This is a genomic window from Fulvivirga sp. (assembly GCF_040218215.1).
Lineage (GTDB): Bacteria > Bacteroidota > Bacteroidia > Cytophagales > Cyclobacteriaceae > Fulvivirga.
Genome location: NZ_JAVJQL010000027.1, coordinates 57,672 through 111,115 on the forward strand (window position 1 = coordinate 57,672; position 53,444 = coordinate 111,115).

44 protein-coding genes (1 of these 44 only partly in view) are annotated in these 53,444 nt (G+C 38.4%); 26 read left to right on the top strand and 18 right to left on the bottom strand.

Going from position 1 to position 53,444, the window contains the following annotated elements; translation table 11 throughout:
- The 8 genes from RIB54_RS18160 to RIB54_RS18195 form a co-directional block, all read left to right on the top strand.
- Positions 1–2,631, top strand: partial view of a sensor histidine kinase gene (locus RIB54_RS18160; protein WP_350102221.1) — the 3' portion only. 360 nt of this gene lie to the left of the window's left edge; only the last 2,631 of its 2,991 coding nucleotides appear in the window; its start codon lies beyond the left edge, outside the window; it ends in the stop codon at positions 2,629–2,631.
- Between the two features lie 11 nt (positions 2,632–2,642).
- Positions 2,643–3,272: a response regulator transcription factor gene (locus RIB54_RS18165; protein WP_155185050.1), complete on the top strand. Its 630-nt coding sequence runs from the start codon at positions 2,643–2,645 to the stop codon at positions 3,270–3,272.
- Between the two features lie 166 nt (positions 3,273–3,438).
- On the top strand, positions 3,439–6,543 hold the full coding sequence (locus tag RIB54_RS18170; protein ID WP_350102222.1) for a SusC/RagA family TonB-linked outer membrane protein: 3,105 nt from the start codon (positions 3,439–3,441) through the stop codon (positions 6,541–6,543).
- 19 nt (positions 6,544–6,562) lie between these two features.
- Complete coding sequence (locus RIB54_RS18175; RefSeq protein WP_350067239.1) at positions 6,563–8,059, top strand: SusD/RagB family nutrient-binding outer membrane lipoprotein; 1,497 nt, start codon at positions 6,563–6,565, stop codon at positions 8,057–8,059.
- A gap of 21 nt (positions 8,060–8,080) precedes the next feature.
- Positions 8,081–8,881 (top strand): hypothetical protein, encoded by an 801-nt coding sequence (locus tag RIB54_RS18180; RefSeq protein ID WP_350102223.1) that lies wholly within the window; start codon positions 8,081–8,083, stop codon positions 8,879–8,881.
- Positions 8,882–8,932: 51 nt separating this feature from the next.
- A complete protein-coding gene (locus tag RIB54_RS18185) occupies positions 8,933–9,625 on the top strand; it encodes a hypothetical protein (RefSeq protein ID WP_350102225.1) in 693 nt (230 codons plus the stop codon).
- A gap of 92 nt (positions 9,626–9,717) precedes the next feature.
- Positions 9,718–10,899, top strand: coding sequence for a chromate efflux transporter (gene chrA, locus RIB54_RS18190; RefSeq protein WP_350102226.1), 1,182 nt, complete (start codon positions 9,718–9,720; stop codon positions 10,897–10,899).
- Between the two features lie 3 nt (positions 10,900–10,902).
- The gene (locus RIB54_RS18195; protein WP_350102227.1) at positions 10,903–11,919 is read left to right on the top strand and encodes a sulfotransferase family protein; all 1,017 of its coding nucleotides are present in this window, start codon (positions 10,903–10,905) and stop codon (positions 11,917–11,919) included.
- A gap of 1 nt (position 11,920) precedes the next feature.
- Here the strand turns inward: RIB54_RS18195 and RIB54_RS18200 are convergent, their stop codons facing one another.
- The 3 genes from RIB54_RS18200 to RIB54_RS18210 all read right to left on the bottom strand — a co-directional run bounded on the left by RIB54_RS18200 (position 11,921) and on the right by RIB54_RS18210 (position 14,016).
- Entirely contained in the window at positions 11,921–12,607 is a 687-nt protein-coding gene (locus tag RIB54_RS18200; protein WP_350102228.1) for a hypothetical protein, read from the bottom strand.
- A gap of 98 nt (positions 12,608–12,705) precedes the next feature.
- Positions 12,706–12,930 (bottom strand): hypothetical protein, encoded by a 225-nt coding sequence (locus RIB54_RS18205; protein WP_350067251.1) that lies wholly within the window; start codon positions 12,928–12,930, stop codon positions 12,706–12,708.
- Positions 12,931–13,014: 84 nt separating this feature from the next.
- Positions 13,015–14,016, bottom strand: a complete 1,002-nt coding sequence (locus tag RIB54_RS18210; RefSeq protein WP_350102229.1) for a beta-ketoacyl-ACP synthase III — start codon at positions 14,014–14,016, stop codon at positions 13,015–13,017.
- 146 nt (positions 14,017–14,162) lie between these two features.
- Here RIB54_RS18210 and RIB54_RS18215 point away from each other — a divergent pair, with 146 nt between their 5' ends.
- Positions 14,163–16,562 carry an ABC transporter permease gene (locus tag RIB54_RS18215; RefSeq protein WP_350102230.1) on the top strand — a complete coding sequence of 800 codons (2,400 nt, stop codon included), beginning with the start codon at positions 14,163–14,165 and terminating at the stop codon, positions 16,560–16,562.
- Positions 16,563–16,626: 64 nt separating this feature from the next.
- Here the strand turns inward: RIB54_RS18215 and RIB54_RS18220 are convergent, their stop codons facing one another.
- Entirely contained in the window at positions 16,627–17,067 is a 441-nt protein-coding gene (locus RIB54_RS18220; RefSeq protein ID WP_350102231.1) for an SRPBCC family protein, read from the bottom strand.
- Entirely contained in the window at positions 17,067–19,841 is a 2,775-nt protein-coding gene (locus RIB54_RS18225) for a ligand-binding sensor domain-containing protein (protein WP_350102232.1), read from the bottom strand. The genes RIB54_RS18220 and RIB54_RS18225 overlap by 1 nt, the downstream gene beginning before the upstream one ends.
- 525 nt (positions 19,842–20,366) lie before the next feature.
- Here RIB54_RS18225 and RIB54_RS18230 point away from each other — a divergent pair.
- From RIB54_RS18230 to RIB54_RS18245, 4 genes are all read left to right on the top strand, one after another.
- Positions 20,367–21,707, top strand: a complete 1,341-nt coding sequence (locus tag RIB54_RS18230; protein ID WP_350102233.1) for an ammonium transporter — start codon at positions 20,367–20,369, stop codon at positions 21,705–21,707.
- Positions 21,708–21,806: 99 nt separating this feature from the next.
- Entirely contained in the window at positions 21,807–22,979 is a 1,173-nt protein-coding gene (locus RIB54_RS18235) for a porin (protein ID WP_350102234.1), read from the top strand.
- Between the two features lie 13 nt (positions 22,980–22,992).
- Positions 22,993–23,538, top strand: coding sequence for a hypothetical protein (locus RIB54_RS18240; protein ID WP_350102235.1), 546 nt, complete (start codon positions 22,993–22,995; stop codon positions 23,536–23,538).
- Positions 23,539–23,588: 50 nt separating this feature from the next.
- Positions 23,589–24,605: a glutamine synthetase beta-grasp domain-containing protein gene (locus tag RIB54_RS18245; protein WP_350102236.1), complete on the top strand. Its 1,017-nt coding sequence runs from the start codon at positions 23,589–23,591 to the stop codon at positions 24,603–24,605.
- Between the two features lie 169 nt (positions 24,606–24,774).
- Here RIB54_RS18245 and RIB54_RS18250 read toward each other — a convergent pair whose 3' ends face one another.
- The gene (locus RIB54_RS18250) at positions 24,775–25,062 is read right to left on the bottom strand and encodes a hypothetical protein (protein WP_350063733.1); all 288 of its coding nucleotides are present in this window, start codon (positions 25,060–25,062) and stop codon (positions 24,775–24,777) included.
- A 181-nt stretch (positions 25,063–25,243) separates the two neighbouring features.
- On the opposite strand from RIB54_RS18250, the gene RIB54_RS18255 reads away from it, so the two are divergent.
- The gene (locus tag RIB54_RS18255; protein ID WP_350102237.1) at positions 25,244–25,582 is read left to right on the top strand and encodes a PadR family transcriptional regulator; all 339 of its coding nucleotides are present in this window, start codon (positions 25,244–25,246) and stop codon (positions 25,580–25,582) included.
- Positions 25,579–26,766, top strand: a complete 1,188-nt coding sequence (locus RIB54_RS18260) for a hypothetical protein (protein ID WP_350102238.1) — start codon at positions 25,579–25,581, stop codon at positions 26,764–26,766. The genes RIB54_RS18255 and RIB54_RS18260 overlap by 4 nt, the downstream gene beginning before the upstream one ends.
- Positions 26,767–26,832: 66 nt before the next feature.
- Here the strand turns inward: RIB54_RS18260 and RIB54_RS18265 are convergent, their stop codons facing one another.
- The 5 genes from RIB54_RS18265 to RIB54_RS18285 all read right to left on the bottom strand — a co-directional run bounded on the left by RIB54_RS18265 (position 26,833) and on the right by RIB54_RS18285 (position 31,177).
- Entirely contained in the window at positions 26,833–27,450 is a 618-nt protein-coding gene (locus RIB54_RS18265) for a class I SAM-dependent methyltransferase (RefSeq protein WP_350102239.1), read from the bottom strand.
- Positions 27,450–29,699, bottom strand: a complete 2,250-nt coding sequence (locus RIB54_RS18270) for a heavy metal translocating P-type ATPase (RefSeq protein ID WP_350102240.1) — start codon at positions 29,697–29,699, stop codon at positions 27,450–27,452. The genes RIB54_RS18265 and RIB54_RS18270 overlap by 1 nt, the downstream gene beginning before the upstream one ends.
- Before the next feature lie 23 nt (positions 29,700–29,722).
- Complete coding sequence (locus RIB54_RS18275; protein ID WP_350102241.1) at positions 29,723–29,953, bottom strand: heavy-metal-associated domain-containing protein; 231 nt, start codon at positions 29,951–29,953, stop codon at positions 29,723–29,725.
- A gap of 84 nt (positions 29,954–30,037) precedes the next feature.
- Complete coding sequence (locus RIB54_RS18280; RefSeq protein ID WP_350064310.1) at positions 30,038–30,598, bottom strand: helix-turn-helix domain-containing protein; 561 nt, start codon at positions 30,596–30,598, stop codon at positions 30,038–30,040.
- Positions 30,599–30,634: 36 nt separating this feature from the next.
- On the bottom strand, positions 30,635–31,177 hold the full coding sequence (locus RIB54_RS18285; protein ID WP_350102242.1) for a hypothetical protein: 543 nt from the start codon (positions 31,175–31,177) through the stop codon (positions 30,635–30,637).
- A gap of 106 nt (positions 31,178–31,283) precedes the next feature.
- Here RIB54_RS18285 and RIB54_RS18290 point away from each other — a divergent pair, with 106 nt between their 5' ends.
- Entirely contained in the window at positions 31,284–31,868 is a 585-nt protein-coding gene (locus RIB54_RS18290; protein WP_350102243.1) for a DinB family protein, read from the top strand.
- A 1-nt stretch (position 31,869) separates the two neighbouring features.
- On the opposite strand, the gene RIB54_RS18295 is transcribed toward RIB54_RS18290, so the two are convergent.
- Positions 31,870–32,289, bottom strand: a complete 420-nt coding sequence (locus tag RIB54_RS18295; protein WP_350102244.1) for a DUF1801 domain-containing protein — start codon at positions 32,287–32,289, stop codon at positions 31,870–31,872.
- 88 nt (positions 32,290–32,377) lie between these two features.
- Between RIB54_RS18295 and RIB54_RS18300 the strand changes: the two genes are divergently transcribed.
- Positions 32,378–32,923, top strand: coding sequence for a pyridoxamine 5'-phosphate oxidase family protein (locus RIB54_RS18300; RefSeq protein WP_350102246.1), 546 nt, complete (start codon positions 32,378–32,380; stop codon positions 32,921–32,923).
- Between the two features lie 123 nt (positions 32,924–33,046).
- Here RIB54_RS18300 and RIB54_RS18305 read toward each other — a convergent pair whose 3' ends face one another.
- The 3 genes from RIB54_RS18305 to RIB54_RS18315 all read right to left on the bottom strand — a co-directional run bounded on the left by RIB54_RS18305 (position 33,047) and on the right by RIB54_RS18315 (position 37,567).
- Positions 33,047–34,810, bottom strand: a complete 1,764-nt coding sequence (locus tag RIB54_RS18305) for a sodium:solute symporter family protein (RefSeq protein ID WP_350102247.1) — start codon at positions 34,808–34,810, stop codon at positions 33,047–33,049.
- Positions 34,811–34,959: 149 nt separating this feature from the next.
- The gene (locus RIB54_RS18310; protein WP_350102248.1) at positions 34,960–37,035 is read right to left on the bottom strand and encodes a TonB-dependent receptor plug domain-containing protein; all 2,076 of its coding nucleotides are present in this window, start codon (positions 37,033–37,035) and stop codon (positions 34,960–34,962) included.
- 28 nt (positions 37,036–37,063) lie between these two features.
- Complete coding sequence (locus RIB54_RS18315; RefSeq protein WP_350064354.1) at positions 37,064–37,567, bottom strand: YfiR family protein; 504 nt, start codon at positions 37,565–37,567, stop codon at positions 37,064–37,066.
- A 163-nt stretch (positions 37,568–37,730) separates the two neighbouring features.
- Between RIB54_RS18315 and RIB54_RS18320 the strand changes: the two genes are divergently transcribed.
- From RIB54_RS18320 to RIB54_RS18330, 3 genes are all read left to right on the top strand, one after another.
- Positions 37,731–40,433 carry a sensor histidine kinase gene (locus tag RIB54_RS18320; RefSeq protein WP_350102250.1) on the top strand — a complete coding sequence of 901 codons (2,703 nt, stop codon included), beginning with the start codon at positions 37,731–37,733 and terminating at the stop codon, positions 40,431–40,433.
- The gene (locus RIB54_RS18325) at positions 40,420–41,073 is read left to right on the top strand and encodes a response regulator transcription factor (RefSeq protein WP_350064351.1); all 654 of its coding nucleotides are present in this window, start codon (positions 40,420–40,422) and stop codon (positions 41,071–41,073) included. Before RIB54_RS18320 ends, RIB54_RS18325 begins: the two co-directional genes overlap by 14 nt.
- A 94-nt stretch (positions 41,074–41,167) precedes the next feature.
- Positions 41,168–41,566, top strand: coding sequence for a hypothetical protein (locus RIB54_RS18330; protein ID WP_350102251.1), 399 nt, complete (start codon positions 41,168–41,170; stop codon positions 41,564–41,566).
- A 168-nt stretch (positions 41,567–41,734) separates the two neighbouring features.
- On the opposite strand, the gene RIB54_RS18335 is transcribed toward RIB54_RS18330, so the two are convergent.
- Both RIB54_RS18335 and RIB54_RS18340 read right to left on the bottom strand, forming a co-directional pair.
- The gene (locus RIB54_RS18335) at positions 41,735–43,030 is read right to left on the bottom strand and encodes an amidohydrolase family protein (protein ID WP_350102252.1); all 1,296 of its coding nucleotides are present in this window, start codon (positions 43,028–43,030) and stop codon (positions 41,735–41,737) included.
- 4 nt (positions 43,031–43,034) lie between these two features.
- Positions 43,035–46,052 carry an amidohydrolase family protein gene (locus RIB54_RS18340; RefSeq protein WP_350102253.1) on the bottom strand — a complete coding sequence of 1,006 codons (3,018 nt, stop codon included), beginning with the start codon at positions 46,050–46,052 and terminating at the stop codon, positions 43,035–43,037.
- Positions 46,053–46,239: 187 nt separating this feature from the next.
- Here RIB54_RS18340 and RIB54_RS18345 point away from each other — a divergent pair, with 187 nt between their 5' ends.
- The 6 genes from RIB54_RS18345 to RIB54_RS18370 all read left to right on the top strand — a co-directional run bounded on the left by RIB54_RS18345 (position 46,240) and on the right by RIB54_RS18370 (position 52,852).
- Positions 46,240–46,623 (top strand): acyl-CoA thioesterase, encoded by a 384-nt coding sequence (locus RIB54_RS18345; RefSeq protein ID WP_350102254.1) that lies wholly within the window; start codon positions 46,240–46,242, stop codon positions 46,621–46,623.
- A 67-nt stretch (positions 46,624–46,690) separates the two neighbouring features.
- On the top strand, positions 46,691–47,962 hold the full coding sequence (locus tag RIB54_RS18350; protein WP_350102255.1) for an aminotransferase class V-fold PLP-dependent enzyme: 1,272 nt from the start codon (positions 46,691–46,693) through the stop codon (positions 47,960–47,962).
- 117 nt (positions 47,963–48,079) lie between these two features.
- On the top strand, positions 48,080–49,072 hold the full coding sequence (locus RIB54_RS18355) for a carbohydrate kinase family protein (RefSeq protein WP_350064339.1): 993 nt from the start codon (positions 48,080–48,082) through the stop codon (positions 49,070–49,072).
- Positions 49,069–49,719, top strand: a complete 651-nt coding sequence (gene pgmB, locus RIB54_RS18360) for a beta-phosphoglucomutase (protein WP_350102256.1) — start codon at positions 49,069–49,071, stop codon at positions 49,717–49,719. Before RIB54_RS18355 ends, pgmB begins: the two co-directional genes overlap by 4 nt.
- A complete protein-coding gene (locus RIB54_RS18365; RefSeq protein WP_350102257.1) occupies positions 49,720–52,017 on the top strand; it encodes a family 65 glycosyl hydrolase domain-containing protein in 2,298 nt (765 codons plus the stop codon).
- 46 nt (positions 52,018–52,063) lie between these two features.
- On the top strand, positions 52,064–52,852 hold the full coding sequence (locus RIB54_RS18370) for a hypothetical protein (protein ID WP_350102258.1): 789 nt from the start codon (positions 52,064–52,066) through the stop codon (positions 52,850–52,852).
- 31 nt (positions 52,853–52,883) lie between these two features.
- Here the strand turns inward: RIB54_RS18370 and RIB54_RS18375 are convergent, their stop codons facing one another.
- Positions 52,884–53,348: a hypothetical protein gene (locus RIB54_RS18375; protein ID WP_350102259.1), complete on the bottom strand. Its 465-nt coding sequence runs from the start codon at positions 53,346–53,348 to the stop codon at positions 52,884–52,886.
- Positions 53,349–53,444 lie beyond the last annotated feature (96 nt).

Below are 53,444 nucleotides of genomic sequence, written 5' to 3' on the forward strand. Positions count from 1 at the left end.
AATGAAAATGGCAATTCTGTAAACAAAATCTTTGAGTCAAATGATGGCACTATTTGGTTTGCTGATCCTCAAGGTGGCTTGGGAAAAATTGATACACTTGGAAGAATGACTATTGCTACTATGCCTGAAATGATAGGCGCTGATAAGGTAATAGACATTAATGAAGATGAGGAGGGTAATCTGTGGATTATTACTGCAATTCAAGGGTTGATTAAATACAACAATGGGCGTTTTACTGAGGTACTTACCAATTCTGATTTCAAAGGATATTTATTATCAATGTGTATAAAGGGCAACAAACTTTGGATAAGCTCCAATAAGGGATTGCTAAGTTTTGACCCTAAAAATCTTAACTATGAGTTGGTGTTAAAAAACACCTTCATCAAATCGGCCAACGTGATTGATGTTGATGAATTCTGGACTGTCTCGGCTTTAGGTGCATTGAAGTATGATAATGGTAAAATCAAGCATTTTTCAAAAAACCAAGGTATCACGGATAAAGGTATAAATATAATATTTACAGATAGGGAAGGCAATGTCTGGTTTGGTGCCGAGAGTGAAGGCCTGTATAAATTGACCAATGAAGTTTTTACTTTTTATGGGATGGAACATGGTCTGGAAACTTTGCCACTTACAAGTGTCACCCAAGATAGTGACGGGAATTATTGGTATGGGTCTTTTGGAAAGGGAATACAAAAATATGATGGGGAGAAATATGTAAAATTTGGTTTAACGGATGGTTTGCCAAGTCAGTACATATCGTCCAGTGCAGCAGATAGCGCTGGTAATTTATGGTTTGGTAGCCGAGGGTCAGGTTTGATTAAATTTGACGGAAATTCGTTCAGTTCGCTGACAACTGAAGACGGTCTCGCTCATAATTTTGTAAGACAGGTTTTTGTTGATAGCCATCAAAATATATGGATCGGTACCGTCAGTGGATTGAGTAAGTATGATGGGGAGTCTTTTGAAAATTATAACATCCAGAGTGGGCTTGCTGGCAACCTTATTTGGGGTATTTCTGAGAGTAATGAAGGAGAGGTGCTTATTGTTACTCGAGAGGGTATTTCCCAGTATTCTGATGGTCAACTATCATTAATAGATATTGATAAGGAAGTTTTTGATAAACGGGTCAATACAGCAGTTAAGGATAATTATGGAAACTACTGGATTGGTTATTCTGGTCACGGTCTTTTAAGAATAGCTACCAATGGCACCAGAATGTTTGTTACCACACAAGAAGGTCTGTCTTCTGATCTTATTTATAATTTACTTATTGATTCTGACAATAATTTGATTGTTGGGTCAGAAAGAGGGGTTGATAAAGTATTGCTCGATGAATATGGCAGAGTGATAAGAATAAAAAGTTATGGGCAAAAAGAAGGTTTTAAGGGGTTAGGGACTACTTATAACAATATCTTCCGTGATAATGAAAATAACATTTGGTTTGGTACCGATGATGGGGTTTTTAAGTATGATGCATCAAAGGAAGTCAAAAATGAGGTAGAGCCGATCACTTATATATCTGGCCTCAAATTGTTTTACAATGAAGTAGACTGGAGTCAATACACTGATAATATTTCAAGTTGGTTAAATATTCCCGAGAAGATAAAATTACCCTATTCTGAGAACAATCTAATTCTTGAGTATTTTGGTGTGAGTCTAAGTAACCCGAAGGAGGTTAAATATAAGTTTAGGTTGTTGGGTCTGGAGGCTCGCTGGTCACCCGTTACTGAAAGAACCGAAGCAGTATACACTAATTTGGCACCAGGAAGCTATACTTTTGAAGTTAAGGCTGCAAACAATGATGACGTGTGGTCAACTATTCCTGCAACTTTTCAGTTTGAAATAACCCCTCCATTTTGGCAGCGGCTATGGTTTTATGTTTTATTACTAGTGCTGTTTTTTGTATGCTTTAAGTTATACAACGACTACAGAGTACGGGTTAATTTGAATAAAATATTAACATTAGAGAGAATTCGTTCTGAAGAACTTCAAAAGGTTCGTAAGAGAATGGCCCGGGATTTCCATGATAATATGGGTAATCAAATTGCGAGCATCACGGTTTTTGCCAATCTTATTAATCTCAAATTAAAAAATAAGTCTAAAGAAGTAGATGATCTCCTGCAAAATATACAAAAGCATACGAGCAGCCTTTTTACAGGTACAAAAGACTTTATCTGGTCAATGGATCCTGATAGTGATAATTTGAATGAAATATTTACATACATCAGAGACTTCGGAGAAGATTTATACGAGCGAACACCAATTGCTTTCTTCTCTAACGCTGATGATTTCGATAAACACTATCCATTACCCTCTGGCTGGAGCAGACAACTGGTACTAATTTTTAAAGAGGCAATGACCAATGCACTAAAACATTCTCAAGCTACAGAGGTTCATCTTGATTTAAAACTCAGTGCAAAGGATTTCGTTATCACCTTGTGGGATAATGGTGTTGGTTTTAATATCGATGAGATTACTAAAGGAATGGGAATGAAAAATATGAACACCAGGGCGAGTCAATTAAATGGTGAATTCGTAATAACTAATATTGAAGATAAAAAAGGGTCAAAAATATACTTCAAAGGAATTTTCAATCAGGCAAAACTCGATAAAACAATAATGACTTAAATGACAAAATTATGAATTACTTCAAATCAAGAATAGTGATTGTTGAAGACAATGATGCAGTGCGTGAGGGGTTCTCATTAATCATTAATAGTGTAAGCAACTACCTAGTTGTAAACGCATATGACAATGCGGAGGATGCCATAAAAAATGTTCGTAAGGATAAGCCGGATGTTATTCTGATGGATTTGGAATTACCAGGTATGAACGGTATTGAGGCTATTGGGATCATCAAAAAAGCCTCTCCTCATATTGATTTAATCGTTAACACAATTTATGAAAATAGTGACTTGGTATTCCAGGCCTTGGTAGCCGGTGCCTCTGGTTACATTACAAAAAACACCAGTCATACAGAGTTACTGGATGCAATTGAAGAAGTGATTAACGGAGGTGCCCCTATGAGTTCCAAAATTGCCAAAATGGTTGTGGCGTCCTTTCAAAAGAACCCAAATTCACCACTCTCTAAGCGTGAAACGGAGGTTTTAGAACTTCTCTCAAAAGGTAAAAGCTATAGCATGATCGCACAAGAACTTTTTGTAACAAAAGAGACCGCAAAGTCGCACATCAAGAATATTTATTCCAAACTTCAGGTGAATAGCAAGTCCGAGGCTATAGCCAAGGCTACAAAAGAAAAACTAATTTAATGAAGGGGGATATCAAATCCCCCTGATAACAGGTTTATAGTCATTTTATCCCCCAATATTTCGTAATATCTGGGGGATTTTTGCATCCTCCTGTTTAGTGACCTTTGAAATAAGGCTCTTTTTATACTTAAGGGCTGAGTAACAAATTTTATCTAAACAGGAACGTATGAAGAAGAAATTACTCCTATTATTTATGCTGCTGTCTGCTATTGGAATCTCCAACACGTGGGCACAGGAAAGAACCGTAACAGGTAAAATCACCTCAGTAGATGATGGTGAGGCATTGCCTGGTGTAAATGTTGTTTTGAAAGGAACAACTATCGGTACCGTTACCGATTTTGATGGTAATTATACACTATCAATTTCAGATCAAAATGCCGTATTGGTGTTTTCATTTATAGGATTGGCCACAGAAGAAGTAGCTGTAGGGGCACGCTCTGTCATTGATGTCCAAATGCGCGCTGATGTAAAGCAGCTATCAGAGGTTGTTGTAACCGCATTTGGTATAGAGAGAGAGCAAAAAGCGTTAGGGTATGCCGTAAGTGAAGTTGATGGTAATGTTGTTGAAGGAGGTAGAAATACCAACATGGTAAATTCACTTGCTGGTAGGGTTGCCGGTTTACAAATTACTGCTTCAGGCGGTGCACCGGGCCAGGCCTCAAGAGTAAACCTTAGAGGTGTTACATCATTAACTGGTAATAACCAACCTCTTTTTGTTATTGATGGCATACCCATGAGTAATGACAATGACGGTAACTTAAATACTACTACCGGTGTGGCTACACCAAATAGAGCTGGAGATATTAACCCTGCAGACATTGAATCTATTTCCGTTTTGAAAGGTGCCAGTGCTGCCGCTCTTTATGGAATTCGCGCTGCAAATGGTGCAATTGTTATCACCACTAAGAGTGGCGGTAAATCAGCCAAGGGCGCACAAGTCAGTTATTCTTCAACTTATATGATAGATGAAGTACTAAAATTACCAGACGTTCAAACAAGATGGGCACAGGGTAGTGTAGATGGTGTTTATGCTAACGGTACATCCAGATCATTTGGGCCACTTATCCAAGGTCAGGACCATGTTAATGCGCTGGGGCAAACTGTTCCACTTCAGTCTTACGATAACATTGAAAATTTCTTTGATAAGGGTAAGACATCAATAAACAACATTAGTGTAAAAGGTGGTGATGATGTAAGGTCTTACTATATGTCAGTAGGCAGAACATTACAGTCATCTTATATTCCTAATCAGGATTATAACAGATTTTCGCTACGTGCCAATGCCTCAACAAAAATTTCTGATAAGATGTCAACATCTGTAAGGATGAATTATATAAGAAATGATGGTAATGTGCCGTTTGCTGGGCAGGATGGGAATAACCCAATTTTTGCACTTTACCAGGCACCGAGGTCATTTAATTTGGCAGGGTATCCCTATCAAAACGCCACTGGGGGTCAGGTAAACTGGAGAGGTGGTTCGTTTGATAATCCTAACTGGACTGTGAATAAAACCTCGGTAGAATCAAAACTCGATCGTGTTATAGCTGGTGCAGACTTTAACTATGATATTCTTGATTGGTTAAGTATTAGTGCAAGAGTTGGAACAGACTTTGCAAAAGAAAGAAGAAAGGATTTCAAAGATATTGGTACTGCTAATGGTGGAGGAGGTAGTTTAAATAACCAAACTATTTTTAGAAGAGAGGTTAACACAGATTTGATATTAAATATCAAGCGTGATTTTACCGAAGATCTGAATTTCAATCTACTACTTGGTCACAACATCAACCAAAGGGAATTGCAGCAGGATGCGGTTACTGGTACAGCATTAGTTCTGCCAAATACACCGCATATTTCTAATACTACACCTGGTACTCCTTTGGAGAATACCACTTTAAGAAGGCTGTACGGTGCTTATTTTGATGCACAATTTGCTTATAAGAACATGTTGTTCTTAGGAATAACAGGTAGAAATGACTGGTCTTCGACCTTACCAAAGGATGAACGCTCATTTTTCTACCCATCTGTTAACCTTGCCTTCTCATTCACAGATGCGCTTGCCCTAGAAAGCAATGTTTTGACATTCGGTAAAATTAGAGGTAGTTATGCTCAAGTTGGTAATGATGCGTTGCCTTATAGTATAGATCCTGTATTTGTTCAGGCAGCTCCATCAAATGGATTTACTCAGTCTAATGCTGGATTGGCATTCCCATTTAATGGGCAACAAGGTTTTACTGCAGCTAACTCTTTAGGAAATCCCGTATTGAAACCTGAAAGTATTACCTCATATGAAATTGGTGCTGACCTAAGGTTCTTTGACAATAGAATTGGATTGGACGTTAATTACTTCAAAACGGAATCTACAGATCAAATTATTCCTTTGTCAGTTTCAGGGTCAACGGGCTTTACAAGTTTGATTGCCAACGTAGGTCAATTGGATAGTAAGGGGTTTGAGGTGCAGTTAACAGCAACTCCTGTAAAAACACCTTCCATTACATGGGATATTTCAGCAAACTGGTCAAAAATAGAGACCGAAGTAGTTGAGATATTTGAAGGTGTAAGTAACATCTTTTTAGGTGGATTTACTGGATTTCAGGTAAGAGCTGATCTTGGAGAGCGATATGGTTCGATTATAGGTGGTGCATTTGCAAGAGATGCTGATGGGAACATTTTAGTAGATAGCAATCCTAACAGTGCTAACTACGGGTTTCCTCAATTGGGCGCTACTGCTAACCTGGGTCATGTAGAGCCAAAATGGACTGGTGGTATAAGGAATACCATTACTTATAAGAATTTCAGTTTGGACTTCTTGTTTGAAGGTAGATATGGTGGTGTTATCATGAATGGTACTACAGAGTTATTGCAGTTTTATGGTATAACTGATGAAACTGATGATAGAACAACTCCATTTGTGTTTGACGGTGTTATTCAAAATCAAGATGGTACTACAAGGCCAAACGACATCGCTATTACAAAAAATGCTGCTTGGTGGAGTAACTGGACTAATATTAATGAGGCCAATGTATATGACAACAACTGGGTGAAGTTAAGATCAGTTAACCTTACATATAATTTACCCCAGACCTTGTTTGCCAATAATTTTATTGAGAGAGCGAGCTTTACCATTACAGGAAGAAATTTACTATTGTTTACTAACGTTCCTGACATAGATCCTGAGTCAAGTACTTTCGGTACTGGAAACGCTCAAGGGTTCCATAGATTTGACTTACCTAGTACAAGAAGTTATGGAGCCAGTATCAATATTACATTCTAATAACTAAGACTTACTTATTATGAAAATACTATTCAAATATAAATTGTTGCTCATTGCTTTATTGCTAACAGCAACTGCTTGTGAGGATAACTTTTTGGAGATAAATAAAGATCCAAACAATCCTACAGACGTACCCGTATCGGTATTGCTACCGGCCATTGAGGCAAGACTGGCATATTCGTACGGTGGTGCGGAATATGCAACCCAACCTGCCCATTTTGTGCATTATTATGCTGGGCATAGGAATCAACATTTGAGATTTGATCAATGGGATATTCAACTTCCTGATAATAATAATTACTGGAACACAATATACGCAGGTGTTTTACAGGATATTCAGGAAATGGAAACAAGGGCTCTTGCTAGTGAAAGTTTTACCTATGTAGGAATAGGTAAGGTGCTTCGAGCGTTGAGTTTTGCAATGTTGACTGATGGCTTTGGGGATATTCCATATGAAGAAGCTTTGAAAGTTTCGGAAGTAATAACTCCAGCATATGATACGCAAGAGTCGATATACCCCAAGCTCATTGCTATGCTTGATGACGCTATACTAGACTTGGGCAAACCATCTTTTCAGGTACCAGGAAGTGATGACTACATATATGGTGGTAGCACTACTTCTTGGATAAAATTTGCTAATAGCTTGAAATTGAGATTGTTAAATAGGATAAGCAAGCAAGATGCATCTGCTGCCATTAATTTCTTGAATACCAACCCAAGCCTAATAGCAAATAATAGTGAAGGGGCAGAGGTTGCTTTTGTGGCTACCGCTACTCAAGAAAATCCAATGTATCAATTGGACAATTTGAGTGGATTTCAGGACAACGCATTGAGTGCTCAATTTCTTGATAGGCTGACGAATTTAAATGACCCAAGAATACCGCACTTTTTTGAGCCTATTACAAACGGTGGAGGTAGAGCAGGTAAGGCAAGTGGCCTTGATGATGATGACTCCGGAAGAGGTAAATACTCCAGGATAGGAGCTGTTTTTGCAGCAGCTGACGCCCCGGTGCCTTTTATAACTTTTGCAGAAGTGCAATTTATTATTGCAGAGGTTCAGTTTAGGGCCGGTAATACTGGAGCTGCTCAAACAGCTTATGAAACAGCTGTAGCCGCTGATCTTGAAAGAGTAAGTAATGTTGCTGGTGGTAAAAGGGAAATTAATCTATTAACAGCGTCTAACAGAGGTGCAAATTTACCAACTATCAGTGCAACGGAAATCTCAGATTATTTAGCCCAGCCAGAAGTAGCTTATAATGGAACCCTGGCAAGAATAATGGAGCAAAAATATATCTCTAATTTTGTTAACCCTGCAGAGGCCTGGTATGACTGGAGAAGAACTGGGTTGCCAGCAAATTTCACGATTCCCTCTACAAATTTCACAGTTGGGGTAAGGCCAAGAAAACTTCCTTATCCTCAAAATGAGATAAATTTTAACTCTGGAAGCTTGTCTGCTGGACCTGGTATACCTGTTAAGGACGTTACATTGCTCAATCGAGTTTGGTGGGATCAATAATTTAAAATTTAATAATTCGATATGAAAAGCTTAAAAATAATATTATCTGTTTTCCTGATGGTACTTCTGTTTGTGTCATGCGAAGAAGATGAATCTCAGGAGTTGAATTTAGTGGAAAGTGCCCAGGTGCAAGTGGCGGTTGGTAGTTCAACTTTTTATGATTTGACCAATGTTAGTACCACAACAGTTGACCTGGATATTAACGTGACCGGGTTGCCTGTATCATCCGTTACTATATTGAAAAGTTATAACGGAGGTGTAAATGTGGTAGAGCACGCAACATTATCAACTGTTCCTGCATCAGTTTCAATACCGTTAATAGAGGCTATTGATGGATTAGGTATCACCGCAGATGACTTGAATCTGGGAGACAACGTTACTTTCTCTTTTAGAGCTAATTTAGCCAATGGCACTACAGCCACCTCTCAAAAGATTTATGTTGCCAACTTGAGTTGTCCCTCAAACTTGCCAGAGGGTCTATGGACAGGGGTTAATACCGATGCTGCAACATTTGGAGGTAGTTCTACCAATGCAAGCGTAATGATTACCGCATTAGGGGCCGGAGCGTATTCTGTTTCTGATGTATCTGGTGCCGCATATTTTACATGCTGCGGAGGCGGGGGGTTTGTTGTGGATCAGCCGGTAACTATTCTTGATGTATGCAATACCATATCCGTTACAGGTAGTGCAGGATCACAGGTAACAATTGCAGATGACCTTGCCAATCCTGGTAGTTGGGATCCCGGAAGTGGGATCCTCACTATCAATTGGTGTGACAATTCCAATGGATTTTGCTCAACTACAACTTTTACAAAAAACTAATTTTTTAACTAAACAAGGGTCTTGAGCCAATCTGGCTCAAGACCTTTTTTTATGAAACAATTATATACAATACTATTGGCAATAGGGTCTGTGACAATTTGTATGGCGCAAAACCCCGATGGGCAATTATCAGACGTAACTTTTGGCAAAACTGCTATTACCCAATTTTCAGAAACAATTGAACCATCAAATAAACCTTATTATATAGATGAAAATTGGCTGGTGGGGGAATTTCAAATATTGAATAATGTGAAATTCAAAGAACTGCCTATGAGATTTAATCTAATAGATAATCAGCTATATTTTAAAGATAGAAAAGTAGTTAGAGTAATATCTGCTAGTCTCCTAAAGGGGTTCTCATGGACTAATTTGAATGGTGAAATTGAATCATTTATAATAGGAAATACTATAGGTTTTGACACGGACGCAGTGTTTAGAATTGCAATACAAGACTCAGTTTCTTTGTATTCAAAGAATTCAACCAAAATTATTAAAGCAAACTACAATGAGGCCTTATCAATTGGCGATAAAACAGATAAGATCAAATTGGTCAGGGAGTTTTACTTTCAGATTAAAAATGGTAATCTGGTAAAATTGGAAAATAGTCGAAAAAAAGTTTTAGCAGCTATTCCAGATCAATATTTTAAAGAAGTAGGCTACTTTATCAATACCAACAAACTAAAATTCAAGTACGATCAAGACTTTGTTGAGCTTATCGAATATTGGAACACCTTGTATCGATAATGTTTTAAATAGTGATTCCAGAAATTATTACCCCTGTTTTCTTTTTGGTTGTACCATTTTGAATGGTAATTTTCGGGCAAATACCAGTTGTCTTGAATTACGCAAAAAAAAGTAAACCAACCCTTCTTTATCTCTTCAAAACATTTGTAATTATTGGCATCTCCTCTTTCGGAGGCTTTTCAGCATTAGTAGCCGTTGTTATTAATAAGATGGTGGAGAGAGACAAGCAGATAAGCGAAGATGTGATAATGAATGGTTTTTCACTTGCCTCTGTCTTGCCAGGCCCGGTAGCAGTTAATACTGTAGCTTATATTGGCTATTATCTCCGAGGTTGGAGAGGGGGTCTTCTGGCTATTTTCTCTGTTATTTTGCCTTCATTTATTCTTGTTGTTATTGCTACTCATTTCTATTTAGAATATGGTGACCTTCCTCAAGTGAGGAGCATTATTCAAGGTGTTATTCCTGTTATTATCGCAGTCATTATTTCTGTTGCATATAACATGTCCCGGAAAAGTGTGACATCAGGGAAACATTTTTTAATACTATTGGCAGGACTGATTATTCAATTTTTCTATAGTGGGTACCTTGTATTTATTCTTTGTCTATTAGGAAGTGCCTTAGTCGGCCTTCTCTTTTTCAAGTCTGAAGAAGAAATAAATGAGGCTGAAACTCAAAGGCATAAGGCAGATTGGGCTCCATTACTATTGGGAGTTGCTTTTATTATAAGCCTTGGTGTCAGTATATTAACTCCATATAATCTGAACCTGAAAATTTTTGAAGTATTCTCCAAGATTAGCCTTACGCTATTTGGAGGAGGCTATGTTATGGTTCCAATCTTACAGGATATAATTGTCGAACAAATGAATTGGTTGACCAATATTCAATTTGTAGATGCTATAGCCATAGGTCAGGTCACACCGGGTCCAATTTTGATTAGCGCTGCTTTTGTTGGCTATAAGGTAAATGGTATTCTTGGAGCACTCATTGCTACTTTAGGAATTTTCGGGCCATCATCTATACTTATGATTGTGTTATCTGGTGGCCTAAGGAAGTTTAGTACTAATACAAGGTGGTTATCAATGTTGCAGGCTATTAAGCCGATGGTAATTTCTTTTATACTTTACTCTGTATGGGTAATAGGCCAAAATTTGGATGGTTATTTGTTTTCAATTTTTATCATTGCTGTTTCTTTGATAGCATTGCTAAAGTTTAATCTCAATTTCTTGTATTTGATTTTTGGTTTTGGTGTGTTAGGCTTTTTCTTTTTGGGTTAGATCATGATAGATATTTCAGGCATTCAGGTTATAGGCACTCAGCGGTCAGGTACAAATCTTTTGAGATTAATTTTAAATCAGTTTAAGGAAATTTGCGCACCACATCCTCCCCATATTCTTAATACATTCATTCCTATTCTAAGCCATTACGGGGATTTAAATGATGAAGCTAATTTTAAACAGCTGATTGGTGATGTATGTAAATGGATTGAGTTCAATCCTGTTCCATGGAATTTGACACTTGATGTAAACGAAGTCTTCAATAGTTGTAAGCAAAGAAATATTTATGAAATATTCAGGGTAGTTTATGAATTAAAAACTATTTCTGAGGGGGCAGCCGTCTGGTGTTGTAAGAGCACATTTAATGTTCATTATTTTGATACTTTGGAAGCCCACAATATCAGACCATTTTATATTCACTTATATCGAGATGGTAGAGATGTTGCATTGTCTTTTCAAAAAGCAATAGTAGGACCAAAACATGTATATCATATTGCAAAGGATTGGTTGAAAGATCAGATAGCAGTGGAGCATGTCCGCCAGTCTGTTGGTCACGACAGGTTTATGACCATAGCTTATGAAGACCTAATTCATTCTCCGAAAAAAGTTGTCCTAAATATTTGTGACAGGTTGGATTTAAAGTTTAATGAGGACTTACTGCATTACTACGATTCAAAGGAATCAAATATGACGGCAAATGCTGGCGAGATGTGGGAAAATGTAAAAAAACCAATCATCAATAATAACTCTGGTAAATACCTCAGTCAAATGTCTGCTGGAGATGTAGATATCTTTGAAAGGGTTGCAGGGAATATGCTTCAAAAGCTTAACTATAAACTGCTGAATCCTTCTAAGTCAGGGGTAAATAACTTCAGTTCTAAAGACATTGTTCAATTTGATAAACTAAATAAAGTTTTAATTGAAAAAAATAAATCTTCAGTGAGAGCTGAAGATTTAGAAACTCAAAAGCTTAGAAAAAATCTTCTAAATAGTTTTATTAGAGTGCAGGTGGTTAAATGACCTATAATAATGAGTTAAAATACTCGAATATCTGTGTTAGATCACTCTCATCTTTAAAATTCAACCTGTTCTCTTTACTATAGGCTTTAATCTTACCACTTTTACCACCAAAAATTTCTGAATTTCGCTTTAAGCTATTTTTAACCTCGTAAACATGGTCATTCACGATTGCATAAGGTGTTTCTTTTACAACAACCTTGTGATTAGGGTCTCCGATTGCAAGTGCCATATTATAATTAGACTTAATTTTTTCTGCGTAGATATATTTAATTAGGGTAGCATTGCCATCTACCAATATTCTGCAGATTCCTTTTGGTAAATCAAAACCAATATTATTGACTTCTGAGGTGTTAAAGTATTTGAATTGATTGCCGCCAAAGTTTAAATAGGAGAAATTTTGGATTCTATCTAAAGGACAAATTTTTACTTGCCCATCATACTTTATTTCTAATGTTTGGTTTTCCAAATCATACCTTATTGGAAGGTTTTCTAAAAGGGTGTTTTTCTTAATTTCAACATTGCCAGTAACCCATTCTTCGTTAAGGTAGCTACTCCCTTCAACCTCTGGAGGTGCAACAGGCATAGTTTTTAAAGCTGTGGCACGAGTAAGATATTCGGGTGCTTGTGCAATGCCATTAACAGTAATCAGGCACATTAACAACGCGAACGATAGAATTGATTTGAACATGATTGATTGAATAATTTTAATAAAAAATAGGTAGCAAAACATTAAACTACAAGAAAGTGATTCTTTATCCTTTAAAAATCCCGCAAAATGGGGGAAAGTTAGAATTTATCAGGCGTTTGAATCACTTTGATAACCAATTCGTGTGGGTCGCCATCATTATCTAATAGGTAAAACTTAACCAAGGGGTTATCCTCTGCTATCCTGTTCTCAACTTTTATTACTTGGTTGTTGGGAAGGTGCTTTTCTATCTGATCCTGTAAATCTTCAATTGCCCTTGCAAAATTTACTTCAAGTTGGCTAGGGTTATACTGTGCGGTTTTCATTAAATATGTTTTAAGTTGAGTGAGTTTGAATTAAATATAACAATTCATTTTAAACTTCCTCAACTTATCTAATTCATAACCTTCTTATGACCACCTGATTAAAGCAGACGCCCAGGTAAAACCACTGCCAAAAGCGGCCAGACATATCAGGTCACCAGATTTTATCTTACCTTCTCCAAAAGCCTCACTCATAGCAATAGGAATAGAGCCCGCGGTGGTGTTACCATATCGCATGATGTTGTTGTAAACTTTATCATCTGGCAGCTCAAATTTCTTCTGGATGAATTGACTGATCCGTAAATTGGCCTGATGTGGTATTAGTAGGTCTATCTCGTCTTTTTGTAACTTATTGGCTTCCAGAGCTTCCATAATCACTTCACTAAACCTGACTACTGCATGTTTAAAAACCATGCTACCATTCATATGAACTTTAAAGCTTGAAGTATCTAAAATCTGTTCTGGCTGTCTTTCAGCATGAGGTCTGCTACTACCAGGGTCTTTCACATACAACTCTTCTGCAAAGCGGCCATCTGAATGCAGATGAGTAGATAAAACCCCTTTGTGATCAGAAGCCTGTAAAATGGCTGCTCCGGCACCATCACCGAATATAACTGCTGTATTTCTACCCCTTGTTGTAAGATCGAGAGCCGTAGACTGAATTTCAGCACCTATAACCAATATGGTTTTGTACATTCCTGTTTTTATAAAAGCGTCTGCTGTTGACAAGGCATAAATAAAACCAGAGCATGCATTACGAATGTCCAGGGCACCTATGGACTCAAGGCCTAATTCCCTTTGAAGCAATACGCCAGAACCCGGAAAAAAGTAATCTGGAGTAATAGTAGCGAAAACTATGAAGTCAATGTCCGATACATTCAAATTTGCTCTTTCTAAAGCCATATGGGTTGCCTTGGCTGCCATATTGGCTACCGTGTCTTTAGCAGGGTCTATGAATCTCCTTTGCTCAATACCGGTCCTCTCTATTATCCACTCGTTATTAGTGTCCATCATTCCTGACAACTCCTCATTTGTTACTACTCTTTCAGGTACATAATGGCCTAATCCTACAATTTTCGAATTCAACATAATTCTGTATGGTTAAAAAATCAAATATAATAATTATAACTAATGTTTGTTAGGGGCTCAAAAGCATTAACGGGTGAAATTATTTAAATTGATGCAACCTTTTTGATATAACCTGACTCTTATACACCTACAAAGTTTATCAAATCATGCTAAAGAATTACATCAAAATCGCTTTCCGAAACCTTGTAAGAAGAATAGGCTATACTTCTATTAATGTTTTTGGGCTTGCCGTAGGTATCAGTTGCTGTTTGCTTATAGGAATTTATGTGCTGGATGAGATGTCCTACGATAAGTTTCACACCAATGCTGATAATATTTATAGGGTCAATATTAATTATAGTATGGGTGGTACGTCCCAGTCCATGTATGTGACACCAACTGCTCTGCTTCCAACCATGAGTCGCGAGTTTAATGAAGTGGTATCTGGCACCAGGATATTTGATGTTGCCATGTTTAGTCCAGAGGTGGTATCATTGAATGATGCCTCATTTCAGGAGGAACGATTTTTCTATGCCGACAGCACATTCTTTGATGTTTTTTCTTTCGAATTAAAAGAAGGAGTTAAAGAAAAAGCACTTGTAGACCCCAACTCAGTGATTCTTACAGAGTCAATGGTTGCTAAATATTTTGGTGATAATGATGCCCTTGGAGAGGTAATAAAAGTGGGTCAAACAGAATATAAAGTAACGGGAGTGTTGAAGGATATTCCAGACAACTCTCACTTAAAGTTTGATTTTCTGGCTTCATTTTCCTCTTTAAGAGCCTCAAAAGGTGAAACATGGTGGAGTGCAAATTACGCTACCTATGTGTTGTTAAACAACACTGCAAATATTTCGAAGATAGAAGATGGAATTGAAAATGTGGTAAGAGAAGCACTAGGTGAAGTTTTTCAAAATGATGATAGGATAAGCTTTGATCTTTTTCCTATGACAGACATTCACCTTAGGTCTAAGTTGAGTACTGAAATGCAAACCCAAGGAGATATTAAATACATCTATATTATAACCCTGATTGGTTTCCTGATACTTGTTATAGCCTGCATAAATTATATGAACCTGGCTACAGCACGTTCGATGGACAGGGCAAGGGAAGTTGGTATGCGTAAAGTACTGGGTGCGGCCAAGAGACAACTTTTTAATCAATTTATGGGCGAGTCTGTAATTGTAACTACTTTGGCGGCAGTCATAGCTCTCGTGATTATTAACATAGCTTTATTGCCATTCAATAATTTGACGGGCAAAACATTAACCACCGCTGATATTTTAGATCCTGTGATTTTATCAGGGTTGGTTTCAATTATTATCTTAGTTGCTTTTTTAGCAGGTGCCTATCCGGCCTTAAGCATATCATCATTACAGCCAGGAAATGTTTTGAAAGGAACATTTAAGAGATCAAAAACTGGAGGACTATTGAGGAAGGTACTGGTGGTGGTGCAATTCTCTATTTCCATTTTGCTAATTATTGGCACTATGGTGATTTATAAGCAGCTCAACTTTATGCAGAATAAGAAGCTGGGCTATTCCAAAGACAATGTGCTGGTTTTACCCACAGACAGACAAGTGAATCAGAATTTTCAAGCAATTAAAAGTGCACTTGAGCAACGAGCAGATGTTGGAGGCGTATCAATGGCGTCTGAGAGCCCTACTGAAATAAATGGAGGATATGGCATCGAGATTCAAGGTGTGGAAGCACCTAACTCAAATACTGTGGCATTAACTGTAGATCGGGAGTTTACCAAAAACATGGAAATGGAAATAATCCATGGTCGGGAATTTACAGAAGCTGATACAAAACTGGCTACGCTTGACAGTATTGAATTAAGACAGTATGCATTTATAGTCAACGAAATGCTCTTAAACCAATTGATGATTTCCCCTGAAAATGCTCTGGGTAGAAATGCAAAGGTAAGTGGAAGGTCAGGCCAAATCGTTGGTGTAGTTAAAGACTTTCATTTTGCCTCATTGCATAGAAAAATCAATCCCCTTGTTTTGTTTATTGAGCCAGCACAGTACAATAAACTATTTATAAAACTTAAATCGGATAATGTAAACCAGTCTTTAAGCGAAATAGAAAGCGTATGGAAGCAGATAGTGCCAGAAAGGCCATTTGTATATTCATTTATGGATGAAGACTATGATGCACTCTATAGAAGTGAGCAGAGGTTAGGTAATATATTTATTGTTTTTGCCACACTGGCGATAATAATAGGATGCTTAGGGCTCCTGGGGCTGGTATCGTTTACTGTTCAGCAGCGGAACAAAGAGATTGGGGTTAGAAAGGTATTAGGAGCATCAGTGTCTTCCATTTTTATCCTTATTTCAGAAGATTTTGGTAAACTTATCCTGGTCGCATTTGTAGTGTCCGCACCCATCGGCTATTATCTGATGTCTGATTGGCTGGGCGGATTTGAATACAGAACTGTCGTGGGGGTAGTACCTATAGTTTCTTCGATGATTATCACAATATTAGTAGCAATAGCCACAATCAGCTACAATTCTATCAGTGCTGCTACAACCAATCCTGTGACAACATTAAGGAACGAGTGATATTGGTCATTCCGGAAAACATTGACCTAAATTAAAATCAGGTCGATGTTTTCTGGAAACTAACCTACTCCCTTTCTTCAAAAGGAATGATAATGCCTTTCTCAACATAATTTTTAAGGCCTTGTAATAATATAGCCCAGCAGTAGGACGATCTTCGGAAATGATGATTACATTCTGGCCAGTCAACATGCCAAAATTTAACATCTACACCACCTTCAAACTCGGTAAGGTCAAAACCGAAGGACGTGGGGTTCCAGTCCTCGTCAGCATTGGTCATTTTTATATGAAAGGCCTCGCCATTTTCAGCTTTGCTAACCTTTCCATACCAATCATACTCTGGGGTGAAATAGAAGTTATATTCATTTCCCTCAACTGGACTACCGCTGCATTTTAAAGTCCACCAGTTGTTAAGATGTTCGGGTTGAGTGATAGCGTCAAATACCTTTTGAGGAGTGGACTTGATGAACATGTCGTGGTATATGGAGTGTGAGGAAGCAGTTTGCATTATTGATTATTTAGTTGATTTAAAATATTGTTTTCATCTTCAACATTCTTTGTATTTAATACTTCAATGCTATTAGCTTGTTCTAATTCCGAAAGATCGACATTGTCTAACATGCTATTGATGTTTTTTGAAATTTCATCCAATTCAATTCCTGTTTCATGAAGCAACTGCAGGATTGTCTCATATTCTTTTTTGTCTTCAAGTTTTAATAAACTAAGAAGGCCTATTATTCTACAAATTGGAGCCCGAAGCTGATGAGAGTTGATAAACGCATATTCTGATAATTTCTCGTTTTGTTCCCTTAATTGACGCGTTCTTTCCTGAACTGTAGATTCAAGCCTTTCATTGGTAGTGATGATCTCCTCACTCTGCATTTTCAACTCTTCATTCTGAGTCTGAATCTCTTTATTCATGGTCTGTATCTTCATGGTTCTAATCGCCACCTCTTCTTGAAGTGCCTTCTGATTCTGAAGGATTACATAAAACCGTATTCTATAAATGATATACAGAAGCAAAAGAGTAAAGAAGATTGCTGCAAATAAGAACCATGCTTTAGTGTAAAAAGGAGCATTCACATTGAAAGATATGCTTTCAGCATCACTCCAGGTGCTATTGGCAATACTAGACTCTACTGTGAAGTTGTATTGTCCTGGCGGAAGATGAGTATAGCGTACAGAATTGGAGTTCGGATTTTTGATGTAAATCCAGTCTGCATCAAAACCTTCAAGCTTATAGCGATAGGTAATATGTTCTTCGTCAAAAAATGTGACTCCCATAAAATTGAATTCAATAGTATTGTCTTGGTGGTTAAGTTCCGTTCCAGATTTGTCAAGAACTGTCCCTTTTTGACTGATTACCTTCGTAATGTTAAGGTTTGGTTTGATTTTCAATCTCATATCTTCATCAACATTATATATTGAAGCACCTAACTCGGTGCCTATCCACACATTGCCTTTATTATCCTGTATAAGAGCATTTCTGTTTACTTCGTCACCAATTAGGCCATAGCTTTTGTTATAATTTATTAGCGATTGTCCGTCCCAGATGAAAATACCCTCATTGGTTCCCATTATTAGTTCATCATTTTTGCTTATAAGAAAGCCATAAATGGATACCCTGTTTAGTTTATTGTCAACGAAAATTGGAGAGATTATACCATCCTTTATGGTGGCAAGCCCTCCGCCAGTAGCAATGTAGTATTGCCCTCTCCAGTTAATGATAGAATAAACACTGCTATAGGTGTTTTTTGAAGATGTATATCGAGCTGTATCTCCGTTAATAACATTATATGTTAAAAACCCTTCAGTACTGGTTAAAGCAACAAGAGTACTGTCATTCAGTACTTGAATATTTCTGGTTCCTAATGCTTCAAACTTTTTATTTATTATACCATCTTCAATAGCATATATGGTAGTGTTTGAACTGAAAAAGAGTTTGTCATTAAAAAACTCAACTGAAGTTATTTCAGTTTTGCCATCTTGACTTACCCAATTCAACTTAGAAATCGCGTTACCATCATACACCAATAAACCTCCTCCGTAACTTGCGATATAGACTAAATCAGAAGAGGTTTTTGCCATGTCAAGAACACGAATATTTCCTTTTGTTCCTAGCTGTAGTTTTTTTTGAATAATACTACCTTTTAATATATTGAGATGATTTGAATTGGCTAGTATGATTTCATCATTTAACTGAATAATTGAAGTGACTTCATCTTTTGCCAAGCCTATGTTTTCGTTAAAGCTTTCAAACCTTAAAACATTGAATTTAAACAGTCCTCGGTGGTCTCCAACCCACACGTTATTTTCAATATCAACAAATATTCTGTTGCTTCTGGCATTAAGTACCCTTCCATTAATAAGCAACGTTTTTCCTGATGATGTCTGCTTGTCGAAGTATTTTGCAGAGGTGTTACTGCTATAAAAAATCCGATCAAACTGATCTATGGTCAGGTTATGCTTGTTATATGGGCTTCGCTGAGCCACTCCCGTTTTTGTACTTAAATATTCAAATGAATCACTTTCATATTTTCCCAGCCAATTTTTTCCAAGAAGAAAAAGGGCTTCATTTTTCCAACGGAACTGTAAAACTTCCTTATTGTCTGTGATGAATTTATTGACGGGGTGTTGATTTGTTTCTGAGTCTAGGACGAATAAACCATCTGTACTAGCGATATACACACTGTTATCTTTAAAACTCAATGCATTGATAAAAAAATCCTCCTTATTGGAAATTATATAACTCTTTAATTTTTGCGATTGGGTGTCATATTGATAAACTGCATTCTTATAACTTAATAAGATACAATAGCCATTTTTCTTGGTATTAACAACATCAAAAGCAAATCGATTTTCTATTTCGGGCAAGCCTTTAATGCTTAATTGATGCCATTGTTCGTTTAGGTAATACTTAATTACAAAAGAGGTGCTGTTTTGGCCTGCTACCCAGATAATACCGTCTTCTGAAGGATGTATGACTGAGAAAGCAGTATTTGGCAATTCCAAACTGTCAGCAAAAAGCCTCCAATCCAATGAGTTATAATTCACTACACCCTTAGATGTTAAAAACCACATAACGCCATCACTTGATTGTGTTATGTCAAAAATTGCATTTGTAGGCATTCCATCACTAAGGCCATAAACTCTGGCCGGGTAGAACTGAGCGTCTGAAGGGATGTTAAGGCCATAAACGAAAAAGGTTAAGAGAACAAAAATCTTGTTCATAACTGAGCTTCCATATTTTTGTTTGGTGCGATGAAGTGTGACAGGTTCCATTGATAATGTATCTGTTTTAAGATACTTAAATTAATTTAATTGAGTAAAGTTTAAATCGCTTTTCAGAAGTTAGGATACATTGTGTGGTTTTAATTTCCAATCATATGGATTTGACTGTGCTGTCCCAAATGTTCATCGTTTGTAGTTGGTAAAATGGAAGGTTTGGTCAGGAAGATTGTATTGAGAGATTTCTTAAAATTCTTAGAGCTATAACAATTGTTCTTGTGACCTTAAAATTCAAATCAAAAATTGAATTGTAATACTCCTATTCGCAGGGGTTTTTATAAAAATTCACACCTGTAATTTATTCTTAATTTCAAAATTAACCAGTTTAATAAAATTTTATAAAATTTTCAATTAAATAAGCTTAAAAAATAAGCTTGGCAATCGTTTTCTATAATAAAATTGAAAATAGTGCATAAAAAAATACCCTAAAACAGTTTTGAAAGTAAAAATCATTATTATTTATTTGTTTAGTCAAAGCGAATAATATTTTGATAATTATTAACTAAACAAAATTTAATTATGTTGAAATTTTTACTACCGGAATTATATTCCAATGTGGTGTTGGGATTAGCTTCAGCAACAGAAGTTGTGGAGGCAGCTGAGGTTTTGCAAACAGAAGAGATCTCTTCTATTGCCAATAACTTCTTAACAGCAAACAATGTGTGGATGATGCTCTGTACGGCATTGGTATTTATTATGCACCTTGGGTTTGCCGGTGTTGAGGCTGGATTTGGTCAGGCAAAAAATACTGTCAACATATTGTTTAAGAATACGCTTACTCCAGTTATCGGTATTCTTACCTACTTCCTTATCGGTTTTAACCTGATGTACCCCGGCTTTGTTGATGGAGAAGGTTACGAGTGGTTTGGCTTTGCTGGTTTCTTCCTTACCCTGCCAGATGGCGGTACTACGGTCGATTATGTAGGTGGAGGCTATACTTACTGGACGGATTTTCTGTTCCAGGCAATGTTTGCCGCTACAGCAGCTACTATTGTTTCAGGAGCTGTGGCCGAGAGGATTAAAATTACTTCCTATCTGATATTCACTTTAATATTTGTAGGCATTGTTTACCCAATTATAGGAAGTTGGAAATGGGGATATGGATTCCTTCATGACATGGGATTTTATGATTTTGCCGGATCTACACTGGTTCACTCAGTGGGTGGCTGGGGAGCTTTGGCAGGTATTATTATAGTAGGGCCACGTATTGGCAAGTATGTTGATGGCAAAGTCATTGACAAACCAGGCTCTAGTGTGCCATTGGCAGTAATTGGGGTATTCCTTCTTTGGTTAGGCTGGTTTGGTTTTAATGGAGGCTCGGTTCTTTCGGCTGACCCTGGAATTACCTCATTCGTATTGGTAACAACCTGCCTTGCCGCCTGCACAGGCGCAATGGGAGGCCTTATTACCAGCTACTTTGTTTTCAAAAGACTGGATTTGGGCATGGTGCTTAACGGTGTACTTGCAGGCTTGGTGGGTATCACAGCAGGTGCTGATGTAATAAACCCGGGATGGGCACTACTTGTTGGTTTTGTGGCGGGTATTCTGGTTGTATTGTCTGCCGTTACTTTAGATAAGTTCAAGCTTGACGACATGGTAGGTGCAGTATCTGTGCACTTAACTTGTGGAGTGTGGGGAACATTGGCCGTTGGTTTGTTCTCAAGTAATCCTGATCATTCCTTTTTAACTCAACTTATTGGTGTGGCAGTATGTGGTGCAGCAGCATTCATATCTGCGTTCGTGATCTTCTTTATTATGAAGAAAACAACTGGCGTTCGTGTATCTGCAGAACATGAAAAATCTGGATTGGATAGCAGCGAACATGGTATCAGGGGATATACTATCGTGTATGACGAATAGCATATAAAATAACAAAGCTCCGCCTGACATAGATTGGACACCTCATCAGGCAGGAGCTCTCACAATTAAATATTTCATTAATCGTAACTCAAATTTAAAATGAAAAATCGTAACATTTTATCAATAATGGCCCTTTTCTTATCATTTAGTGTAGCATTTGCACAAGAGGACGTAGAGGAAACTGAGTCTTCGGCTGTAACAGTCTCAGGATCAGTGGATGCCTACTTTAGAACTAATTTGGGGGCTCCTAATAAAATGCCTGGCGTAATTGATGGTACTGCACCGGGAACTTCTTTTGCTAACAGACCCGGGTTCTCTTTGGGAATGGTCAATCTTATATTAGCCAAAGAAGGCAAAAAGGCTGGTTTTGTTGCCGATCTTGTATTCGGTCCCAGAGGGGAAGATGCCGTTTTTGGTTCTCCAATGAACGCTGCTGTAAATGGCTCTTTTGGAGGTAGCGCACAAATTGTAAATCAATTATATGCTTATTGGAATGTTAGCGACAATGTGACTTTAACCATGGGTAATTTCAATACCTTTCTTGGTTATGAAGTGATATCTCCTACGGCTAACTTTAATTATTCTACATCTTATATGTTTAGCTATGGTCCGTTCTCTCATACAGGACTAAAGGCTGATTTCGCACTTTCTGATGACATGTCAGCCATGGTTTCTATTATGAACCCAACTGATATGACTGAATTTAACTTCGTTAGTACTTATACTTTAGGAGCGCAATTTGGGATCAAGGGTGTGTACTTCAATTTCTTGTACGGAGATCAGGATGGAAAGCTGGACGAGGATTTGGACACCGATGGGGACACTTCAGCGGGAAGCACATTCCAGGGTGATATCACAGCAGGTTTCGATCTTTCTGATAAGTTGTTCCTTGGTTTAAATGCTACTTACAATAGCACAGGAACTGGCGAAATTGTTAATGGCACTACTATAGAAGATGTAGACGGGGATGCGGCTGGGTTTTACGGACTGGCAGGGTACTTTCAGGTAGCGACTTCTGATGCTCTTTCTTTAGGGGCAAGAATAGAGTACTTCCAGGTTTACAATGGTGGACTTGGCGTTATTGGTTTAGATGCTGACGGAGATGGAAGTGTTATAGATGTTACCCTTTCAGCACAATACAAAGTTGGCGATTTGACAATTATTCCTGAATTCAGATTGGATAGCTCTTCTGAAGATTCATTCACCGATAGCGATTATCTACCAACCAAGAGCCTTTCCTCATTTGTACTAGCAGCAGTTTACTCATTCTAAAACCTTAAGACCAATGCAATTAGCCATGTTTTTACTATTCACCTTATCGCAGCTAACAGGCACACTCCTTGAGTATAGCTATGATGAAAGTGGGAAGATAGTATTCATGGAGGTTGTTAACACTACAATTGGTTATGACACCCTCGTTCAGAATGTTGAGAATCTGGGATTTGAAAAAGTTGAGGAAGGATACGAGGAGCAAGGTTTCAGTAAGGAAGCGTCATTTATGCTTTATAATAAACGAATAAGCAAGGTGCCGCATGGGCGGCTAAATTATAATGTGCAGATAGAAGTAAAGGGGAATAGGTATAGGTACGTGATAACGGATTTGATTTTTCATGAATATGAGAGGAACAGGTATGGCAGGTATGAGGAGAAGAGGAATGGTCAAATGGCGCTTGAGCCGTTGTTAGCTGATGCTGACAAGCAATGGGAAAAGCATAAGCAGACTATTCTAAAGAAAATGGAAAGTGAAGTGGCAATACTCAAAAGTGAAATAGTAGTTATACCCGTTGAACAGGAGCAAAAAAGCAAAGTGAAAATAAATGATAATTGGTGATTTTTCATCGATAACAAATTGATTAACTGATTAATAATTTAACTACAACTATGGCGAAGACTAAATTAGAGTACATCTGGTTGGACGGTTATAAGCCCACCCAGAGTTTGAGAAGTAAGACAAAGATTGTTTCAAGATTTGATGGAACTCTGGAAGAATGTCCAATGTGGTCCTTTGATGGAAGTTCAACAGAGCAGGCAGAAGGGAATTCTTCAGACTGCCTTTTAAAGCCAGTGGCTGTTTTTCCTGATGCGGGTAGAAAAAATGCTTACTTGGTTATGACTGAGGTGCTAAATCCGGATGGAACACCACACATTTCCAATGGCAGAGCTACTATTGATGATGAAGACGATGATTTCTGGTTCGGATTTGAGCAGGAGTACTTTCTGTGGAACCCGGATACTAATTTGCCTTTAGGCTTTCCTACCAATGGATATCCAAGGCCTCAGGGACCTTATTACTGCTCAGTTGGCGCTAATAATGCCTATGGTAGAGAGATCATAGAAGAACATCTTGACCTGTGCTTAGAGGCTGGTATAAATGTGGAAGGCATCAACGCAGAAGTGGCCACTGGTCAGTGGGAGTTTCAGGTATTTGCCAAAGGAGCGCAGCAGGCTGGAGATCAGGTATGGGTTGCGCGTTATTTGATGGAGCGTACAGCGGAGAAATATGGTTTGGCCATCAACTGGCATCCAAAACCATTGAAAGGCGACTGGAATGGATCGGGAATGCATGCAAACTTCTCCAACAGCCTGTTAAGAGAGGCTGGGGATAGGAGTGTTTATGAATCAGTATGCTCCAGTTTCGCTCCTTTTGTAAAAGAACATATTGATGTTTATGGTGCTTACAACGATCAAAGATTGACAGGAGCACATGAAACACAGTCAATAGACAAGTTTAGTTATGGAGTGTCTGATAGGGGAGCCTCTATTAGAATTCCGATTGCAACTGTAGAAAATAATTGGAAGGGATGGTTGGAAGATAGAAGACCTGCTTCTAATGGAGATCCATATAAAATTGCGGCAAGAATCATCAGAACGGTGAAGTCTGCCGAAGTGCTAGTTTAGTTTGATTAAGTATAAGTTCAGTCATTATCGGGTGTTCAGAAGGAACACCCGACATGACATTCAAACTTGACATAAAACACTAAGAAAAAACTTTAACCAAAACCTGTGAACGTTAAAAGGTCATTAGTCAACCGGCTGATGGCCTTTTTTCATGATTAAAGCTTTTTTCTTAGTCTTCCCAAATTTTTTGATTCTTGGCCTTAGGCCCTTTTGGTTTATTGGCTACTGACTTTACAGCAACCAGATTAGTCTCTTTTATTTCCCATGCCTTAGCATTTTTGGCCTCAGGTCCGGATAACTCCGAAGTTTGAGATTTTGTAACCAAGGTAGTTTTTGCAGTCTTGTCTTGCCATGGCTTGTAATTCTTGGCAGCAGGCCCTTTAAGGTCTCCCTTACTTTGACCAAAACTTACCAGACAGCCTAGTGAAAGTGCCGCTGATATTATTAAAGTCTTCATGATGCGTTTAGATTAAGTATAAGTTCTGTTTCAATTATAGGTTTTTATACGAACAATACAAACGTTTGTTAGGCAAATGGAGGAAGTTTCTTAAAAAAATTAAAAAATTATTTTCCCGGATATTTGGTATACATAGAACTTCTACATATAATTGCATAGAACTTCTATGTAAATAAACCCTATGTACTCTAAAGAATTATTAAAAGGAACGCTAACCACAATCATTTTAAAGTTATTGTCTCACAATGGCAAAATGTATGGTTATGAGATTACGCAACGCGTCAAGATATTGTCTGATGACAAAATTTTGATCAAGGAAGGTTCACTATATCCTGCGCTTCATAAGCTCAAGGATGATGGACTTGTGAAAACGGATGAAGAGATGATTGGTAACAGGGTAAGGAAATATTATAGTCTTACCGATAAAGGAAAGCTTAGCACTGAAAAAAAGGTAAATGAACTTCATCAGTTTATTGGCACCCTGCAAAATATCTTAACAGATAAACCTTCACTGGCATGACACTGTCTCCACTTCAAGTTGATTTGATAAAGGGTGATATAAGGCAGAATGGAATAGAGCTGAAGGATTTGCAAGATGATCTGTTGGATCATATCTGCTGCATCCTGGAATATGAAGGAAACGATAATTCTCCTTTCGATGAGGTCTATGAAAGGATTAAACATCAATTTTTTCCTGATGGGTACCGGGAAATTCAAGAGCAAACAAATTATTTAATAACTCAAAAATACAACACCATGAAAAAAGTAATGAATGTAATCGGAATCGGCAGCTCGGCAGTTCTCATGCTGGGCTCAATTATGAAAATCCAATCGCTACCGGCAGCAAATGAATTGATTTTGCTTGGCGCTATTGGATTAACCCTTGGCTATTTGCCCATGTTGCTGATTTTAACTTTAAAGCAATCAGATATGTTGCTGAGTAAGATCAGAAATGTTAGTGGTTTTTTAGGGGCAGAGTCCTTTATAGTTGGTGTACTATTTCAGGTGCTGCATTTACCTGGTGGCCAGGAGCTTTTATTTCTTGGAATAGGCATTGTGCTAATGATATTTTTGCCATTGCTATTTAAATCAGCGGGAGCAGATGCGTTAACCAAGCTACAGCCCGCAACCATTTCTGTTTTGTTACTAGCTATTGTAAGCACTTTTTTCGCATTTAGTAACAAGAAAACCACTCACGGCTATAGAGATTCCCTATTGTCAGTCAATGCTAACCTTGAGTCCTCTATAGACTCAAAAATGGCCCGCCTGGCCACCCTTAGAAAAAATGTTGAAGCACCTAACCTTACTTCTTCTGCTCAGGAAGTTATCAGCTATGTTGATGCATTAAAAGAATACATCGTTTTACAGGTGGATCCAACTTCAAAAAGTAAGAAATTGAATGAAGGAAATGTAACTATGGAAGGTGTTGATCTGCGCGATGTAATGATCGACAATAAGGCTAACCATCAGTTCAATGGTCACGAATTGTATGATAAACTTGTGAGATTCAAAAAGGAGTTGTCAACTATTGAGCCTCAGGTTAACTCTATCCTGTTGGATATGAAAGACAAAGACAAATGGCTACAAGAGAAGTTTAATAATGCCTATGATACAAATGGTTTGTACAGCATTTATTGCCTGCTTTCTCAAATTCAATTAGAAGTAGCATCACTCGAAATTGAAGCTTTGAGCAATAAAAATTGATTTTTTAATTTTCGTTTAGGTATAGTTTTAGTCCCAGGGTCTGCCCCGGGACTTTTTTGATTTATGCTAATGCTTCTCTAAAACATAAATCTTAAAGAAGCCTTTAAAACCTCCATTCATAGTCTTAACAAGCTTGAGATTTGAGTACTCCAATATGCCATTAAGCTTTCTGGTGATATCTGTGGCAATCAGGTTGGTGAAAATATTTCCAATTTTTCTCCCCAAACTTAGTTTACTCTCATCAGGAATAAACTTATCATATATTGTCACTTTTCCTCCTGGTTTCAATACCCTTTCCACTTCCTTAATACATGCCACCGGGTCCGGAATTACGGCAAGTATCAAATGAAGAATGACTTTGTCAAATTTAGCATCATCAAATTCCAACTTCTGGCCATCCATAACCCTGGCCACTCCATTAAGATTTAATGCTTTAATACTATCATTCATTCGAGAGACCATTGAGGGTGTAATGTCTGTAGCAGTGACATTTACAGTTTGTGGCAAAAATTGTAGATCCAAACCTGTTCCACCTCCAACTATTAGTACATTATCATCAGGTTTCAATTCAAGTTGTTCAATTGACAATTTCCTGTAGTTATTGAAAACATTACCAACAAGATCGTAAATGGGAGTAAAAACAGTATATCTGATTTTATTCCAGGCATTGGTATTTACTTTCATTATGCTTTCTTGAACTTCAGCCTAAGACTGTTGGTTACCACACTTACACTGCTCATGGCCATGGCAGCTCCTGCTATCATCGGATTTAGTAAGAAACCGTTGATAGGGTAGAGTACCCCTGCTGCTATTGGAATGCCAATTACATTATAAATAAATGCCCAGAAGAGGTTTTGGCGAATAGTAGCAACAGTTTGCTTGGAAAGCTTAATGGCGGCAGGTATTTTATTCAAATCTGAACTTATAATGGTCATTTTGGCTACATCCATGGCAATATCACTTCCTTTGCCCATGGCAATGCTTACATCAGCCTGGGCAAGTGCAGTGCTGTCGTTAATGCCATCGCCAACCATAGCTACAGTTTTACCATTGGCCTGCAGTTGTTCTATATATTCTGACTTGTCTTGAGGTAGAACTTCTGCGCGATAGTGACTTATGCCTACTTTGTTGGCAATGGCTGAAGCTGTTGCCTCATTATCTCCTGTAAGCATATGAATTTCAATGTCCAGTGCCTTAAGTGCGGCTATAGCTTCTGATGATGAAGTTTTTATTTTATCGGCTATCGAAAGGACTGCAAGTGCCTGTTTTTTATCAGCAAACCAGATGACGGTTTTAGCCTCTTTTTTCCATGCATCGCTTTTATTTTGAAGAGACTCATTTATTTCAATGCTGTTCTCATCCATCAGTTTCATATTACCGATAAAATAAACCTTGTCATCATGCTTTCCCGAAGCACCTTTACCTGTAATGCTGTTAAATGATAATATAGAAGCTGATGATATGTTACTAAAATGATCAACAACTGCAGCGGCAAGTGGGTGCTCTGATTGCTGCTCAAGACCAAGTAAGATGTCCTTTTTATCATCATTATCATTTAGCCAGGAAATATCAGTTACCACAGGTTTTCCTTCTGTTATTGTTCCGGTTTTGTCCAGCACTACGGTGTCTATTTTCTTTGCAAGCTCAAGGCTTTCAGCATCTTTTATAAGTATGCCGTTACTGGCTCCTTTACCTACACCAACCATGATAGCCGTTGGTGTTGCCAGTCCCAATGCACAAGGGCAGGCGATAACAAGTACTGTGACCATTGACAATAAAGCCTGAGTAAACGCATGTTCTCCACCAGCGAAATACCATACTGCAAAAGTGATAAGCGCTATCCCAATAACGATAGGCACAAAAATACTGGCTATTTTGTCTACAAGCTTTTGAACAGGAGCCTTACTGCCCTGGGCATCTTGCACCATTCTAATGATCTGGGAAAGCAGTGTATCATGACTTAGTTTTTTCACTTCAAATTTGAAGCTGCCTTTCTGGTTGATCGTACCTGCTAACACCTTATCGCCTTCCTTTTTTTCTATAGGAATAGGTTCGCCACTCATGGCACTTTCATCTACATTAGAGCTGCCTTCGATGACAGTACCATCAAGAGCTATTTTCTCACCAGGTTTCACCTGAATAACGTCTCCCAACCTCACCTTCTCAATTGGTGTTGGCATGGCGTGTTTATTGCCAATGACTACACTGACCATTTTTGGTTGAAGTCCCATTAGCTTTTTGATGGCTGTAGAAGTGCTGCTTTTAGCTTTTTCTTCAAGGTATTTACCTAACAAAATAAAAGCAATAATTACAGCAGCGGCCTCAAAATAAACGTGTGGGTGCAGCCCGCGACTTAGCCAATAATTTGGGAATAGGGTGTTAAATACGCTAAACAAATAGGCAACACCGGTGCTTAGTGCAACCAATGTATCCATGTTTACCTGTCTGTGTTTAGCCTGCTTTACGGTGCTGATAAAAAAGTCCTTTCCAAACCAAAAAACCACGGGAGTTGCTAAAAACCACATGATTTCATTGGCATAAGGAATAGAAGAGTGGCCATCACTGCTCATAAAAAACATCCCGATGATAACAATCGGTAAGGAGAGTGCAATGGCACCAATCGTTTTGATTTTTACTTCTTTAATTTTTGCGGCTTGCTGCGCCTCCATTTTTTCACTTGAAAGTTCAGCGTCCTCAATGTCGAGATCATAGCCTATTGACTGAACTACTTCCTGAAGCCTGGCAGCTTTCAGTTTTGTATCATCAAAACTGATATTAACGGTGCCACTGGCAAAATTGACTGCTGCTTGTTCTACTCCATCCTGACTGATGAGCATACTCTCAACACTATTGGCACACGAAGCACAAGTCATGTGAAGCACAGGGTAAGTCTTTTTAATGATATGTGGGTTGCTCATAATTTCATTGTTCATGTTATAGAGAATTTCTAAACTGCTTAGGCTTTGATATCAATATCATAACCTATTGACTGAACTCCTTTTTTTAATTCTGCCGGGCTTATTACTTCTTGCTTATACTCTATTGTAACTTCTGCACCTTCAAGGTCAATGGTAACTTCTTTTACTCCGCTTTGCGACTTTAAGAAGCTTTCAATACTTGAAGCACATCCTGCACATTTCATATTGATTACTGGAAATGTGTTTATTGTTGTCTCTGACGTTTTCATAATTGTTGTTCTTTAATTATGATACAAATGTCGAATGAATATGGAGTCAGTGTGTTATATGATTTTGATAATCATTTTCAAGATTTACACCTTGTCCAGAGGCTTACGCTTCTCAGCGCGGATATTTTTGAAGTAGCTTGGAGTAAGGCCAGTAACTTTTTTAAACTGACTGCTTAGATGGGCTACACTGGAATAATGAAGCTTAAAAGCGATTTCGCTTAAAGTCAATTCATCATAAACGAGCAGTTCTTTTACCTTTTCAATGCGTTGGGCTATATAAAATTTCTCAATGGTGGTGCCTTCTACCTCAGAATATATATTACTAAGGTAGTGGTAATCATAATTCAATTTTTCTGCGAGATAGTCTGACAGGTTGGTTTTGAGCTGATCTCCTGTATGATGGACAAGCTTAATAACAGTTGTTTTAATTTTATCTATGATTTGACTTTTTTTGTCATCAATACGCTCAAATCCTATGTCTAAAAGTTTTGTAGTTATGATGTTTAACTGCTCTGGCGTTAACTGCTCTTTGGTGTCGACCATACCAAGGTGAATGTCATTGATTTCTACGCCCACTGATTCAAACAGTTGCTCTACCGCCATAATGCAGCGGTTACAAACCATGTTTTTAATAAAAATCTTCATGCATCAATATTAGCTGATAGAACTAAGTTCTCAACATTAGGAAGCCTTAACAGGTTCAAGTATTCCAAACATAGCCTTAAAATCATCTTTTATTTGATGCACTGTTTTGGGAGCTGTTTTTGTGAATTTTATGATCGAATGCTTGTAGTGTTTTGATTCTATATCAATGAAATACTGCATTTTGGATACAGAATCTTTAAAGGCATTGGCATCTTGAAACTCCTCAAAAGAAGAAACACGAAGATTGGCAATGTCATCGAACCTAACCAGTTCACTTTTAATACCTGTTGCGCTTTTTAGCCTAATCGTTTTTGCTGCCAGGTTAATTTCCACCTCCAGCGGCACTTCCGTATCGGTAAGCAACTTATAAAGCGCTGCAAATAATACAAAACTTGCAATGGTCACTAATGTGATATTTGTATAGATTGAAAGTAGGGGAAGGGCTATAATGAGAACCGCTGACATGATCTTCCATAAGGTGATCAGAGCAGAAGGCCTGTTAAATGTTATCAGGCTCTGAGTTTGGCTGAATTTGTAGTTTTCAGCTTCCAAAATCTTGGCCAATTCTAGACTTAGCATGTAACAAGATAGTAAAAAAAACAATCTTGCAAAGCCCTTTATGGCTGCATACTATTGATTATGAGGATATTCTTACTAAATTTCTACTGGTTAAACTCAAAATATTATGAATACAAACTCAAAAATGATCGCGGTCATTGGTTTGCTTTTTATCTCTACCACTATGTTAGCACAAGCATCATTGCCTTATCGTGAAGTCCCTCCAAATCCTGAAAAATATAGTGCTGGTACGGTAGCAGCAAGGTTAATTGATGGTCTGGGATTTAGATTTTACTGGGCTACAGACGGGCTGACAGAATCTAATTTGAATTTCAAACCGAGTAAAGATGGGCGGACCATAGGCCAAACGGTACAGCATATTTATGAAATGTCATTTATGGTGGTCAATGCTACTACCAATACAGTAAATCAACGTGCAGATACCACATTGACTTTTGCAAAGATGCGCGAATTGACACTTAATAACCTTTATCAGGCCAGTGGAACATTGAAAAAGTCAGATGATCTGGAAAACATGAAAATCATTTATGAAGGGAGAAATGGTAAGGTAGAGTATCCTTTTTGGAACCACTTGAATGGCCCAATTGCAGATTGCCTTTGGCACGTTGGGCAGATAGTGAGCATGAGAAGAACGGATGGCAACCCCATAGCAGGAAATTTGAGCTTCTTTAGTGGTAAGGTGGTAGAATAGCTTATTCAGGATAACGCTTATTCATAAAAGCTACAGATGCTTCAATTAATTCTCTTAGAACATTCATATCTATATCTGCAAGCTTTTTAACATAAAGACATGATTTCCCTGTCTTATACTTCCCTAGTTTTTTCATGAGCTCATCATAATGAGAAAAACCAGCCATGATATAAAGTGTTAGTGCCGTCTTTCTTGGTGAGAACCCAGCCCTCATAAAATCACCCTCGCGGCCACTATCATATTTGTAATGATAATTACCAAAACCAATAATGCTGGTTCCCCACATTTTTGGTTCGCTACCTGTGATTTCCTGCATTAGCTTTACAAGATAATCAGAGTCATTGCGCTTGGTTTCATCTTCAACACTGTTAATGAAATCGGTAACAGATAGGTCGGTTTCTTTGGTTTTATTCTCTGACATGGGTTTGGAATTAGGAAAAGTAATTTACTAAATGAATCCTTTATTTGAAAATTGGGTTTTAACTTGAGACTTCATTAACCAACTAACAATGAGCAAGAAACTTGAATCTATCACCCCCGAGTTACAATCTTTCATTGAGCAGCAAAAGATTTTTTTTGTTGGCACTGCCATGGCCGAAGGCACGGTGAATGTTTCACCTAAAGGCATGGATTCTTTAAGGGTAATAAATGAAAACAAGGTGGTGTGGTTAAACCTTACCGGAAGTGGCAATGAGACGGCTACACATTTGCAAAATGAGAACCGTATTACCATCATGTTTTGCGCTTTTGAAGGCAAGCCTTTGATTTTAAGGTTATATGGAAAGGCCAAAGTTTATCATGAAAGAGATGCAGCGTTTGAAAAATATGTTGATCTTTTTTCAACATCTGCGGGTGCACGCCAGATTATAGAAATTGATGTCAATTTGGTACAAACCTCATGTGGTTTCGCAGTTCCTTTTATGGACTTTAAAGAGGAGCGGACCGTCCTTAAAGACTGGGCTGATAAGAAAGGAGAGGAGGGTATTCGCGATTATTGGAAAGAGAAAAATACAGTGAGTCTGGATGGCCATGAGACTGGGATTTTTGATAATTAGCTTTTCATTTACGTCATGTCGATATGGAGCGAAGCGGAGTGAGACATCTCCTCATTACACTTCATCTAACCTTTAGGAGACTTCTCACTACACTGCGTTTCGTGTCGAAGAGACGATAATTAATTAATCCTTAAAAATCTTAACCTTCTCCGATACGGCTCTTAAAATCATAAATGAAATAAATATCAAGCCTGCATAAATACCTGCATCGGCAAATTCTTTAAGGATAATGCTGCCTGTAAAGAAAAGCACACTATATGCAAATATGATAGCGCTGATCCAGCAGATACCAAGTTGCATAATCCGCTTTCCATTCGACTCTTTTCTGAATGGTCTCCAGTTACCATCAGGGTTTATCTTATCAAAGAAGTTTTTTAGAACGGTGTTATCTGTTGGTTTCGTAACAAATGCCGTAATGATCCAGGCTACCGTAGTCAATCCAACAGTGAAAAAGAAGCTTCTTGGGTCTTCACCAATTCCCTTTCCCCAGGCAGGGTCAAAATTAATGAATACAAATTTTGCCAATCCGTACCCTACAAAAGGTGCTATGGTGGCTACTATTTCTGTCCAGGCATTAATCCGCCACCAGTACCATCTCAAAATCATAACAAGGCCTAACCCGGCACCGCACTCTACAATAAATGCCCAAACTCCTGAAATAGAATTAATCTGTGAGGTGACAAACAGAGCAATAAACATGATAACAATGGTTCCAATTCGCGATGCCCTAATTAATAATTTATTATCAGCTTCAGGGTTGATGAATCGCTGATAGAAGTCGTTGATCAGATAACTGCTTCCCCAATTAAGTTGGGTGGATATTGTACTCATATAAGCAGCAAAGAAAGCTACCAATAATAATCCTTTGAGTCCTGTAGGAAGGAAATCCTTCATGGCCATGACGTAGCCAAGCTTGCTATCTGCGGCACTGAGGTCAGGGTATAAGATTACAGCACATAAAGCCACAATAATCCATGGCCAAGGACGAATGCAGTAGTGAGCGATCTGAAAGAATAAGGTGGAGTAAATGGCGTCCTTTTCTGATTTGGTGCTCATCATACGTTGGGCGATGTAACCACCACCACCAGGCTCACCACCTGGGTACCAGCTTGCCCACCATTGAACACCAATGAAAGCAAAGAAACTACCAACACCAAGGGCGAGCATCGTTCCGCTGCCTTCGCTTCCTACTGCAGGAAAAAATGACAAGGTGCCTTCTGGTAAATTAGCTTTCAGGTTATCAATACCCCCAATCTCATCTGAATTAAGCACCAATACGGCCAAAATGATACTACCAATCATGGCAATACCAAACTGTATAACATCAGTAAAGGCAACACCCAATAATCCGGACATGGCCGAGTAGGAGGAAACCAATATCATAGCAGCTGCCACATACCACAAAAGCTGATTGTCAGGAATATCAAAAAAAACTTTTAATAATGACATTAGGGCAACGTTAACCCAGCCAATGATCAGCACATTCATAAAAACCCCAAAATATATAGAGCGAAAGCCTCTTAAGAATTTAGCTGGTTTACCGCTGTACCTCATTTCAATGAGCTCAATGTCGGTAAGGACTTCAGCGCGCCTCCAGTACCTGGCAAAGAAAAATGTGGTAAGCATTCCACCTGCCAACATGTTCCACCATAGCCAGTTGCCTGCTATACCATTCTGAGCAACTAGTTCTGTTACGGCCAATGGAGTATCAGCGGCAAATGTGGTGGCCACCATAGAAATACCTGCAATGTACCACGGCAGGTTCCTGCCACCGAGAAAGAAGCTGCTGATATCTTTACCGGCCTCTTTTCTGAATTTTAGACCAATAAAAAGTGTGATGGCAATGAATATAATAATGATTAGATAATCCCAAAGTGCGAGTTCCATACAAGAAAAAATTTGGATTAAATTACCCAATATTTTATTCCTTACAAGACCGCTGAAAGAATAGAAAGTATATAAACGAAAAAAGTCCCGGTAACCACTCCGGGACTTAAACTATCAACTTCACCTAAACACTACATAATGAAGATCTTTTAGAGGTTAGCTCTAAGGCCAGCCATCAACATCATTGATGTTCTGTCTGTACCTAAGAACTCGCTTTTCTCTTGGTTTAATAAGTTTCTGCCGTTAACATAGATGTCAAACTTGTTGCTCAACTTGTAGTTAACTTTTGCATTTAAAATCAATCTGCTGTCAATCTCACCTACAGTTGTTGCCGGATTTCCTAGTGAGCTATTATAAAAGCTATATTGGCTTTGCTCACTAGTGTAGTAAGGGTTTAAGTTAATCGTCAGCTTATCAGTGGCTTTGTAGTTCAAATAAAGTCCACCAAAAACAGCAGGAGTTTGATCATTTTCTACATTACTAAGATCATCAAGACCTAAAAATGTTTGAGAAGATGCAACGTTATCTGTCTCAGTTTTCTGGAATGTCAAGAATGGCTTCAACTGCAATTTTGTACTAGCTACATAGTTTGCAGAGATTGTTATCCCATTCTGCACTGACTCAGCTGGCATGTTTTGATAAACAAAGTAGTCACCACCAAACGTGTAAGGAGCCTGAGGGAACTGAGCCACAAGAGCATTTGTGTTTTTTGCTTCTTGTCTGAACAATTCAAAGTTTAACTCAAACTTGCTGCTCAACTTGGTTCTGTAACCAAGTTCATACATTTGAATTTGGAAAAGGTCCAGGTTTTGATCTCCCTGATAATAAAGGTTAGCGGCAGGTAACTGAACATCTAAGAAGTTAGGGCCGATAAATGAACCGCTATTAGATTTTGAAACAACAGCTCTTAACAAGTTAGCATCATTGATATCGTATGTAGCTGCAAATTGATAGGAGAAATATGCCTCATCAGGTGAGTTGAATTTATCTACTCTACCACCAGCTACAAGTCTCAATTTTTCAGTCAACTCAATGTCGGCCATTAAAGACCCAGCGAAATTTTCTACAGTTTGCTCGCCTTGAAATACACCTATAGTTCCTTGAGTAATGTCAACATAGTCTTCGTTGTTGTATGCAGCACTTTGGTAGCTAAAGCCTGGGCGTAGAGAGAATTTGTCTGAAATATTCCAGTTGTACTCCAGGTTGGCATCAATTATTGAATAATCATACTGAAGCAACACTTGTTGAGCACCTTTATTTAGGTTGTCAAATCCAGTTGTGTAAGAAAACCTTCCTGCTAATCCGCCTTTGTTCAATGACAAGTTCACGTATTCTGATTCATAAATTGAAGTTGAAAATGGAGTAGTTCCATTTTGCGAAAAAGGCTTTACCACTTCAGCTCTCTGAAGACCTGTTTGCAATCCAATATTAAAATCTTCCGCAACGGCATAGTCAAGCATAAGGTTTACTCCTTTTCTATCAACAGCAGTTTCAAAATCATTTGAATTTGGAGTTCCGTAATCATCGATTCCGTATAGGAATATTTCATCATCCTGTCTGTCTCTTAACTGGAAGTTACCAGAAACCTGAGCAGATAGTTTTTCATTGAATTTGTAACCTAGTCTTAATCCTCCAACAGTTGTATTGTCTGTTCCTGAAGCGATGTTAGTGTTTACAACAACACCTTCCTGATCAATATTTTTGGTGATAATATTAATTACACCAGCCACGGCATTTGGTCCGTAAAGAGGAGCAGATGGCCCTCTAACAACTTCAATTCTTTCTACGTCAATAAGATCTACAGGAAGGGCTTCCCAGTTTGTGCCACCAAGGTTGTAGTTAAACACAGGGCGTCCGTCAATCATTACCAAAGTAATTTGGTTGGCAGAGGATGTTCCGTCACCATATCTGTTGATGTTGTCAAAACCTCTTAAGTGAACATCATAAGAACCGTTAGTCATTTCCCTAACGATAAGGCCAGGCATCAAACGAAGTGCTTCAGGGATACTGGTAGCACCTGCGCTATAAATCTCTTCCTTTGTAAGCGTAGAACTTGATAAAGGAGCTTCGAACAATGATTCAGCTTTTTTTGATACAGAGTATATATCTATATCCATTAATTCCTCAAGACTTAACTCAAATAAGTCCTCACCCTCTTGTGCCAGCGAAGGAAGTGCCAGCGCCATTAAGGCTACAATTTTGAATGATAATAATAATTTTTTCATGGTATTGGTATTTGATAGTTTGATTTAATTAGATGGCAATTGCTAAACTTTTCAATTGGCTTGAAACCTTAAGCTCTGTATTGTCAATTTTAGCAATGTTCATTTCAAAGCGGATTTTTCCATCTTTATTAATGAAATTTATATCGCTACCTGCTTGGGCTAGCCCAGGTTTTTCGGTGACAATTAAAGTTTTATTGAGGTTAGATAGTTGACTAATCACTTTGCTATTGTTTGCTGGTATGTACACCATATGATAATTTCCAGATTCAGCAGGGTTGCTAAATTCTTTGATTATTATCTTGCCTCCAGTAGCTGTTTTTTTACTTGCCATCTCATTAAAAGCAGCCATAAGATCTGCATCATGTCCTAAAACCCCTATGATAACATCTTGCTCAGTCTGTGGCCATTGGATGTATCTTGTGAAATTGTAGACAAACAATGATTTTACTTTGTTTTCACCTGTCTGTGCCAACAATGGGGCGGATGTAATCCATAGGGCGATGATAAGTTTAGCGATAGTAGTAGTTTTCATTTTTTAACTTGGTTATTTTTAATTCTTTGCAAATGTGAGGGGATATGTAAACAGTTTTTTAAGCTTTATTACGTAATTCGAAAAATACGTGATTTACGTAGTTGCCTGAAAAGCAGGGTGTTTAGATGATAATTAATTAATTTTTAGACTGCATAGCCAATTTATGAATCTAGATATAAGTCATATTTTTATCATTACTGGTCTGGTTGTTCAGGTCGGTCTGGTGATATTTTGGTTTACTACTGTCCGAAAAAAGCTTCAGGAAGCCAGCTTGAAGAAAGCACTTGATATTCTTGAGGAAAAAGAGAAGACCCTTTCATTGATCTATGAGAACACCAATGATTTTATAGCTCTTCTTAAAAAGGAAGGAGATCAGCTGACTATCATTAGACTGCCAGAAACTTTTATACAATCAATAGAGCAACATACCAGGTTTTTAGAAAAAGAGGTGTTAGGCAAGCCCATATACTTTCTTTATGACAAAGTGCTGGAGCTTACTCAGGAGGAAAGAGCGTTCAGGTTCGATAAAATCAATACTCTTTTTGAAACCAAAGCGACTGTTAAATACGAGGAACAGTTTAAGGCACCTGACGGTCATAGGGGCTTGTCACAGTCATCTTTGATTCCAATTCTTAAAGACAATGAGATAGAGTATGTGCTTTATGTGGCTCAGGATATAACAGAGGAGCGCTCTACAAACTTGCAACTTGAATATGCTGTAGATGTACTTGAACGTGTTTATGAAAGTAATTTAGCTGCCATTGTTTTGTTTAAGGATGGCAAGATTGAAAAAGTTAATAAGCGTTTTACAAGTTATTTTGGATACGAACAGGAAGAGATTATTGGCGAAACTGCGGAGAAGTTTATACCAGAGAAATATTGGCACCTCCTTAATGGTGTAAGGAAGGATTTGTATGAAAAGGGTGAAGAACTACATTTTGGAAGGGAAAGGGAGATAGTCACCAAAAGAAAAGATGGATCCTTATTTTATTGCGAATGTGTAATTAGCCCACTTCTTATCCAAGGGGTTAAGTACAGCTTCATGTTTATTATTGATGTGTCTGACTACTATAATGCCCAAAAGGAATTGCTGGCCAGTAGAGAACAACTCCAGTCCATTATAGACAACCTTCCCGGCATGCTATTTAGATTAGGTACAGATGAGGAATTCACCCTACAGCATATCAGTGGAAACAGCGAAAAGTATTTGGGTATTACGCAAGAGGATATAGAGAAATACAATATTAAAGGACGGGATGTCCTATCCGATGAGTTTATACAATACTCAAGATCAGTGATCAAAGAAACCTTTGAAAAACAGGAACCAGGTGAAATGAAACTTCCCATTGAGTATAAGGGTACGAGCAAATGGGTATCTATCAGATTTAAACCTACCCAATTGAGTAATGGAGAATATGTGATTGACGGATTATTATTTGATGTTACTAATCAGGTAGAAAATGAAGAGCGACTTTCTTTGGCAATTGAAAGTGCTCGGGAAGGGCTTTGGGATTGGAATATTGAAGATGGAAAACTTGTTTTTAATAATTATCAAGCCGAGATGTTGGGTTATGATGTAGCCGAAATGTCAAATGATGTTCAGGAGTTTTTTAAGAATATTCACCCTCAGGATATTGAAGATGCACAGTCCAAATTAAGTGCTCATCTTAAAGAAGAGACCGACTTTTATGAAACGGAATATCGTATTAAAACTAAGAATGGCGTTTACAAATGGCTGTTGGTACATGGCAAAGTGATCTCCAGAATGCGGGATGGTAAGGCGCTTAGGTTAATAGGTACCCATGTAGATATAGATGAGCGAAAAAAGGCGGAAATAGCTGTAAGGAAAAGTCAGGAGCGACTTCTAACATTGATGTCTAATATCCCCGGTATGGTTTATCGAGGTTCTTATGAAGATAACTATGCACTTTCTTTTGTCAGTAATGGAAGTATGCAGCTAACTGGTTACTCTCCTGAAGATTTTGTGAAGGGCAAGCGCACTATTTTTGAATTGATTAAAGATAGCGACAAGGAAAAAATCAATAAAGAGGTACAAAGTGCCGTAAGCGAAAAACGGGCTTATCAATTGGTTTATGAAATCAATAGCCCTGCTGGTAGTAAATGGGTTTATGACAAAGGACAGGAAGTTGGTAATGGTTACTTGGAAGGTTTTATAACAGACATCACGGACCGAGTCCATGCGGAGGAGAGGATAATTCAAACCATAATAGAAACTGAAGACAGGGAGCGCAGCAGAATTGCCAAAGAGCTTCATGATAGTTTAGGTCAGAAGCTAACAACAGTATCTTTAAACTTTAATGCCCTCAAATCAAAAGTAGACAAGGGCAGCGATGTTGAGGACAGGCTCATGATTGGACTTGAATATCTGAAGCAGGCCATTGGTGAAACCAGGGAAATATCTCATAACCTGATGCCTAAAAGTATTGAAGATTTTGGTGTCATTCTGTCTATTGAAAGTCTCATTGCTGATCTCAACGAATATTCTGAGACTGCATTTAGCTTTTATCATAATATAAAGGATAATGCCCTATCCAACAATATTGGTATTCACCTTTATAGGATTGTACAGGAATCAATTAATAACATTTTAAAGCATGCTAAGGCAAAAACTGTTACAGTTCAGCTTATGGCATATGAAGACATTATTGTTCTATCTGCTGAAGACGATGGTAAGGGTTTTAATATAGGATCCAATAATAAGTCGCAAAGTTTCGGACTGGACAGTATCAGGCATAGAGCTCAATTGCTTTCAGGAGATGCAATCATAGATTCTAGCGCTGGGCATGGCACGACCATAACTGTCGAAATACCAACCAAAAAACATTATTTCCATGAAGAAAATTAACATTCTGATAGTTGATGACCATAAGATAGTAAGGGACGGTATCAAACTCTATCTAAATAATCATGCAGCATTTAACATTATTGGTGAGGGTAGTGATGGCACTGAGGCCATTGATTTCTTAAAAAATAATGATAATGTTGATCTTGTTCTGATTGACATCAACATGGAAAAAATGAATGGCATAGAGGCTGCTAAAATTATTACAACTGAATTTGATGATGTAAAGGTGCTAGCGCTAACGATGCATAACGACTACCAGCACATAAAATCTATGATGGATGCAGGCGCAAGAGGTTATATTCTAAAAAGTTGCAACGAAGAGGAAATGCTTGACGCTATCAATACCGTTATGGAAGATGAACTTTACTATAGCAACGAAGTGGCACAGACAGTGATGAACAACATGGCCAAACGAAAGCCTAAAACTACTGGCCTCACACCACTTACTCCTCGAGAAAAGGAGATTTACAGAATGATATTAGATGAGCAGTCTAATAATGACATTGCCGATAAACTTTTCATTAGCGTAAGGACTGTGGAAGTTCATAAAAGAAACCTGATGGAAAAAACAGGATCTAAAAATTCTACCGGACTGGTACTTTACGCCATTAAAAATCGGCTTTTTGATGACCTGGTGTAGTTTTTGGCCTGCTTCTACGTGATTCACGTATTTCCTGATTTACGCATTTAAGCTTAAATAATCATCACCTTGCCTATCTACATTTGCAGTAGATATGACAGAGAAGGTAGATCTTTTATTAATAAGTAAGAACCAACATTTGCATAATTTACTCAACCTTGAGAATTATAAGAATGCCTGGTTCAACGCCAACCTATCTCTGCTTACAAACACTTTTGAAGTGGATGCCATACTTATTTATGACAGCTCATCATATGGGCTCAACCCATTGAGAAACTCATGGTTAATGGAGTATCCTTTAATAATACTGGGTGAATATGAGAATAACATATTTATAGAATCTTTACTGGAGACAGAGCAAAAGGCTTATTTGTTAATTGATGACTTTATTCAGGAGTTGTCCAGTGCCATTGATTGCATTAAGTGTGGCGAAAACTATGTTACCAAAAAAATCACCCCTTCAATAAAGAAGGCAACATGTAAAACGAACTAAAATTGTAGCCAACGATGAATTTGAGAAGTAGAATAGCTGATAACTTTTTTTTGATTGTGTTTATTTTAGTAATGATCGTGCTCTACGAGCTATATCAATTATTTTAAAACTGATGAAATAAAAAATGCCTGCCAGATATCTGGTAGGCATTTTTCTTAATACAAGATTTTACTTCTTGCTGTACTTTTCGCTGTAACGCTCAAATAACATCTGTTGCTCGTTGTCAAGTACTATCTCTTTACCATCAATGAAACCATGACTTAAGTTATTGGTCATCATATCAAGAGCATCGCCTTTTGAAACAAACAATGTCGCTCTTTTTCCAACTTCAAGCGTACCCACTTCGCTATCAATGCCTAATATTTTGGCAGGGTTAGCAGTAATTAAACTCAATGCCGCTTCTTTTTCCATACCATAAGCAACACAAGATCCTGCGTAGAAAGGCAGGTTACGCGCTCTGGCAATCATACCGTTATGAGATAGTGCTACAGTAACTCCAGCCTTGGTCAATAGACCTGGTAACTTAAATGGAAGATAAACGTCCATATCATCACCATCAGGTAAGTCATGTACATTTGGTAAGATAACAGGTATATTGTTGGTGGCTAAGAATTCGCTAACATCAAGCGCAGCAACACCAGCTACAACCGCAATTTTCTTAACACTATTAGCTTGCGCCAGTTTTACAGATTCTATAATATCTTTAGCGCCATTGGCATGGATCATCAATACTTTCTCACCTGTAAATAGGCCACCCATAGCTTCTAGCTTAAGGTTTCTTTCCTTGCTGGCTAATTTGCTGTAAGAGAATGCAGATTTGAAGAATGCATCAACTTCATCCACCTGATTGCTATAATCCTTATTAGGTTCTCTTTTTACACTAAAAGTCGCAAAATCAAATCTTCTTGACATTCTGCTTGGCCAGTTCATATGCACAGCAATGTCAGCTTTCAAAGCAGCATCTTCCCAGTTCCAGCCTTCAAGGTTCATGGCTGATGATGTGCCAGATATTCTGCCTCCGGTAGGAGTAGACTCAGCAACCATTATTCCATTGTATCTCAAAGTAGGGGGCACTTTACTGTCTGTGTTGTAAGCTACTAATGATCTTACATTAGGAGACATATCGCCAACCTCGTCAGTATCATCCATGGCCCTGATTGAGCTAACTTCTGCTATTCCCAATTGTGAATCAGGGAGTATAAAGCCTGGATAAACATGCTGACCTGTAATGTCAACCACTTTGTATTTGGAAACATCTGCATTGCTGCTGGCATCTGCTACAATAGTAAGCTTGTCATTTTCAAAACCAACTATGGAGTTGTTGATCACCTGACCATTTCCTAAGTGTGCAATTCCACCTTTTAACAAAATAGGCTGCGATTGCGGGCCAACCGGTTGTGGCACTTGAGCCACCAACTGTGTTGTTACTAAAAACGCTATGATGTATATATAAATTCTTTTCATTGTCTTAGTCATTTAAGAAGTTAAGGTCAACAGTTAAATCATCACAATGGAATGCTTCCTTGTATTTTCCTGAAGGCTTCTGTGTTTTACCACCACCTTGTTTTTCAGCTTTCATTTTCTGAATCAATCGAGCTCTTTCTTTCTCAATCCAGTCAACCATAGCCATTTCTTTTTGTGCATCATAATAAACCGTTCCATCGACAATGGTTGATTCTACTTTGGCGTATATTGATAATGGATTATCAGTCCAGATAACTACATCAGCATCTTTACCAACTTTCAAACTTCCCATTCTATCGTCAAGATGTAAAAGTTTAGCTGGGTTTAACGTTACCATTTTCCATGCATCTTCCTGACTCATTCCACCATACTTTATTGATTTAGCAGCTTCCTGATTCAATCTTCTTCCCATTTCTGAGTCATCAGAATTAATGGCTGTTGTAACGCCTGCATTGTGCATGATAGCAGCATTGTAAGGGATGGCATAACGCACTTCCCACTTGTAAGCCCACCAGTCAGAGAAGGTAGATGCTCCAACACCATGTTCAGCCATTTTATCAGCCACTTTATAACCTTCCAAAATGTGAGTGAATGTATTTACCCTGAAGTCAAACCTGTCAGCAACATTCATTAACATGTTAATCTCAGACTGCACGTAAGAGTGACAAGAGATAAACCTTTTACCTTCTAGAATTTCGTTCATGGTTTCCATTGCCAAATCCCTTCTTGGTGCAGTGGCACTGGCTTTTGCTTTAGAAGAAAGTCCGTTGTATGCGTCCCACTTTTTCTTGTATTCCAAGGCACTGGAGAAAGCGTCTACATAAACCTGCTCAACTCCCATTCTTGTTTGTGGAAATCTAACAGAAGCAGGATTGCTACTTCTCTTAACATTTTCACCCAGGGCAAATTTGATATATCCATCAGCACCTTTGATTTTCATTTCCTCAGGACTCGCACCCCAACGAAGCTTGATCAATGCTGATTGTCCACCAATAGGGTTAGCAGAACCATGTAATATCTGAACAGCTGTGACACCACCAGAAAGTGAAGTGTAGATATGACCGTCAGTAGGGTCAATAACATCTCCAATTCTCACCATTCCAGAGTTAGTTGCTATATCATTAATTGAAGACGCTCCAATGTGGGAATGCTCATCAATAATGCCTGAAGTTACATGCTTGCCTTTGGCATCAATAACTCGTGCACCTGATGAAGAAAGACCTTTTCCGATTTGAGCAATCTTACCATCCTTTAGAAGAATGTCTGTGTTTTCTACAATGCCTTCAGCTTCATTGGTCCAAAGGGTAGCATTCTTGATAAGGATAGTTTCCTGAGTCGGCTTGGTTTCATTACCATGTCCAACAAAAGGATAGATAACATTTCCCAATGCTAGGTCAGCAGCTTCTTTTTTGCTGTCCTCTTTTTCTTTAGCTTCAATGTCACCAGTTTTGGTAGCAGACCAATTTATCCAGCTTCCGTTTATTAATTGGCCTTTGCCGCTAAAACCATTAGCAGAAGACCAGCCTGATAATCTAACAAGACCTTCTTCTCCATCTGGTGAAAAAGTTAAATCAACAAGATCGTCACCAAAAGTGCTGGTTACTTTAACATCAGTGCTATCGTTGATCACTAACTTAGCAGACTGACTTCCAACATCTCCTGAAATTTCCATTTTGTAAGTATCATTACCCACTTTCAGGTCATATTTGCCTGCATAATCAGGGCTTTCAAGAGCTTTGAACTCATATCTGTTTCCCTGTACCCAGTTTTCAAGAATGCTGGCCTTATCATCAAAAATAGATTTTGAGGTAATGATAAAGTTGGCAAGCTTTCCTTTTGCAAGGCTACCCACCTGATTGGTAGCTCTTAAAAGAGAAGCTGGCGTGTAGGTCATTGCTTTAAGTGCCGCTTGTTCTGATAATCCGTATTCAATAGCCTTTCTTACATTTGGCAAGTAGTCCTTAGCTGATGATAGTCCATCTGCTGTAAACGCGAATTCAATTCCGTTTTTAGCTAAAGCAGCGGCATTGCTTGGGGCTAATTCCCAGTGTTTCATATCCGCAAGCGATACTTCTTTGGCATCTAGTGGGTTGTCTACATCAAATGCAGCAGGGTAATTTAATGGAATAATAAGTTTGGCTCCTGTCGCTTTAACTTCGGCTATTCTTTGGTATTCGTCACCACCACCTTTGATGATGTACTGCACGCCAAATTCATCACCTAGTTTATCCGCTCTCAAAATCTCTAACCATCCTTTGGTATCATAAATCTGAGGTAAAGACTGGGCTTTGTTAAAGCTTTCCAATGACAAATCCTTGAAAGGTGGAGGGTTTAAGGTTCCATACCATTTCGCATCTAAATGGGTTTGTCTCATTAATGCAATAAAACCCATAGTTGAAATCGGGTAAGACTGCTTAGAGCTTCCTTTTGTAAAAGAATAATGAGCTGCTGCGTTTGAGTTCAGCACCACATTGTTATCAGAAGATTCGTCAAGTGTAACAAGAGCTGAAGTACCTCTCGCAATACCATCGGCTCTGAAGGTAAGCACTGAGCCAAATCCGTTTTCCCTAAGTCCTGAAGCAGTCTTTTTATCTATAGTAAAATTCTCCGCAGCATTAAATTCAGCTTTAATGGCTTCATTGCCATTATAAGGACCTTCGGTTTTCGTAAAGATCTGTTCTGGGCCTCCCCATGAAAATCCACCACGACCTTCTTCTTTAGGCATACCGTAGTTGGTGTATGGGTCAATGATCGAAGGATAAACATAGTTACCCTTCAAGTCAATAATGGTGTAGCCCGCAGGTATAGAAATACCGCTGCCCACCTGTTCGATTTTGCCATCTCTGATGAGCATTGTACCATTCTGAACCGTGTTTTGATAGTCAACGACTATGGTTCCGTTAGTAAAAGCATAAGCTCCTTCTCTATGGTCGCGAACATCATTGCGGGGGAAAGTCTCCTGCGCGTATGAGGTCGAATAAAGAGAAGAGAAAAGGCAAATAAAAAGTATGAGTCTCTTCATATGTTTAGGTTTAGTTTTTTGGAGTTGTAATTTAATTAATTCACCCCCCAAGTTGAGCTATAAAATGTCATATTTTGATAAGCGGTAAATGTTATTGAGCAGGATATTTAATTGTTTAAAAGCGGTTATAACGTAAGTGTAAACTCATCTTTTTTGTAGATTGGCAATTAGTAAACAACTGAATAACGTGAGGTTCAAACATCAAATTACAGTTCAGCCAGAAGATATAGACCAAATGGGGCATGTTAACAATGTTGTCTATCTGCGTTATGTCCAAGAGACCGCAGAAGCACATTGGAAATCATTCGCAACTGCTGACCTACAAAAGGAGGTGGTATGGGTAGTGCTCCGTCATGAGATTGATTACCACAAACCTGCATTTGAAGGCGATTTGCTGGAATGCGAAACCTGGGTTGAAGAAGCCAATGGTGTTAAAATGCCAAGAAATGTGGTGATCAAGAATGAAAAAGGGCAGCAACTTATTTCAGCCAAAACACTATGGTGCGCTTTAGACGGAAAAACCTTTCGGCCCAAAAGAATAGAACCATCACTTTATGAGCAGTTTATCTGACACTCGTTCAAAAACAAGTTTGATTTACCTGATATTATAATTACCTTCTATCCATAAATTTTATACTATGGATAAAAGAGCCTTTATTAAGAATATGTCAGCCCTTAGTTTGGGCATTCCTTTTTCATTAAAACACATTGAAGAAATAGTAGAACAGGTGTCAGCCATTTCTCCTAATGACTTGGCTGGTGATGAAGAGTTTTGGAAAAAGATACGAGGAGGATATAAACTAAAAGAGGACTATATCAATCTTGAGAATGGTTACTACTGCTTTATGCCTCAGGAAACTTTGGAGCATTATATTTCTCATATTCGGGAAGTCAACCTGCAGGGCTCTTATTATATGCGAACTGTGCAATGGGACAATCAGGAAGCAGTTACCAAGAAACTTGCTGACTTGGCAGGCTGTAGCGATGAAGAGCTGATCATTACCAGAAATACCACTGAATCATTGGATATGATAATAGCAGGACAGGATTGGGAAGAAGGCGATGAGGCCATTATGGCCGAGCAGGACTATGGCTCTATGCAAGACCAGTTCCGTTTGATGGAGAAAAGGTATGGCATTGTTACCAGGGTGGTATCTGTGCCCAATCATCCCAAATCTGATGAAGAGATTGTTCAACTTTATGCCGATGCCATTACCGAGCGGACTAAGCTTTTAATGATTTGCCATCTCATCAATATCACTGGACAGGTATTGCCAGTAAAGAAAATCTGTGACATGGCTCATGAGAAAGGGGTGGAGGTCATGGTTGATGGTGCCCATGCTTTTGCTCATCTCGATTTTAAGCTGGATGACCTGAATTGTGATTATTATGGTACAAGCCTTCACAAATGGCTAAGCGTGCCGCTAGGTGCAGGATTTCTTTATGTGAAGAAGGAAAAAGTGAGTAAAATTTGGCCGCTTATGGCGCAATGGAAGACGCCTGCTGATGATATTTTTAGATTGAATCACACAGGTACACATCCTGTCCATACCCACTTGGCCATAAGCAATGCCATTGACTATCATAATGCTATTGGCAGTCAGCGAAAGGAAGCAAGGCTTAAGTTTTTACAGCATTACTGGACCAGTAAAGTGCGCAATGTAGATAATGTAATTGTCAACACCCCCGAAGACATGGCAAAGCACGGGGCAATAGGTAATGTGGGTATAAAAGGGATGGAACCTCATGATCTGGCTAAGAAACTAATGGAGGATCATAAAATTTGGACAGTCTCCATTTACAGACCCGAGGCCGGTGTTTTAGGGGTTAGGGTTACACCTAATGTTTATACCACTCTTGAGGAATTGGATGCCTTTGTCAAAGCTATTAAAGAGCTGGCCAAGGCTTAGTTAAACAACCCCTCTTCCAATTTGTTTAAACTACAAAAAAATCAATTTAACTCTTTTTTTGATAGTCTATAGAAGGCAATCGATTGCGGTTTGCCTGATTATTTGGTAAGTTACATTATGGCTAAAAAATACAAATTAGCGGTTGTTGGTCCTATTCCACGCGACCACATAACCACTCATCGCGGAGACGTAATAGAGAAGTACGGATGCATCACTCATCCAACAATTGGTGTGGCTCAGTTATTAAATGGGGAAGGCACGGTTTATCCAATTTCCCATGTCAGAAAAATGGACATGCCCCCAATCAGGGAAATTTTCAGCAAGTATCCTGCTATTGATATGTCGGGTGTGAGGGATGACTCGGATACTGGTGATATTATTAAACTTAGGTTTTTAGATCAGAATTTCAGGGAAGAAAAGCAGACCGCTTTCATGCTGCCAATAATGCCGGCTGATGTGGAGCCATTTCTGGATTGTGATGCATTTATATTCGTGCCTATAACTGATCATGAAATAGCATTGGAAACATTAAGCTATATAAAGAAAAACAGCAAAGGCCTGATAATTTTTGATGGCCACGGGCCAACGCATACCATGACAATAAGCGGCCATCGTCATAAAAAATTTTGGGTGGAAAGGGATCAATGGCTGCCTTTTATTGATGTTTTGAAAATGAACCTTGAAGAGTCGTGGTGTACGTGGTTCAGGCATGAGTATGAGGAGCATGAGCTTACGGGTAATTTGGAGGAAATTGGTCAGGATCATTTAAGGCCAATGGCGGACTACATTTTGGATAAGGGGCCAAGAGCATTAATTATCACTACAGATGCCACTGGATGTAAAGTTTATACCAAGAAAAACGGTGAGCTTATAGAGGAATTCGTCCCTTCTATATTTATGGAAAATGTGGTTGACACTACGGGTTGTGGAGATTCGTTTGCAGGAGGTTTAGGGTATGGTTTAAAAGACGGAAAAGATAACTTTGCCGTTGCTGCCATGTATGCCAATGCGCTGGGAGCGCAAAGGACGCAGGGCACCAACTTTGAAGTATTTAAAAACCTAAACGAGACAGAAGCACTCATGCAGCTTCACTACCCAAATTTCAAATGAGTTTACCTAAAGCGTGTATTTTTGACCTGGATGGAGTTATTGTTGATACCGTACCAGCCCATTACGTGGCATGGAAAGCCATGGCCGATGAATTGAATATTCCATTTACAGAAGAAGACAATGAACATCTAAAAGGCCTCAGTCGCACTGAATCTATGCTCAAAATTCTTGAGCTCGGCAATGTGACTAAATCTGAAAATGAAATAGCTGACTATACCACCAGGAAGAATAACATTTATGTTGAAATAATTTCGAAAATGACGCCTCAGGATATCTTGCCTGGAGTGCTTGACTTTATTCAGCAATTAAAAGATAATGGCATTGCCACAGCTATCGGGTCTTCCAGTAAAAACACGCCAACCATATTAAAGGCAGTTGGATTAGACACTACATTTGATGCCATTGTAGATGGCAATCAAGTGACGCATTCCAAACCAGACCCGGAAGTTTTTCTAAAAGGCGCAGCAAAGCTTGGTATTAAGCCAGAAGAATGTGTAGTACTGGAAGATGCAATTTCCGGTGTGGAAGCTGCCAAAAGAGGAGGCATGAAATGTGTTGGCGTTGGCGACCCGTCTGTTTTAGGAGCCGCAGATGTGATAGTGCCAGACCTTACTAAAATGAACTTAGGGATTTTAAGAAATTTATAAATGAAAAACTACATTAAGCACGACCCATGGTCAATAATTGAGGAAGGATTTGATCCTAAACTCAATCAGATTTCAGAGAGCATTTTTAGTATTGGAAATGGAATGTTCGGCCAGCGCGCCAATTTTGAAGAGAAATATTCCGGAGAGACCCTTCAGGGGAATTATGTGGCAGGTGTTTACTATCCTGATAAAACAAGAGTAGGCTGGTGGAAAAACGGATATCCGGAATATTTTGCCAAAGTGCTTAATGCTGCCAACTGGATAGGCATCAATATTGAGTTTGATGGAGAAGTACTTGACTTGCATGACTGCAAAGTATCAGATTTTAGAAGGGAACTGAATATGAATGAAGGCTGGCTCAAACGCTCTTTCAAGGCTACTTTGCCGAGTGGAAAGTCAGTGAAGGTCAGTTCAACCCGAATTACCAGCATGGTTAGAACAAAAATAGGAGCGATAGCCTATACAGTTACTCCTCTGAATTTTTCTGGGAAGGCAAAAGTAACGCCTTATGTCGATTTTGATGTGATTAATGCTGACTCTAATTATGATGAAAAGTTCTGGGTAGAGCAGGATAAGAAAGCGTCCGATACATTTTCATTTGTGATGTCCAGCACCAAAAAGACCGACTTTTGGGTGGCTACAGGTATGCAGTTTAATATTGATGGTGGATGGGTTTCTTCAGGTAGAACAACTGCTGATCGTGAGAAATATGTCGAGGTTACTGAGACGGGAAATATTAAAGAAGGCGAGTCTTTCACCATTTATAAATATGCCGCAAATATTTCGTCTATGTATCATGAAAAGAAGGAGCTATCAAAGGTTTGTGCTGAAGCAGTAGCGGATGCTGCAAAAGCAGGCTTTGACCAGTTACTTGCTGAACATGTTGCTGCCTGGGCCAAGAAGTGGGAGAAGAGTGATATCATTATTGACGGGGATGTGTCCGCTCAACAGGGTATAAGGTTCAATATTTTTCAGATGAACCAGACCTACACGGGAGCTGATGAAAGATTGAACATTGGACCTAAAGGATTTACTGGGGAGAAATATGGAGGTAGTACATATTGGGATACAGAAGCATATTGCCTTGCTTTTTACCTTGCTACGTCAGATCAAAAAGTGGCCCGTAATCTGGTGCTATACCGCTACAAGCATTTGCAAAAGGCCATTGAAAACGCGCAGAAGTTAGGATTCACTAATGGAGCTGCGCTTTACCCTATGGTGACCATGAATGGCGAGGAATGCCATAATGAGTGGGAAATTACCTTTGAGGAAATCCATAGGAATGGTGCCATAGCTTACGCAATATATGACTACATCAACTATCATGGCGACCATGATTACCTTCTGGACTATGGCTTGGAGGTTTTAATTGGTATTTCAAGGTTCTGGGCGCAGCGTGTTAATTGGTCAATGGACAAAGAAAAGTATGTGATGCTGGGTGTGACCGGTCCCAATGAATATGAAAACAATGTCAACAATAACTGGTACACCAGTAAAATGGCGGTATGGACTTTGAAATATACATTGCAGGGTCTTGAGAAACATAAAGGTGATGCTAAACTGGCAGCATTGTTGGATAAGATCAAGTTTGACCTTGATAAAGAAACCAAAAAATGGCAACACATTGTTGATGAAATGTACTTTGGCTTCGATGCGGAGAGAGGTATTTTTCTACAACAGGATGGTTTTCTTGATAAGGAATTAATTCAAACCAAAGACCTGCCGGCTTCTGAAAGGCCTATTAATCAAAAATGGTCATGGGACAGAATACTGAGGTCTTGTTTTATAAAGCAGGCCGACACATTGCAAGGCATTTATTTGTTTGAAGACGAATTTGATCTGGATACCATAGAAAGAAATTTTGATTTCTATGAACCTATGACCGTTCATGAGTCATCTTTATCGCCATGTGTGCATGCTATACTTGCGTCTAAGTTGGGCAGGAAAGAAAAGGCGTATGAGATGTACATCCGTACTGCTCGTCTCGATCTTGATGATTATAATAATGATACTGAAGACGGCTGCCATACTACCTCAATGGCTGGTACCTGGATGGCCTTCGCTAAAGGTTTTGCAGGTATGCGTGTAAGGAATGAACGATTGTACTTCAGTCCTTATCTTCCAGATCAGTGGGAGGGTTATGCATTTTCCATCAAATTTAGAGAACGCAACCTGACCATCAAGGCTACTAAGGAGCATGTTATTATTACAAATGACTCTTCAGAGTCATTGAACATATTCATTTTCGATAATGAACACACATTGCCTGGAAACGGTGAGGTGATGGTTAATATCTAAACCTTTGAGTTAAAGTGAGTGTTTCATTGACTAAATCATCTAATTATTGAAAACGAAAATCAAAAAGACACTCACGCTCTGTTTCATTACTCTGTTGCTATTCACAGTTTCATGCTCTGAAGAGGACGGACAGCCTGGCACTAACTGCTTGCTGAGGAGGATAGTATATGACCAAACGGGTAGTTTGTTGTTGGAAACTGTTTCCGGAGGTAAAATTTACCAGATGAAGGAACAGTTTAAGGAGGGAGGTAAATACAAAACCCTGGTAACCTATGGGTTTAAATATCCTTTGAATCAGGTAGCTATTGATGATTTATCCGATGACACTACTGTGCCACTTATTCTGGTTTATTTGGAAAATGACAGGCTGGTTAAAGTTGAGAAATACTTCTCTGACTCAGGGGTTACATTGACCCATGTTATTACCTATGATGGAGCCGTAATTAGAGATGAGCTTAATTGGGAGGCCAAAAGTGGCGATAAATTGAAGTATGGATATGCTGACTATTTCCTTGATGATAGTGGCAATGTAGTAAACTACAAACAGTTTAATTATGATATTGAAGACCAGTCTATAATAACACAAACGGAGGACATAGCATTTGAATATGATGACAGTGAAAGCCCATGGGACGGGTTGTACTTTCCCTTTTTCGCCAATATTGGTATGGTAGATATTAAATTCTTTTCAAAGAACAATATTGTCAATATCTACAATAAAGTTTCTTCTCAGCGGTATGACTATCAATATAATCAAAACGGACTGCCTACCATGCTTTCAGTAAGCGGCAGTAGCAATGAAGTAGAATTTGAGTATATTAATTGTGGGGATTAAGGTTGGGTGAACACTTATAGGAAGTAGGCTTCTAGTCTTCCTTTGAGGCATCAATTTTTGAATATTTCCAGCCTGCCCTTCTAGATTCATATCCAGAAATTAAATCTTGAAAGTAGACTTTTTGAATTTCTTTTGAATTAATAATCACATACTTGGTGGTACTAATTAATATAAGTCCTGCAGAGTCTGTTATTTTTTTGGCGTCTTTTCCAAACGTTTCTCTTATAAAATCATGTGTCTCATATGCCTTGATTGTTATTGTATCATCAACAAGTTTATATTTCCCAAAAGACTTATATTTGGTGTCGCAGTAATATTCTTCAAAGTTAGATTGACTGGCTAAGTAAAGAGTATCATAACAAGACTCACCACTTTTAAGCCATCTTGAATTTATAAAAAGACTGCTTTTTTGTCCAAAGCAGATAAAAGAAAATGATACAAGTAAAATAGAAAGATATAATGGACAAAAATGGTTGGTAAAATCCTTGTAACTCACAGATAATCAATAGGATATGTATGGTTCATTGAAAATCGTTTCAATGAGCTTTTTTTTGTATATGAAAAGTGCAAAAAAAGATGTTGGGCTTGTGGC

What these genes read in the sequence shown, in the direction of transcription:
- RIB54_RS18165 (WP_155185050.1), top strand. Translation starts at nt 2,643, where the DNA reads ATGAATTACTTCAAATCAAGAATAGTGATTGTTGAAGACAATGATGCA.
- RIB54_RS18170 (WP_350102222.1), top strand. Translation starts at nt 3,439, where the DNA reads ATGAAGAAGAAATTACTCCTATTATTTATGCTGCTGTCTGCTATTGGA.
- RIB54_RS18175 (WP_350067239.1), top strand. Translation starts at nt 6,563, where the DNA reads ATGAAAATACTATTCAAATATAAATTGTTGCTCATTGCTTTATTGCTA.
- RIB54_RS18180 (WP_350102223.1), top strand. Translation starts at nt 8,081, where the DNA reads ATGAAAAGCTTAAAAATAATATTATCTGTTTTCCTGATGGTACTTCTG.
- RIB54_RS18185 (WP_350102225.1), top strand. Translation starts at nt 8,933, where the DNA reads ATGAAACAATTATATACAATACTATTGGCAATAGGGTCTGTGACAATT.
- RIB54_RS18195 (WP_350102227.1), top strand. Translation starts at nt 10,903, where the DNA reads ATGATAGATATTTCAGGCATTCAGGTTATAGGCACTCAGCGGTCAGGT.
- RIB54_RS18200 (WP_350102228.1), bottom strand. Translation starts at nt 12,607, where the DNA reads ATGTTCAAATCAATTCTATCGTTCGCGTTGTTAATGTGCCTGATTACT.
- RIB54_RS18205 (WP_350067251.1), bottom strand. Translation starts at nt 12,930, where the DNA reads ATGAAAACCGCACAGTATAACCCTAGCCAACTTGAAGTAAATTTTGCA.
- RIB54_RS18210 (WP_350102229.1), bottom strand. Translation starts at nt 14,016, where the DNA reads ATGTTGAATTCGAAAATTGTAGGATTAGGCCATTATGTACCTGAAAGA.
- RIB54_RS18215 (WP_350102230.1), top strand. Translation starts at nt 14,163, where the DNA reads ATGCTAAAGAATTACATCAAAATCGCTTTCCGAAACCTTGTAAGAAGA.
- RIB54_RS18220 (WP_350102231.1), bottom strand. Translation starts at nt 17,067, where the DNA reads ATGCAAACTGCTTCCTCACACTCCATATACCACGACATGTTCATCAAG.
- RIB54_RS18225 (WP_350102232.1), bottom strand. Translation starts at nt 19,841, where the DNA reads ATGGAACCTGTCACACTTCATCGCACCAAACAAAAATATGGAAGCTCA.
- RIB54_RS18230 (WP_350102233.1), top strand. Translation starts at nt 20,367, where the DNA reads ATGTTGAAATTTTTACTACCGGAATTATATTCCAATGTGGTGTTGGGA.
- RIB54_RS18235 (WP_350102234.1), top strand. Translation starts at nt 21,807, where the DNA reads ATGAAAAATCGTAACATTTTATCAATAATGGCCCTTTTCTTATCATTT.
- RIB54_RS18240 (WP_350102235.1), top strand. Translation starts at nt 22,993, where the DNA reads ATGCAATTAGCCATGTTTTTACTATTCACCTTATCGCAGCTAACAGGC.
- RIB54_RS18245 (WP_350102236.1), top strand. Translation starts at nt 23,589, where the DNA reads ATGGCGAAGACTAAATTAGAGTACATCTGGTTGGACGGTTATAAGCCC.
- RIB54_RS18250 (WP_350063733.1), bottom strand. Translation starts at nt 25,062, where the DNA reads ATGAAGACTTTAATAATATCAGCGGCACTTTCACTAGGCTGTCTGGTA.
- RIB54_RS18255 (WP_350102237.1), top strand. Translation starts at nt 25,244, where the DNA reads ATGTACTCTAAAGAATTATTAAAAGGAACGCTAACCACAATCATTTTA.
- RIB54_RS18260 (WP_350102238.1), top strand. Translation starts at nt 25,579, where the DNA reads ATGACACTGTCTCCACTTCAAGTTGATTTGATAAAGGGTGATATAAGG.
- RIB54_RS18265 (WP_350102239.1), bottom strand. Translation starts at nt 27,450, where the DNA reads ATGAAAGTAAATACCAATGCCTGGAATAAAATCAGATATACTGTTTTT.
- RIB54_RS18270 (WP_350102240.1), bottom strand. Translation starts at nt 29,699, where the DNA reads ATGAACAATGAAATTATGAGCAACCCACATATCATTAAAAAGACTTAC.
- RIB54_RS18275 (WP_350102241.1), bottom strand. Translation starts at nt 29,953, where the DNA reads ATGAAAACGTCAGAGACAACAATAAACACATTTCCAGTAATCAATATG.
- RIB54_RS18280 (WP_350064310.1), bottom strand. Translation starts at nt 30,598, where the DNA reads ATGAAGATTTTTATTAAAAACATGGTTTGTAACCGCTGCATTATGGCG.
- RIB54_RS18285 (WP_350102242.1), bottom strand. Translation starts at nt 31,177, where the DNA reads ATGCTAAGTCTAGAATTGGCCAAGATTTTGGAAGCTGAAAACTACAAA.
- RIB54_RS18290 (WP_350102243.1), top strand. Translation starts at nt 31,284, where the DNA reads ATGAATACAAACTCAAAAATGATCGCGGTCATTGGTTTGCTTTTTATC.
- RIB54_RS18295 (WP_350102244.1), bottom strand. Translation starts at nt 32,289, where the DNA reads ATGTCAGAGAATAAAACCAAAGAAACCGACCTATCTGTTACCGATTTC.
- RIB54_RS18300 (WP_350102246.1), top strand. Translation starts at nt 32,378, where the DNA reads ATGAGCAAGAAACTTGAATCTATCACCCCCGAGTTACAATCTTTCATT.
- RIB54_RS18305 (WP_350102247.1), bottom strand. Translation starts at nt 34,810, where the DNA reads ATGGAACTCGCACTTTGGGATTATCTAATCATTATTATATTCATTGCC.
- RIB54_RS18310 (WP_350102248.1), bottom strand. Translation starts at nt 37,035, where the DNA reads ATGAAAAAATTATTATTATCATTCAAAATTGTAGCCTTAATGGCGCTG.
- RIB54_RS18315 (WP_350064354.1), bottom strand. Translation starts at nt 37,567, where the DNA reads ATGAAAACTACTACTATCGCTAAACTTATCATCGCCCTATGGATTACA.
- RIB54_RS18320 (WP_350102250.1), top strand. Translation starts at nt 37,731, where the DNA reads ATGAATCTAGATATAAGTCATATTTTTATCATTACTGGTCTGGTTGTT.
- RIB54_RS18325 (WP_350064351.1), top strand. Translation starts at nt 40,420, where the DNA reads ATGAAGAAAATTAACATTCTGATAGTTGATGACCATAAGATAGTAAGG.
- RIB54_RS18330 (WP_350102251.1), top strand. Translation starts at nt 41,168, where the DNA reads ATGACAGAGAAGGTAGATCTTTTATTAATAAGTAAGAACCAACATTTG.
- RIB54_RS18335 (WP_350102252.1), bottom strand. Translation starts at nt 43,030, where the DNA reads ATGAAAAGAATTTATATATACATCATAGCGTTTTTAGTAACAACACAG.
- RIB54_RS18340 (WP_350102253.1), bottom strand. Translation starts at nt 46,052, where the DNA reads ATGAAGAGACTCATACTTTTTATTTGCCTTTTCTCTTCTCTTTATTCG.
- RIB54_RS18350 (WP_350102255.1), top strand. Translation starts at nt 46,691, where the DNA reads ATGGATAAAAGAGCCTTTATTAAGAATATGTCAGCCCTTAGTTTGGGC.
- RIB54_RS18355 (WP_350064339.1), top strand. Translation starts at nt 48,080, where the DNA reads ATGGCTAAAAAATACAAATTAGCGGTTGTTGGTCCTATTCCACGCGAC.
- pgmB (WP_350102256.1), top strand. Translation starts at nt 49,069, where the DNA reads ATGAGTTTACCTAAAGCGTGTATTTTTGACCTGGATGGAGTTATTGTT.
- RIB54_RS18365 (WP_350102257.1), top strand. Translation starts at nt 49,720, where the DNA reads ATGAAAAACTACATTAAGCACGACCCATGGTCAATAATTGAGGAAGGA.